The following is a 40,994-nucleotide window of genomic DNA, read 5'->3' as shown; positions in this document are numbered from 1 at the left end:
ACCAATACAACCGGCAAAACAGCGAGCATCAGTGTGACGGTGGATGCTGAAGCGGTGACGACAAAGGACATCACAGCGGTGGCGAGCTTGCCAGCGATCACAGGACTTGCGAACGGAACAGCCAAAACAGCGTCAGCCCTGGGTCTGCCAGCACAAGTGAAAGTATCCTTGAGCGACAACAGCAAAATCAATGTAGACGTGAACTGGGATGTAGCGAGCACGATCTACAATCCAGCAACAAAAACAGCGCAAACTTTCACAGTAATAGGAACACCAGTGAATCTACCAAACGGTATTACCAATAGTCAAAATCGCACTGCCAGTATTCAAGTATCCGTAAAAGCGGCAGACGTTATAGAGGTTCCAAAATACATCGTCGAGGTCATCAATCCTTCGGCTATCAAAGATGTAGCGAATGGAACCAAGAAAACAGCGTCAGCCCTTGGATTGCCAACGCAAGTGGAAGTCACATTGAGCGATAACAGCAGAATTAATGTAGACGTAAGCTGGGACGTTGCGGATTCCAGCTATGACCCGGGCAATAAGGAAGAACAGAAATTTACAGTAACAGGAACGCTGGTGAATCTGCCAAACGGTGTAAACAATAGCCAAGGACTGACTGCAAGTATTCGCATCACTGTAAATGCCGCAGATGTAGTTGAAGTACCTAAAGACATCGTTGAGGTCATCAATCCTTCCGCTATCAAGGATGTAGCGAACGGTACCAAGAAAACAGCGGCTGCCCTCGGTCTTCCAGAAGTGGTGAGTGTCAAACTGGATGATGGCTCTACCATTGAGGTAGAGGTAAGCTGGGATGTAGCAGATTCCAGTTATGACCCAAGCACCGAGGAAGAGCAGACCTTCACTGTAACAGGTGAGCTGGTTAATCTCCTAAAAGGTGTTACCAATAGTCAAAATCTCGAAGCCAGTATTCGTGTCACGGTAGAAGGGGCAGATGTAGTAGGGCAACCAAGAAACATCGTTGAGGTCTTCGATCCATCGGCTATCAAGGATGTAGCGAACGGTACAAAGAAAACAGCGTCTGCTCTTGGTTTGCCTGAAAAGGTGAAAGTCAAACTGGATGATGGTACAACCATCAAAGTAGAGGTAAGCTGGGATGTAGCAGATTCCAGTTATGACCCGGACAATAAGAAGGAGCAGAGGTTTACTGTAAAAGGAACGCTAGTAAATCTCCCTGATGGTATTGAAAACAGTAAGGAGCTTAACGTTACCATTCGAGTGGTTGTCGATGCGGCACCTAAGCGTGACAATGACAGGGGTAAGGATAGGGATGAAAGGCCAAATACAAATGACAGCTCCACGCCTAAAGAAACCGCACGCTTCGTAATTGTGGAAGCAGGGAATGACCGCTCATTAATGGAGCAGGTTGAGATTATTCGAAAAATGTCTGCGGATAACAAACAGGTGGATGAAGTCGTTCTAAACAAGAACAAGGCAAACGATATCCTGAAAAAAGTGGCGAAAAATAAAGAAGATGCGATACGAATTGTTATTGACGATTTACCCAAAGATGCTGCCGATGAGGTGTCGGTTAAAGTAGCAAAAGCAGCACTTGGCTTGATAAAGGAGCAGAATGTTTCTATTGAGATCAAGACAAATGATGTGACAATTACCATCTCAAAAGAAATGGTTGGGACATTGGGTAATGAACTGTACTTCCGGATCGTACCGATCAAAAAACCGGAAGAGGAACAGAGTGTGAGTAAACGAACCATAAATGAAGTAAAGCGTGTGGCGGGTGGACAGGATATACAGATTGTCAGCAAGCCCATGATGATCGAAACCAACTACAGCAATCTTCGGACGAAAGTCATGTTCCCTCTGGATGACGTCAATCTGCCAACCGAACTTACGGCGCAGCGAGCCTTCCTTTCCTCCTTGGCTGTTTATGTAGATCATATGGATGGAACTAATGAACTCAAGAACGGAGAAATCCAATATGATCAGAATGGAAAACCCATTGGAATCGAGATTGAGATCGACAAATTCAGCACGTTTACGATTCTTTCTTTAAAAGGAAAGCAAGAAGTTGTTCATCATCAATCGTATATGATGGGCTATTCCGATTTGACCTTCAAGCCTAACTCTGCGTTGACAAGAGCGGAATTGGCATCAATACTTGTTCACTTTCTAAATGCAGTAGATACTCAGCAGGCAGGGGAAGTGGAAACAAGTTTTGCCGATGTGCATGCGAATCATTGGGCAGCAAAATCAATTCAGCAAGTAAGGAACGCTGGTCTGATGATGGGGGATGGAAATGGATTATTCCATCCGAATGCCAAAATAACCAGAGCTGAGATGGCAGTAATCATCTCGAAATGGAAGAAGCTCACAATACCAGGAAAAGGAACTGTCTTTTTCGACATCAAGGGTCATTGGGCAGAAGAGAGCATAATGGCTGTGGCGGAGTCGGGAACGATGAAAGGGTATGATGAAAGATCATTCCGACCGAATCAAGGGCTTACCCGAGCTGAGGCAGTAACTTTGTTCAATCGATTGACAAATAGAGGTCCGATCTCAGGTGTCACGGTAGAAATTTGGACGGATGTTCCAAGAAGCCATTGGGCGTTTGCCGAGATTGCAGAAGCGACAATGCCCCATACAGCTACTAAGCAGGTAGATGGAACAGAATTCGTGAGTGACTAATTAAAAGAAGAGTTGAATAGCTGGTATCTGTGAGAGGCGCATGCAAAATCATGCGCCCTCGCTATTTTTAAATTATAAAGTAACTTTCTCCTTGATCTTTTCAAACATCTTGTCCCCGATACCTGTAACTTCAAGAAGTTGTTCCACGCTTTTAAACCCTCCTTTTTTCTCCCGGAAGGTTAGTATCGCTTTGGCTTTCGCTTCACCTATACCAGGCAAAGAAAGCAGTTGATCCAGTGAAGCCGTATTGAGGTTAATTTTATCGCTTCCAGATGACGTATTTGACGGAGATGGTGATAAAGGTTTACTTTGAACTTCTCCGCATGGTAAGGGGAGTGAGCTTCCTAAAGAGGTCTTGTCTGTTACAGAAGGCACCCAGACAACCATGCCGTCACTTAGTGGCAATGCCAGATTGACCCGATTTCGATCCGCATCAGGGAGAAATCCCCCCGCACGTAAAATTATATGATGGACTCTCTCATTGGAAGAAAAAGAATAGATGCCTGGCTGCTTTATTTTTCCTTTCACATCAACGAATAGCTCTTTTGCAGATTTGCCTGGACTCTCAGGCTGCTCAAGGAAATTGGATGAGAGTGTTTCTGGTACTTGAATCTCAGAGGCGGAAGGTTGCTTCGTCTGCTCAGAAGCGTATGCAGGGGTTTGGAAAGGAATAGACGGTTCGATATCAGTTGAGCCAGGGTAAAAAAGGAAGCTAAGAGAAAGAAAAAGTAATATGACTATGGCCAAAATAAAGACACGGTATCGTTCCCACAATGCAAATAGCATTTGAATGCCACCTCCAAAATTTCATCTAGGATTTGTTAGAAGCTTTGCTATAGTTCTAGTTCTAGCCTAGAAAAAGACAGAGGGAAGAGCAAAAAAATTTCAAAAAAAAAAGAAAGCACCTTTGAAAGTGCCTTCTATTTTTTGAAAGTAATTAATGGAATTAGCCAATATGCTGGAGTTCTGATTTTTTTCTTCTCAGTTGTACATTCGGGCTCACGTAAGGGCCAAACGAATGTTTTTGTTCAATGAAGATTTGATGCCAGAGCATGAAGACCAGAATCGTCCAGATTTTTCGGCTGTAATCAGCATGACCTTCCCGGTGTTCATCTAGCATATAGAGAACGTATGCTTTATTGATCAGATGATCTACCTTTGCTTCAAATATAATTTCTTTTGCCCACTGATAGAATTGCTCTTTCAGCCAATGGCGAGTTGGAACCGGGAAGCCCAATTTAGGACGAGTTTTGATTTCTGCAGGCAGGAAATCTTTCATCGCTTCACGCAGTACGTGTTTGGTTGTTCCGTTGGCAATTTTGTATTTCGTCGGGATGGTAGAAGCAAATTCGAATACTTTTGGATCGATAAATGGAACTCGAAGCTCCAATGAATTTGCCATCGTCATCTTATCGGCTTTCATCAGGATGTTCCCGCGAAGCCATGTATGAATGTCAAGATACTGCATTTTGGTCACGTCATCATAATGGCTTGCTTTTTTATAAATCTCGTTGGTAATTGTCCAAGGAGAGCGGTAGTTGCCAGAATGAAGAATATCTTCCATGACAACCCGTTCTTTCAATTCTTCACTGAATATTAATGCGTTACCGAAGAATCGCTCTTCTACCGTCTTGGAACCACGGATCAGGAAGTTTTTGCCCTTCACCGTATCAGGAAGCTTCTCAGCGATGCTGCGCAGCGAGCCTTTCATCCAGGAAGGCATGTAGGAGAACATTTTCAGGGATTGTGGCTCACGATAGATGTTGTAGCCTCCAAAGAACTCATCAGCACCTTCACCGGAGAGAACCACCGTAACGTGCTGACTGGCAAGCTCTGCAACGAAGTACAAGAGAATCGCTGAAGGGTCAGCAACCGGTTCATCTTGATGCCAAATCAGTCGAGGAAGCTCTTCCATGTAACGGTCTGCTGTAATCACCAGTTCATGATGTTCTGTACCTAGGTACTGGGCGGTACGTCTGGCGTAGTCGAGTTCGCTGTAGCCCGGAATGTCAGAGCCTACAGAGAATGTTTTAACCGGTTCAAAGGTTTTCAACATGGAGACGATACTGCTCGAATCAACGCCACTGGAGAGAAACGCACCACGAGGCACTTCACTTACCCTATGTTTGTCAACAGACTCTATCATGATTTCTCGAGTGCCTTCGACGAAATAGGAGAATGGCTTGCTCTCGTCCGGTTTGAATTCCACTTCCCAATACTTTGTCACAGTAATCTCATCATTCTTGATCACGAAGTAATGGGATGGCGGGATACGATAGATTCCTTCGTACATCGTATTTGGATCAGGGACGTACTGGAAAGTCAGATAGTGATAAAAAGAAGTTTGATTCACTTCTCGTTTCACATTAGGACACTCCAGCAAGCTCTTAATTTCACTTCCAACTGCGATGGAATCGGCTGTTTGTGTATAGTACAACGGCTTAATTCCGAAGTGATCTCGTGCGCCAAACAGGATTTGCTTCTTGCGATCCCAGATGGTGAAGCCGAACATCCCTCTCAGATGCTTGGGAGCATCAAATCCGACTTCTTCGTATAAATGCAAAATGGTTTCAATGTCGGAGTCGGTCTCAAATTGGTGACCACGATCCTTTAACCAGTTTTGCAGCTCTTTGTAGTTATAGATTTCACCGTTACCGATGATGTACATGTCCTTTGTTTCATTGAATAAAGGCTGATGTCCGCCTTCTACGTCAATAATACTCAAACGGCGAAAACCTAATGCGATATGATCTTCAACATGAAAACCGTCATCGTCTGGACCACGGTGGAGAATGACATCTGTCATTTTCTGAATCGTCTCAGGTTGGACGGGGATATGCCTCTTATTGTAGAGTGCTACTATTCCACACATATGAATAACTCTTCCTCTCACAAAAATACACTATAGCTTAATCTATCACGTATTACCTACCAGTGCAATCCAACCGGCGGAAGAGAACCATCTCACAAAACATGGGGCAAATCGTCTATTTATAATGAACCCATTCCATTGGTTCAATGAAATGTTTGTTAAATTCATTATTGTAGCCATGTTTGAAAACAACCTTGATGACACCCGCCTGGTTCAGTCGTTTGGTGCAGTTTTCACAAGGTTCATGAGTGACATATGCTGTTGCCCCGTTCAAATCATCTCTTCTCGCATGCAAGATCGCATTTTCTTCTGCGTGCAATGTGCGAATACAACGACCGTCCTTTAATAGACAGCCAACTTCTGTGCAATGAGGATGACCGTGGATGGAACCGTTATATCCAGTAGAAACGATACGGTTTTCCTTGACGATCACACAACCTACCTGTAGTCGGTTGCACGTTGCTCTGGTAGCTACTTCATCTGCTAAATCCAAATAGTATTGATCCCATGATTTTCTCATCTCTCCAGATCACCTTTTTCTCTATTTTTTTATATTTTGTCAGCCGAAAATGGTGAAGTCAACAGGACGTATGGACTTACCCTCTTTTTTTGTCCCTCGTATGCACGATACGCTTACAGGTAGATTTTGGCGTGAAGGGAGGGGGGAGCGTTGGGGTCATTTGTACTTCCGGTATTTCCGGCAAGCGTTGCTTTTGCCATTGGTCTATGTCTCGGAGCTTATGTGAATCTGTTGTGGATTTGTTTAGAAGTTTTCCTGCTCATCTTGTTTTCTCACCTGTTCTCATTTACCCCACTCCAAAAATGCCGAGCGTTCCTTCTGGTTATTCTGGTTGCTTCAGGATACTTTCAGCTATATGACGCTTTGCATGAGTCACAGCTGAAAAAGGTTGTCGATGTTGGAAAATCACTCGTGCTCACTGGCGAGATTGACACAAAGGTAAAACGAGATGGGGATACTGTTTCTTTTACCTTGAGGGTTGCCGATGTAAAGGATCATCCCTTGATCAGAAGACAAGGGGTTTTCGGTTTTTTCTCTCCTGATGAGAGAATTGTAGTAAGACTAAAGCTTACAGAAGAGGAACAAATAGAGGAAGTGAACAAGTGGTTCATCGGTGATGCCGTGACCGGAAAAATGGATGTTTCACTGCCAGAACCCGCCAGAAATCCTGGTAGCTTTGATTATCGGTCGTACTTGCGGTGGCAGGGGATTCAAGTGGTTGCAAACACCACATTTCAGCAAATTGAGGTTATCTCCAATCCCAAAAGTCTGTCAGGCTGGTTTGATCGCAGGCAAACAAAGGAAGGAGAGCTATTAGTCCAAATCTATCGAAATCCAGAAGCAGCCGGCTATATGAAGTCACTTCTGCTAGGAATTCAAACCGATATTACACCTGCACTGACGGATATCTATTCTCGCATGGGACTTCTGCATGTACTAGCCATTTCCGGTCTTCATGTGACATTGGTTTCCTCTGGATGGCTATGGATTTTGAGAAGGGTGGGAGTGACCGGAGCATTCAGTTTTTGGCTTACATGCGCTTTTTTGTTGGGTTACGTCTGCTTAGTCGGAGCGAGTCCTTCTGCCGTCCGGTCGGGGATTATGGGAGGAATCGCATTATTTGCTATTCAATTTCGTCACAAAACTCCAATGACCACGAGTTGGGGCTATACGCTTTTGTTCATGCTGCTCATGAATCCGTACCAGTTATGGCAGGCGGGGTTTCAGCTTTCTTTTGCTGTGACACTTGTTCTGGTCATCTATGTTCCCATGCTGGAGTTGCTGAAAGGCAAGATTGCCCGATGGATTTATACATCTATTTCAGTCGCTATCGTTGCTCAAATGGCGTCTTTTCCCATCATTATTTACTGGTTTCATCAATTTTCCTTGTTATCGTGGCTTATTAATTTGATCTATGTACCAATCATATCCTTTGTGATTCTTCCTGCGGGTTATGTATCATTGATTGTGGCACATGCGCATCCAGGGCTCTCTTATTTCCTGACCGAGACCAACACATGGATTCTTGATGTATTGCATGATTGGTTGCAGAAGGCTGATCAAATCTGGATTCCCTTTCACCATTGGCGGCAGCCTGGCTGGTGGTGGTATTTGCTGTACGGGGCAATCTGTATCGGTATTCCATTTCTTTGGATTCGAGGCTATCATCGGATTCGAGATGTTAGTCTTTACATAGTCTGTATTATCCTCCTTCTATTCGGTTTGCATCAGCCATTTACAGGCAATCAGCAGGTGCGAATTACCTTCCTTGATGTTGGACAGGGAGATTCTATTATTGTCGAGATTGGGAAGAAGAAAGTATACTTGATTGATGGCGGGGGGACATTTCAGTCTCCACAACCAACCTGGAAGAAGAAGCGGGACCCGTTTGAGGTAGGCAAAGATACGGTCTTGCCCTATCTCAGAAGTCGTGGAATTGAGCGAATTGATACGCTTGTCATGACTCATCCCGACAATGATCATGTTGGTGGACTTGAATCGATTCTTCCCTTTTTACAAATTGAGAGAGCGTTTATAAACACCGATACACCCAAAGAAGCCGAACAAAAGATTCTTGACTATCTTGGACAAAAAAACGTACCCGTTTATACAAGTTCCTACCCGGTACAGTGGGAAGATCAGCCTGGAGTTCAGTGGTCGTGGTTGTCTCCCGTTGCTGCGCCAAATGAAAAAGAGTTGACAGGAAATGATGCTTCTGTCGTATTGCTACTATCAGCATACGGCAAGCGCATATTATTTACAGGCGATCTGGAGCGTACTGGGGAGCAGCAACTGATAAGAAGGGGTGGACTCCCAGTCGTTGATATTTTGAAAGCAGGGCATCACGGAAGCAAAACCTCTTCATCCCAAGAACTGTTGGATGCTGTTTTACCCAAGACAGCCGTTATTTCTGTTGGCAGGCAAAATCGCTACGGTCATCCGCACGAGGAAGTTCTTGAGAGATTTTCAGCAATGAAAACAAAAGTGTTTCGAACTGATGAAGAGGGGGCAATTACAGTGGTAATTTCACCCGAAAGCATTGAAATGAAAGCTTATCTTGACGATAACTAAACGTACAGAGGAAGTTCGAAAAGAACGAACTTGTCCTCATTTTTTTCTTGTCATTTTGTGCCAGAGAAAATTCCAGAAAATTAATCAATAAGAGGTGCAACTTACCGTCACTTCTTCACGTCAGAAGGGAGGAGATGAGCAAAATGGGAGGAGATGAGCTGATTCGTAAAGCTCAGCGCGGGGATCGTGAAGCCATGATAGAACTGCTTCGATCCATTGAGAACGTAGTGTACCGCACAGCCTATTACATTTTGGGTAATGAACAGGACGCACTGGACGCCTCTCAAGAAGCGCTGATACGAATCTACCGAAAGTTGGATACATTTGAGGAAAAAGCCAAATTCACGACATGGGTGCAGCGTATTGTCACCAATCTCTGTATGGATAAGTTCCGAGCCAGGAAGGAAACGGTGTCGATTGATGAACATGAGCTGACCTTGGTTGATAAATCGAACGTGGAAGAGGAGATTTTGCTAACACACCTGTCAAGTGACATCAAAGTAGCGATTGATAAATTGCCGCCCCATTACCGAAGTGTGGTTGTGCTTCGTTACCTTGAGGATTTTTCTTATCAAGAAATTGCCGAAACATTGGAATTGCCGTTAAATACGGTCAAGTCATATTTGTTTCGAGCCAGGCAGCAGCTTCAAGAACATCTTCATGACTACCAGAAAGGAGGGATAGGGTGATGAATAGAGCAGATTATATCGATTTGATCCAGCGAGATCTTGACGGTGAACTGAGTCTAGTTGAAAAAGAAATGTTAGAGCGAAAACTTCAAATCGATCCTGAACTGCAATTAGTTCACTCACGTCTGTCCCGTGTCTCGGATAGTCTGGAACAACTGCCAAAGGTAACACCTCCTTTTAGTCTCGTTGATTCCATACTTCCTCAATTAGAGATGGATTTGCCGTCTCCTGAACCCGCAGCCGCCAAAGCACAACCTAGCATTGTAAAATTGCCTCGTCTAGAGAAGAAGGGTATTGCAGCATCAGTGGAGTCGTCTAAATACAAACTTCCTGCATGGCTGGTAAAAGTATCAAGTGGGGTAGTTGCAGCTTGCTTGATGTTTGGGATGTACACGATGGCACACAAGGCGATCTTGTCAGATCAACATGACAACAGAAATGGCAATGGAGACGTGCAGCAAGTGAATGTAACAAAGGAGCCACCTTCGAAGCAAGACCCTGTGGAGGAGCAAACTCCTACCGGAAAGGAAACGACGGAAACACCTGATCCCGACACGACTCAAACGAAGCCGCCAGAAACACCGGATCAGTCTGCCGTTGTAAAAGAAAATCCGCAAAATCCATCCTGGTCGAATCAATATAGAAAAGTGGACGACAAGGACAAGGGGAAAGACAAAAATAAGGACAAAGACAAGGGCGAGGATAAAGATAAAGGCCAAGGAAACAGCAAAATAAAGGATCCGAAGACGGGCAAGGCCGTTCCGCCGAATGATGACAAAAAATCTGCTTCTGAGAATGCAAAAAATCAAGGCAGTAATGGCAAAAATGCGAATTCAGTTGGGACAAATGAATCCGAAAAAGGAAATGGGAAGAACAAAGACAAAGAAAAAGATAACGGAAAAGATAAAGACAAAAATAACGGCAAAGACAAAGATAAGGAAATAGACGATGATGAAGCCGAGGTTGATGAGTAGCATCATCATGCAATGATCATTTCATTCATTCTGGTTCTTTCATTTTGAAGCTAAGTTCGGAAAAATAAATGTGTTTTTTGATCAGCACCGATCAAGTAGCGGATGCATATGATGCAGTATCAAGCACCCCCTGCTTACCGCTTAGGTAGAAGGATTCCCGGGGCTTTTCCCTAAGCGTTTACATAAAGGTGCATATAGACGAAAAAGCCGTGGCCGCTCGCTACGGTTTTTTGCTTGGTCCAAATCTGATATAATAGCCAGGATACCGAGAATAAAGGAGGCTGCACCAATGCCATTACGTGCGGCTGTTAGGGAGATAAAAGAGAAACGGTTCGCTCCGGTTTACCTGTTGTACGGGACTGAGAGTTTTCTGATGGAAGAATTCATTGCATTTGCCCGTAACGCAATGATCGCCCCTGATTATGCTGATTTGAATGTAAGTGTATACGACTGTCAGGAGACGCAGTTAGCTGCTATTTTGCAAGACGCAGAGACATTTCCGTTTCTGGCTGATCAACGAGTTGTCATCGCGCAGAATGCTTTTTTCTTAACCGGAGCAAAACCACCGACCAAAGTCGAGGTGGAGCCGGAAGCGTTGCTTCACTATTTGGACGAGCCCCCAACCTACACATCCTTGTTTATCACGGTTGATGCAGACAAATTGGATGAACGAAAAAAGCTGGTTAAGACGCTGCAACAAAAAGCGGTCACGATTCCGTTCCAACCATTGCGAGATACCGAACTGTACGCTTGGATTGAGAGGCGTGCACAAAAGTATAAGCGTGTCATAAAACGTGATGAGGCGATCCTCCTGGTGGAGTATGCTGGCAGCAATCTTCGTCTGCTGGATAAAGAGATTGAGAAGATGTCCCTGTATGTGAATGAAGAAGAGGGAATCATTCACCGAGATGTGATTCGTATGTTAGCGTCGAGGACATTGGAGCAGGATGTCTTTGCCTTGATTGAAGCAGTGGTTAGCGGAACCTTGTCAGAGGCATTTCGAATTTTGTATGACATGACCAAGATGGGCGAAGAACCAATCAAACTCTTGGCACTGTTTGCGCGCCAGATTCGCATGCTGCTCCATGTAAAAACATGGGCACCCAGAGGGTACTCTCAGCAGCAGCTTGCCACCATGCTGAAAGTTCACCCCTTTGCGATCAAAAAAGCCATGGAGCAGTCGAAACACTTCGAAGAGGAAGGGCTTAGACGCCTGTTGCATCAACTGGCGGAAGAGGATTACCGCATGAAGTCGGGACAAGTGAACAAGCAATTGGCAATCGAGTTGTTTATCACCAGAGTCGCGCAAGAAAAGAAAAACCCATGAACGAGTGTTCATGGGTTTTGTTCATTTTCATCCATTACGCTACAAGAGCGTTGAGCTTTTTCATCAAGCGGGATTTCTGACGATTTGCTGCATTTTTATGGATAAGTCCTTTAGTAGCAGCCTTGTCCAATTTCTTAACAGCTACTAAAAGAGCAGTTTTTGCAGTTTCCACATCGTTAGCTGCTACAGCTTTCTCAAAGCTCTTAACTGCAGAACGCAGGTCAGATTTTTGGGATGCGCGTTGAGCACGACGTTTCTCGATTGTTTTCGTACGCTTGATCGCGGATTTAATATTTGGCATCAGTGTCACCTCCTTAAATCAATTAAACGGTCATAACCGTTTAATTATTGACCGCTTCCGGTCCCATCCAAGTTTTTCACGAAAAATGCCGAAACATTTTTCACAGAAAAAGCAGTGGAAGTACATAAATACAACAAATCATATTCTAGCACTTCGACAACCTGAATGCAAGAAAGGAATTCGAATAAAAATCCCAGTTTCATGCAAGCTAATAGTAACTTATACCAAAAGCGGGTTGAGGTCTGATTCGACTTGCGATATTTGAAGGAGGGTTTTGCATGTCTGATCTGCATAATGTTGACCTGTCAGGATATTCCATACGTACGGATTTGGCAGTTGAGGCTCATGAACTGCTTACCGAGTCCGAGGCCGCATTACCAGGCGGTTACCACATTGAAGAGGATAATCAACAACCGGGAATCAAGGTCACTCGGGTCAAAGTACAGACAGAAGAAGCAGGGCGTCAGATTGGCAAAATGCCTGGTCGCTATATCACAATTGAAGTTCCCAAGCTGCGAGATAACGATACAAAACTCGAAGATGACGTAATGAGACGCTTTGCCAAGGAGTTCAAGCAATTCCTCGAACAACTGGGGTTAACCGAGGATAAAAAGGCGCTCGTCATTGGTCTTGGTAACTGGAATGTAACACCGGATGCACTCGGCCCCATGGTTGTTGAGAATCTGTTGGTGACAAGGCATCTGTTCGAATTGGCACCCGAGACGGTTGAGGATGGTTATCGGGAAGTAAGCGGTTTGTCTCCCGGCGTTCTCGGCATCACGGGAATTGAAACTAGTGAAATTGTGTTTGGAGTAGTAGAGAAGAGCAAACCTGATTTCGTCATTTGCGTTGATGCATTGGCATCACGGGCACTCCATCGGGTCAATACTACCATCCAGATTTCAGATGTAGGCATCCATCCAGGTTCCGGTGTAGGCAACAAGCGAAAAGCCATTGATAAAGCAACCTTGGGTATCCCGGTTATCGCCATTGGTGTCCCGACTGTCGTTTTTGCAGCGACCATTGTCAATGATGCGATCACCTATTTGCTAGGACATTTCGGGCAATCCATGCAAGAAAACAACCGGGCTTTCAACAAGCTGGCAATGAGCAGTGTCCCGGAGCGCAAGGAACCGTATAGCGAAGCGGATCTGCCAAACATGGAAGTGCGCCAAACCTACATGGGATTAATCGGTCAATTGCCAGAAGAAGAGAAACTTCAACTCATCCATGAAGTGCTCCAGCCGCTTGGACAGAATCTGGTAGTGACACCCAAAGAAGTGGATGATTTTATGGAGGGTATTTCCAACATTATTGCGGAAGGCTTAAACATTGCACTGCACCGTGTTGTCAGTGAAAACAATGCGGGGTCCTACACACACTAGTCAATCTAGCTCTTTGGAATCTGGTAAGACTCAAATCTAAAAAACTAGCATTTTTTTCGGGCTGCTCGTTCTATTCATTTTTGCTTCGTCATAGGTATGTGTTAGAAGCACTGAGACGAAGCAAGAGGAGGGATAGAGTTGGCAGCCCTATTACAAAGACATTTCGCTATTCTATCGCTTGGTACTGCTCTTTTATTTATTTGTACAGCTTTACTAGCGAATCAAACAAGCAGGGTAATGTTTACTTCACCCACGGTTCAAATAGCGACTTCCAATATATCAAGTCTGGCTCTACTACAGGTGATGAGTACAGAAATACCGGTATTGGGTCAAACGGTTCAAGCACCTGAAGGGCCAGAAAACCGCACGCTAACTAGTTTTCTCCTTCGGATTGCCACAGGAATTCATGCGGGGGACTTACGTAGCCTGATGGGGCGCGAGCTTCCGGGGCTGTTGACGTTTCAGGATGCGAGAGTCATTGTACCAGGGCAAGGGTTTGTGTTGGACGACCTGTATATTGAGTCTCCGGCGCCGCCGGGAATTAAGGATGTTGTAATCGACGAGGGTCCTGCTGAGCCAGCCAGCGATCCAAATGAAGAGGAACCGGCAGATACAGTAGATAATCCCCCCATGTATCCAACAACAGGCACAAAAAAAGTCGCATTTGTCTACAACACGCATAATCGTGAATCCTGGTTAAGTGTTGCCAAGATGAATGAAAAAACCAGTTCTGTCGATCATCCGTCCGAAAACATTTCGCTGGTTGGCAAGCGGTTTGCTGAAGCATTGGAGGACAAGGGCGTCGGTACGATTTTTAGCAATACTGATTTTTATCAGCAATTGCTTGATCAGAAAAAAAGTTACCCACTTTCCTATGCTCAATCACTCAAGGCGATTCAAGCAGCAAAGCAGGATAATAAGGAGATGAACTATTTTTTTGATCTGCATCGTGACCACAAGTCTCGTGAGAAAACAACGGTTACGATCAAGGGAAAAACCTATGCAAGATTAATGTTTGTCATTGGTACACGCAATAAACACCACGAGCAAAATACCGCATTTGCCAAGAAGTTGCATGAACTGATGGAGAAAAAATACCCCGGACTCTCACGTGGTGTCGTGGCCAAAACGGAAAATGAAGGAAATGGGGAGTATAACCAATCGGTATCTCCGGGCAGTCTGTTAGTAGAAGTTGGCGGTACGGCGAATACGATTCCCGAAAGTTACCGTGCTGCAGAAGCGCTTGCAGATGTTTTTGCAGAGTATTACTGGCAAGCAGAGCGAGTCACGAAAGAACCCCCCACTCAACCTTCCAAGAGGTGAAATGTCTTGAACCTGACACTGAAGTTTATGGGCATGCTGATGATCCTGCTTGTTGGGGTTGTGTTGGGACTGCAAACAGCCGAGAGAGGTATCAATAAAATTGACGGTATTCCCGATCAGAAGCCGCAAACTTTTTATATAACCAAGGTAGATAAAAGTGAAGTGGAAATCGCTTTAATGGGTAAGCAAGTGAAGACGAAAGCACCCAACCAAATGGTCAACTATATGAGTCAGACAGGAGAGTCAATTGGTTCAATCGTTCGTACAGGCACCAAAAGTGTCATAGATTGGCTCGCACTATTTTTTCAACCGTAAAACCCATATATATCAATAAAAATAATCCTTGCAAGCCATATTTTTGGATATGAAAAATATGGAAGTCTAGGATTATTTTTTGTTTGTTATCAATATTTAGAATTTATTATGTTGCCAAAAAATTACGTTAATGGCATAATGATCACAGTTAGTCCTACTTCAACCGATTGATTCAAAGAGAGAGGTGCGCTACTTGACTCAGTCTATTCTTGAAATAAATAAACTTCGGACACACTTTTTTACAGACCGAGGAGAAATTCCCGCAGTCGATGGAATTGATTTATCGATCAATAAAGGCGAAATTCTCGGAATAGTCGGTGAATCAGGTTGTGGCAAAAGTGTAACTTCATTATCCGTCATGCGACTCATTCCTTATCCACCTGGCAAAATTGTTGACGGAAGCATTCGATTCAAAGGGGAAGACCTGGTAACAGCCAGTGAAAAACGGATGAGAGAAATTCGTGGAAATGAAATAGCGATGATTTTCCAGGAACCTATGACTTCCCTGAATCCAGTGTATACAATCGGAAATCAAATCGGAGAAGCAATTCGAATACATACGAAGGTTAGCAAGAATGAAGCACGCAAACGTTCCATTGAAATGTTGCGCAAAGTCGGGATTCCTCGAGCCGAGCAAATTGTGGATGAATACCCGCATCAGTTGTCTGGAGGGATGCGCCAGCGTGTAATGATCGCAATGGCAATGGCATGTAATCCTGAGCTTTTGATAGCAGATGAACCAACAACTGCTCTCGACGTTACGATTCAGGCACAAATTCTCGACCTGATGAGACGACTCAATGAAGATATGGGGACAGCCATCCTGCTGATTACGCATGACCTTGGTGTCGTTGCAGAGATGTGTCACCGTGTCATCGTTATGTATGCAGGCAACGTTGTAGAACAAGCGGATGTGCGGACGATTCTAAAAGATCCCAAGCATCCCTACACGATCGGATTGATTAATTCCATCCCGAAAATTGAAGAGGACCTGGACCGACTCTACTCGATTCCAGGCAATGTTCCGATTCCGGGATCTCTAACTGTAGGCTGCCGTTTCGCTCCCCGTTGTGAACATGTAACGGACAAGTGTCGAAGCCACATGCCCAAGCTAACCGAAGTAAGTGAAGGTCACTTAGCTCGCTGTTGGTTGCACCAATAAGCAGATAGATAAATCTTTCACTTATTTCTATCGATCCAGAAAGGAGCATGCAAGTGGCAGAAGAACTTCTTACAGTCAAAAACCTCAAGAAATACTTCCCGATCACTGGCGGTATTTTTGCCAAGGAAGTGGGGCAAGTAAAAGCAGTAGACGATGTTTCCTTCAGTGTGAACAAGGGAGAAACATTAGGACTCGTTGGCGAGAGCGGCTGTGGTAAATCAACGACGGGCAGATCCATTCTTCGGTTAATTGAACCTACAGCAGGTGAAATTGTATTCGAGAATAAAAATTTGATGAAGATGGGCGGAAGTGAACTCAGACAGATTCGCAGAGACTTGCAGATCGTCTTTCAGGATCCCTTCGCTTCCTTAAATCCTCGTCACAATGTTGAGAAGATTCTGGAAGAACCGTTAATCGTACATGGAATTGGCAGCAGCAGTGAACGGGTGAAGCGAGTTCATGAACTGCTCGAGGTAGTCGGTTTGTCCAGCTATCATGCTAAACGATATCCGCATCAGTTTAGCGGTGGTCAGAGACAGCGGATCGGAATCGCCAGGGCTTTAATGACAAACCCCAAATTAATCGTAGCGGACGAGCCTGTGTCTGCACTTGATGTGTCCATCCAGTCTCAAGTACTTAACTTAATGCAGGACCTCCAAAAAGAATTTGGGCTTACATACCTATTTATTGCTCATGACCTTAGTGTAGTTAAGCATATAAGTGATCGTGTAGGGGTAATGTACCTCGGCCGGATGGTTGAGTTGGCAGATAAAACTTCACTGTATGCTGATCCGAAGCATCCCTATACACAAGCATTGCTTTCTGCTGCACCGAACCCAGATCCTGACATCAAGCGAGAGCGAATTATTTTACAGGGTGATGTGCCCAGTCCGGCCAATCCGCCATCTGGCTGCACATTCCACACCCGCTGTGCCCAAGTAATGGACGTATGCAGAAGTGAAAGACCTGTATTCAACAGTGTTGGAGACAACCACTTCGTTGCATGCCATTTATACAACCAATAAGGGAGCGTGCCATGCACCTGATAAAGGGGTGATGTTTTCGTAAAGCTAACTAGCCTTTTATCAAATATTTAAAGATCCAAGGGGGAGATTCATTCATGAAAAAGAAACAAGTGCTTGGAACAGCGCTTACTAGTGCAGTAGCTGTTTCAATGGTTCTCACTGGTTGCGGTGGTTCTCAACCAGCTCAAAAGCCTGCCGAAACTCCGGCTCAAACAACTCAACCTGCGGCTGAACCTGCGAAAGCAGGGCCTAAGAAGTTAATTTATGCTCGTGGCGGCGATTCCGTATCGCTTGACCCGATTGCCGTTACAGACGGTGAGTCTTTCCGTGTAACTGACAACGTGCTTGAAACATTGGTGAAATACAAAGAAAACAATACGGAAGTTGTTCCTGGTCTTGCGGAGAGTTGGGAAATTGCTCCAGATGGCAAAACCTATACATTTAAACTTCGTCAAGGAGTTAAATTCCATGACGGAACGGACTTCGATGCAGAAGCAGTTGTGTTCAACTTCGAACGCTGGATGGATCCGAACAACCCGCTTCACCAAAAAGGCAAATTTGAATACTACAACGACATGTTTGGTGGCTTGAAAGGCGATGAAGGCCATGTTATCGACTCTGTCAAAGCTGTCGACAAACAAACGGTTGAATTCAAATTGAAGCGTCCTGTATCTCCATTCCTGAACAACCTTGGTATGTCTACCTTTGCGATTGCTTCTCCGACAGCGTTGAAAGAAAGCAAGGACAAATTCGGTGAGAAACCAGTAGGTACTGGCCCGTTCAAGTTTATTGAGTGGAAGCGTGAAGACTCTATCACTCTCGAGAAAAACCCTGACTATTGGAACAAAGGACTGCCTAAACTTGATCAGGTGGTATTCAAGGTCATTCCAGACAACTCTGCTCGTTTGACAGCGCTGATCAACGGAGAGGTTGACGTGCTCGAAGGTATGAACCCGGATGATGTTCAATCTGTGAAGGAGAACGCAGAGTTGCAACTACTCACTCGTCCTTCCATGAACGTTGGTTACCTCGGCTTTAACGTAGAGAAGAAGCCATTGAATGACCCGAAAGTTCGTCAAGCGTTGAGTCATGCAATCAATAAAGCTGGTATCATTGAAGCGTTCTTTGCAGGAATGGCGCAACCAGCAACCAACCTGCTTCCTCCAAGCCTCTGGGGCTACAATGACAGCATCCAGGATCGTGAATACAACCTGGATAAAGCAAAACAATTGTTGGCTGAAGCAGGCTATCCAAATGGTTTCAAATTAGAGTTCTTGGCAATGCCAGTTGCTCGTCCATACATGCCAAACGGTCAAAAAATTGCGGAAGCCATTCAACAGGATCTCAAGAAAATCGGTGTTGAAACGAAAATCGTCAGCTACGAGTGGGCGACTTACCTGGAAAAAACCAAAAATGGTGAGATGGAACTCTTCTTGCTTGGTTGGACGGGTGACAACGGTGACCCAGACAACTTCCTGGGAACACTTCTTAACAAAAACAACATCGGTGGTAACAACCGCTCCCGCTATGCAAGCGAAGAAGCTAGCAAAGTGTTGATCGCAGCACAGTCTGAGCCAGATCAAGCAAAACGCACAGAGCTTTACAAACAAGCACAAGAAATCATCTTCAAAGATGCACCATTGGTACCGATGATCCACTCTACACCACCACTTGCAGCAAAGAAAAATGTTGTAGGTTATGTACCACACCCAACTGGATCTGAAAGTTTGGAAAATGTAGAATTACAATAGTTTTGCCTTAATAGCTACCAGAGTCAGGGGTAAGATGAGGTCCTCTCCTCTTCTTGCCCCTCTCGCTTTAAAAGAAGAATTTTTGTTGGACCCCATCCGACGACAGCGATAGCTACAGTCGGGTGGGAAAAAATACATAGCTATCTTGTTACCATTTGGAGAAGAAAGTGAGGCGCTTGACTTGCTAGCCTACACCATTCGTCGCATTCTTATGCTTATCCCCGTACTAATCGGAATGTCAATCATCGTATTCTCCATCATTCATGCCATCCCAGGGGATCCGGCACAGATGATTTTGGGGGAAAAAGCAAGTCCTGAATCAATTGCTACACTCCGAGCACAATTGGGTTTAGATAACCCGTGGTACATTCAATATTTTGATTTTATCAAAGCTGTTGTTTCAGGTGACCTTGGACAATCGCTATTGACCAAAGCGGCTATCTCAGATGAAATCCCACGCTATTTGGCAGCGACAGCAGAATTGACAGTAGTCAGTATGTTGATAGCTGTGTTCATTGGGGTGAACGCGGGAATTATTTCTGCATGGAAGCAGAATTCCTGGTTTGACTACATTTCTATGCTTGTCGCACTGATTGGTGTTTCTATGCCTGTATTCTGGCTTGGTTTGATGGAACAGTGGTTTTTTGCACAAGAATTAAAGTGGCTACCATCTATTGGACGTGACAATCCGCGTGATCCTGTAGAAGCAATCACGCACTTCTATATAATCGATACCATCTTGCAAAGCAGATGGGATCAGTTCAAGGACGTAGTGGAGCATTTGATCCTTCCTGGCATTGCTCTTGGAACCATTCCGATGGCAATCATTGCTCGTATTACTCGTTCTTCCATGCTTGAGGTGATGCGTTCCGATTACATTCGCACCGCGCGTGCCAAAGGCTTGGGGCAATTCTTCGTGGTGTACAAGCATGCACTCAAAAATGCTTTTATCCCTGTTTTGACGATTATCGGTTTGCAAACGGGGTTGCTCTTGGGTGGTGCCATTTTGACTGAAACGATCTTTGGCTGGCCAGGGGTAGGACGCTACATTTATACAGCGATCGGAAACCGTGATTATCCGGTCATTCAGTCAGGCATTCTGGTCATAGCCACGATTTTCGTATTGATCAATCTAATCGTCGACTTACTGTATGCGTATGTTGATCCGCGCATCAAATACCGCTAAGGAGGAATTAAGACATGGCAGAACTTGCACCAAAAATTGAACCTGCTATAGCCACTCCGTCAGTCGAAAAAGTCTCCTCACCATGGCGAGATGCGTGGAAGACTTTTCTCAAAAATAAAATGGCGATTGCCGGCGTAGCGATTATTATCTTCTTTGTCCTGATTGCGATCTTTGCTCCGGTTATTACTCAGTATCCTTATGACGAAGGTAATCTGATGGACAAGAACAAGCCGCCTTCTGCGGAACATTGGTTTGGCACCGATTATAACGGGCGTGACCTGTTCACACGTGTCATTTATGGTGCTCGCATTTCCTTATGGGTAGGGACATTCTCCGTACTCGGTTCCATTGTTGCAGGTACATTCCTCGGCTTGTTGGCAGGATTTTACGGCAGATGGGTTGATATGTTGATCTCTCGCTTTTTTGATATCATGCTTGCGTTCCCGAGTATTCTTCTTGCGATTGCCATCGTATCCATTCTCGGGCCATCACTGTCAAATGCGTTGCTTGCCATAGCCATCATAAACATTCCGACTTATGGGCGACTGGTTCGCTCCAAAGTATTGAGTTTAAAAGAAGAAGAATACGTCATGGCGGCACGGGCGATGGGGATGAAGGATTCTCGCATCTTGCTTCGCCACATTTTACCGAACAGCATTGCTCCTGTTATTGTTACGGGGACACTCGGTATCGCCACGGCGATTATTGAAGCAGCGGCTCTTGGGTTCCTTGGACTGGGGGCACAGCCACCAGAACCGGAGTGGGGAAAAATGCTTGCGGATTCTCGTGAGTATATTCAAAAGGCTCCGTGGACGGTTATTTTCCCAGGTCTGTCGATCATGCTTACAGTGTTAGGTTTTAACCTGATTGGAGACGGATTGCGGGATGCCCTCGATCCACGGATGAAAAACTAATCTTCGGTAAGTAAACAAGCAGCCCTTTTCCTTAGACAGGAAGAGGGCTTTTGACAGTTGGAGAAACATTTTTCTCCACAAAGGGTCGCAGGATGGAATGGAATTCGACCGGTTTTTTGGTAACGATCTGATGACTGACGTCAGGGATCATGTGTAGAGTCGGGTGTTGCAGGTTCTTTTCAAGGATTCGGGCATACTGGTGCATCAGATCGTCTTTCTCACCGTAAAGCAGAGCGACAGGTACAGTAATCTGCTGGAGTAGTTCCGTACAGTGATAATGATGGCCAGCAAGGTACAATTGATGAAGGGTATGGGGGTCTGTACGTTCTGCATGACGGGTCCATTGAGTACGGAGAGTAGAATCTTCTAGATGGCCCGAGCTAATGGATCTGGCAAGTACATGTATCCCGTTCAGTGCGGCTAGTGATTGGGCTATGACAAACTTGCTGTGAAGATAGAGATTGCTGACCTCGGAGAAACTGCCGATGAGAATGGCACAGCTAGCTTTTCCGGGGTAGCGCAGGAGATAGTCAAGCACAATGGAGCCGCCTTGAGAGTACCCGCACAGGCAAAACGACTCTAGTTCCAATAAAGTAATCAACTCATCTAGGTCATCTGCAAGCGTTTGCATAGTTAATTCACCACGTACAGGAGTGCTGGAGCCGTGTCCTCGCAAGTCGGGAATGATCAACCTGAATTCATTCGCAAGAGGTAGCTGAAAATGAAAGTTAACATGTCCAATCAGAGGAGCATGAATGAACACAATTGGTTTCCCTTTCCCTTGATCCAGATAGGACATCACGGCCACATCCCGCAATCGAATTTGTTTCATTTTTTTCACCTCATCCACTATTATTGGGTAGAGGGGCGGGAAAACTTGCATTTGATCTTCTCTTTTTACAGAAGTCGTGTTATTCTCCCCAAAGAAGCTGTTTTTCCATCCATTGGCAAAGGTTAGGTGAACCACATGTCTCGCATCAATCAACTGTATACGTACATGGAAAATACGCAATTAGATGCTTTGATCGTTATGTTACCGAAACATGTCTACTATTTGACCGGGTTTTACAGTGATCCACATGAACGTTTTATGGGGCTGGTACTGGTTAGAGGGGAAGAGCCTGCTCTGATCGTCCCGGCACTGGATAAAGAGGCAGCATACGCAGCTACAAAAATGGAAAATATCTTTACGCATACAGATACGGACAATCCTTACGAGGTTCTTCGGAAGGTGATTCCTTCTACGTGCAAGCGGATTGGACTCGAGAAGGATTATGTAACGGTCAATCGATACGAAGCCATGCGAAGTGCACTGGATGTTGCCGAGATGGTCGACATTGAGGAGCCTCTGAAAAAAATGCGCATGATCAAAAGTCCGGAAGAGGTTGTTCGGATCAAAAAAGCGATTGAAGTCATCGAAGAAGTGCTGAGAAGAGGCATTCAGAAAGTTCAGGTTGGGGTAACCGAAATCGAGATCGTTGCAGAACTCGAATACCAGATGAAAAGATTGGGTGCGGAAGGCCCTTCCTTCTCGACAATGGTGTTGGCAGGAGAAAAATCTGCACTACCTCACGGCAAACCGGGTGATCGGAAAATCCAGGCTGGTGAGTTGCTGCTGTTTGATCTCGGTGTGTACATGAATGGGTATGCCTCTGATATCACTCGCACATTTGCTGTCGGTGACGTAAATGATCAGCTAAAAGAGATTTATCACACCGTACTTGCCGGAAATCTCGCCGGGCTGGAAGCAATTCGTCCAGGGGTGACACTAGCAAGTGTCGATCTTGCTGCTCGTGACGTGATTGCTTCCAAAGGATATGGGGAATATTTCATGCATCGATTGGGCCATGGATTGGGTCTGGATGTTCATGAGTATCCATCGATTCATTCCGAGAATATGGATCTGCTCCATGCAGGCATGGTCTTTACGGTGGAGCCGGGGGTATACGTTTCTGGAACAGGCGGTGTAAGGATTGAAGATGACGTTCTCGTTACGGAGAATGGTGTAGAAGTCCTGACTACTTTCCCGAAAGAGTTAACGGTAATTGGATAAAAATCATGATGGCTCTCGCCTTGTGCGGGAGCTTGTTTTTTTTCGAAAAAGAAAAAATCCAGTCGATAAAGAGACCAGATTTCATTACTGTCTATTTAATTGTTCTACTGCTGTTTCAACATGAAACAGTCGTTTATTCAAGGCAGCAATTTCATCGTCTTTTCGATCTAATTTTTTGTCAATTCGAATGAGCATGCCCATAATATCCTTTGGCTGATTATCTTCCAATCGCAGAACGGCCTGCTTTATTTCTTCCTGACCGGCTTCCAGTCGTTGAATGCTTTGTTCGAGGTTATCCTGTCTCTGATCCATACGTTGGAAGCCTTGTTCAAGGTTACCCTGTCGTACTTCTAGTGATTTAATACCCTGTTCGACGTTGTCTTGTTGCACTCCGAGCGATTTCATCTCTTGCTCAAGAGTATCCTGCCGCTGTTCCATACGTTGGAAACCCTGTTCAAGATTGCCCTGTCGTACTTCTAGTGATTTAATACCCTGTTCAAGGTTGTCTTGTCGTACCCCTAGCGATTTCATCTCTTGTTCAAGAGTATCCTGCCGCTGTTCCATACGTTGGAAGCCCTGTTCAAGGTTGTCTTGTCGAACTCCAAGCGATTTCATCTCTTGTTCAAGAGTATCCTGCCGCTGTTCCATACGTTGGAAGCCCAGTTCAAGGTTGCTTTGTCGAACTCCAAGCGATTTCATCTCTTGCTCAAGAGTATCCTGCCGCTGTTCCATACGTTGGAAGCCCTGTTCAAGGTTGCTTTGTCGAACTCCAAGCGATTTCATCTCTTGCTCAAGATTATCCTGCCGCTGTTCCATATGTTGGAAGCCCTGTTCAAGGTTGCTTTGTCGAACTCCAAGCGATTTCATCTCTTGCTCAAGATTATCTTGCCGCTGCTCAAGCCGATGAATGCCTTGCTCTAGCTTATCCTGCCGCTGTTCCAATCTTTCTTGACCTTGCGCTAGCTTCTGCTGACCGTCTTTTACAATGGTAACATCGGAGTGCAGTAATTTAATTTCATCAAGAATTTGTTCCAAAATTTTCTCCAACAACCGAACACCTCACTCTCACTTACAAGTATACAAGATGATAGAGCTCTTTTAAAATTTTTATCAAGGAAATCAATGTTTTTCTTTTTGCTTGTAACAAAAGGAACCGATGCTGCATCTAAAAGATGAAGCAAACAGGATCGCTCACGGAAAGGAGTGGAAGAGGCGGGAAATGGATGAATTCTATAAGCTGGAAAAATCGCCTGATGTACTTCTGGATGAGCTAATGGAAAAATACGGTACCAAAGTGCTTCGGCTTGTTTATTTTTTTGTGAAGGACCAAAGTATTGCAGAGGATATTACACAAGAAGTGTTCTTGAAGGTGTTCCGACGGATTGATACTTTCCGAGGTGATAGTGCTATACAGACATGGATCTATCAAATTGCGGTTAACGAGAGTAAAGGATATTTGCGTTCCTGGTCGTTTCGCAAGATATTTCCCTCCTGGGATCTGCAACGAGAGAGTGAAACAACCGTAGAAACTGAAGCTATGCAGAGGGTGGATAAGGAGACCATTGTCCATCAGGTTTTGAAACTGCCTGCAGTGTATCGTCAAATTATTGCTTTGCACTATTATGCAGACATGTCCATTGAAGAGGTAGCATTGGTTCTACAGGTGTCACAAGGAACGGTTCGTACCAGATTGCATCGAGCACGTCAAAAGTTGAGAGGACATTTGGAAAAGGAGGGGATTACATGGACATCGAGAGACAGCTACAGGAATTAAAGCAGGTGGCAGATCGAACTGTTTTGTCCGGGTTGGAAGTGGATGTCGCATTTCGCTCCCGTGTAAAACAAAAGCTTGCAACTACATCTCGTCAAAACAAGAGGTGGAATCTGGTTGTTCTGGGACTTATCGCAGCGTTTATCTTCTTGTTTGCATTCACTAATTTAATCAGTCCATCCAGTCTTTCCCTTATCTCCAAACCATTTCCTGATCGGTCGAATGCTTCTGGTAGATGGGAACTTTCTAAGGAACAGTCAGGTACCTCAGACGGCAAAGCATTCAACTATCTGGGCGAAAAGCCGGTGAGGATCATGACCACTGATCTTTACGAAGACCAGGGACAAAAAACGATCTGGCTGTTGGACGGTCCAATTAAATCTGGTGAGCGAGTGCAAATCATTGGTACAAAGGATTCAGGGGAACAGGCAAATCTGGGATCGTGGACTGTAGGAGAAGCGTTATTCGATGCGACAGGGCATTTTCCCTCCAGCATTGCACTTCCTTCGCCTGGTGTTTGGAAACTGGACGTAATGACCAGCAATGGTTCGTTAGGCTCGGTTACAGTACAAGTAAATGCAGGGGTTGCTCCTTATAGTGAATGGCTGGAGGATCTTATCGTTTCATACATTCAAAGTGACCAGGAGTTTGGATGGATCGGGCAGCCCAGGTTTGCCAGTATTGATATGTTTGGCGTATATGGTCCAAGTGCTGATCAGAAATATGTGTACGCCTGGGTGCTGGTAGAGTCATACAAACAAGAAAATGGCAACCTTGTGCAAGAAGCGGGGTGGAGCTTCCCTGCGAAGTTCGTTGTTGACTATGTAAATGGAGACTATCGAGTAACCAAAATGGAAGCACCAAGCGATGGCAGTGAATACTGGCCTAGTATCGAGCAAATCTTCCCGACGAAATATCACAAAACCATTAAAGAGAAAACCGGAAACGTAGCTGAGCTGCAAAAACAGATTGTAAAAAAGGCACAAGACTTTTTTTCGCAGAAGAAATAAGCGAATAATATCACAGAAGAATGAAGTAAGTTAATAGCATATAGAAGGTATAAAAGAAAACAGGATGCTGTCAAAGTTGCATCCTGTTTTAGCGTTCTTCCTTATTCAGTTGGAGTAGTGGACTCTTTTATGTTTTCCAATAGCAGGCCTTTTGGCTCTAAATATCCAAACCCGTATTCATCACCTGACTCAATTCGCAAGGAAGCATTGGTCAATGGAATGATGGCAGCGTGCGTATTTGGATAGTTGATGACGGTTGCTGGTGATTGAACCAGTTTCTCTATCAATGCCACATCCGCAGTCAAGGTTGTGGTGCGGATAATGGCTGCATGCGGAAACCCGATAGGAGATGGGCGGCGCTTGTCATATTGGATAAACCAAGGCAAATGACCGAATGAGCCAACCATACGAAAACTTACTGTTTCACCCGTAGGATCGACAATGTGTTGCACCGGTGTTTCCTGCACAGGATAACCTTCTGCTTGCAACGTGCTGCTCACTCGATCCAACTCGTCCGTTTCAAGTACAAATGTATGGAATCCGTCTCCATGTTCTTCCAGATAGGTTTTAAGAGCTTGACCACCTTCTGTTTGGGTGACGAGTTCTTCATTTTCAATATAAGCGACTTCCAAAAATCCGCCGCCAGTGAAAGGGTAAATCCGGGTGGCAACTCCGGGAAAAGACGCTCCGGTCGCTACTAAAGAATAACCACGTTCTGCAGTTAGATATTTATGTACTTCCTCTGGTTGCGAGGTTACGTATACGAGACGGTCTAATTGAAACATACAATCTCTCCTTTAGCGGATTTCATTACAATATCTTGCAATATTTGATCATTAGTACCAATCTAACATATCTTACTAGTAGTTGCGATACCTTCTCGTTAATTGAATCGTTGGTTGCTACAGGTTTCAAGCTTTGTTATACTAAATTCTAGTGCATTTTTTCGGAGGATGTCCACAGCCTGTGGGAGGGAATAATATTATGGATCGCCGTGAAAGACAAAAAAAAATTCGCAACTTCTCAATCATTGCTCATATTGACCACGGGAAATCGACTCTGGCAGACCGAATTCTCGAGCTTACCGGAGCGTTGAGTGAGCGAGAAATGGAAGCCCAGTTCCTTGATACAATGGACTTGGAAAGAGAACGTGGGATTACCATCAAACTGAATGCTGTACAATTGAAGTACAAAGCGAAAGATGGAGAAGACTATATTCTTCATTTAATTGATACGCCAGGACACGTCGACTTTACGTATGAGGTTTCACGCAGCTTGGCTGCCTGTGAAGGAGCATTGCTTGTCGTCGATGCAGCACAAGGGATTGAAGCGCAAACGCTAGCTAACGTTTACCTGGCACTGGATAATAACCTTGAAATTATCCCGATCATCAACAAGATCGATTTGCCAAGTGCGGAACCAGAACGTGTCAAACAGGAAGTAGAAGATGTCATTGGGCTTGATGCAAGTGAGGCATGTCTCACTTCTGCTAAAGCAGGTATCGGGATTCAGGATGTACTGGAAGCAGTTGTACAAAAAGTTCCTGCCCCTGAAGGTGACCCGGATGCACCGTTGCAAGCGCTGATCTTTGACTCATACTTTGATCCATATCGCGGGGTAATTGCCTCTGTTCGTATCGTCAATGGTACGGTACGCAAGGGTATGAAGATCCGCATGATGGCAACAAACAAGACGTATGAAGTAACAGAAGTAGGGACATCTACCCCTCGTCAGACACCAACAGATGAGTTGACAGTTGGTGATGTAGGATATGTAGCAGCAGCCATCAAAACAGTGGGCGATACTCGTGTGGGTGATACGATTACGGATGCAGCACGTCCGGCAGCCGAACCACTTCCAGGTTATCGAAAAATTAACCCGATGGTATTCTGCGGTCTCTATCCGATTGATACGAGCGAATATAACGATTTGCGTGATGCGCTTGAGAAGCTTCAGTTGAATGATGCTTCCTTGCAGTTCGAACCGGAGACGTCACAAGCGCTTGGATTTGGTTTCCGTTGTGGTTTTCTTGGACTTCTCCATATGGAAATCATCCAGGAGCGTATTGAGCGTGAATTTAATATTGATCTGATTACAACAGCACCAAGCGTTATCTATCGTGTCACTCAGACGAATGGCGAGGTTATTGAGATTGACAACCCTTCCAAAATGCCTGAAGTACAAAAAATCGATATGATTGAAGAGCCGTATGTGACGTCTACCGTCATGGTTCCAAAAGATTATGTTGGTGACGTGATGCAGTTATGCCAAGGCAAACGTGGGGACTTCCTCGATATGCAGTACCTTGGGGAAAATCGTGTGCAATTAAAGTACGATATGCCGCTTTCTGAGATCGTATATGACTTCTTTGACCTTCTGAAGTCTGGTACTCGTGGTTATGCTTCCTTCGACTATGAGATGGCTGGATATAAAGCTTCCAAGCTGGTGAAGATGGACATTCTTCTAAATGGGGAAGTAGTTGACGCTTTATCCTTTATCGTTCACAAAGACACTGCATATCAACGTGGAAAAGTCATTTGTGAGAAGTTGAAAGAACTGATTCCTCGTCAACAATTCGAGGTTCCAATTCAGGCAACAATCGGTCAAAAAGTAGTGGCACGTGAAACCATCAGTGCCATGCGCAAGAACGTACTTGCAAAATGTTATGGCGGTGACATCAGCCGTAAACGTAAGCTTTTGGAGAAACAAAAAGAGGGTAAAAAGCGGATGAAGGCAGTTGGGTCCGTTGAAGTTCCACAAGAAGCATTCATGGCGGTACTCCGCATGGACGATAAGAAATAGAGAGCCCTTTTTCAGGGGCCCAGCCAACACCAGCCATAGCGCAAAATTGGATGGGTAAAGTTACGACCTGGCGAAATCACGTCAGGTCGTCTATTTATGTTTATTCGTGAACCTACTATGAAAGGGTAAGGAGGGAAGAAAATGCCCCCAAAGTCCGTTTATTTGCACATCCCGTTTTGTACCAACAAATGCTACTACTGTGACTTTAATTCGTTTGTGACCAGCAACCCGCAGATCATTTGGGATTATCTAGAAGCCTTGCAGGAGGAGATGAAGCGGACGTTTGAGCTAACACCACCCGATTCAATTGATACCATTTTTGTTGGCGGTGGCACTCCGACTTACTTGAATCTGGAGCAGATGCGTTATTTCCTGGAAACAGTGGAGAAGCATCTCGGGAAGCATCTGAGTGATCAGCTAGAGTTTTCGATGGAAGCCAATCCCGGCACGACGGATATCGAGAAGCTGAAGCTGATGCGCTCATTTGGAGTCAATCGATTAAGCTTTGGTGTGCAATCGTTTGATGATGAGTTGTTGAAGCGAATTGGCCGCATTCACGACGCTGCCAATGTCTATCAAAGTGTTGATAATGCCGTACAAGCGGGTTTTTCCAACATATCCATTGATTTGATTTTCGGCTTGCCTGACCAAACTGTAGAGCAATTCCAAACAACAATAGACAAGGCAATGCAACTGCCACTCTCCCATATTTCCAGTTATGGATTAAAGGTCGAGGAAAACACGGTATTCCATACGCTCTATCAAAAAGGCCAATTGCCACTGCCAACAGAAGAGGCAGAGTTGGAAATGTACCTGCTTTTGATCGATTCTCTGCAAAAGCATGGCTTTCATCAATATGAAATCAGCAACTTTGCCAAAGCGGGAAAAGAAAGCAGACACAACTCGACCTACTGGCTGAACAATGATTATTACGGATTAGGTGCAGGTGCACATGGTTATTGCAACGGAGTGCGACACGTCAATGCTGGACCGCTTGCGAAATACGTAGAGATGGCGCAGCAAGGCCTTCCTCGTGTAGATGAATTCACGGTGCCTTCGAATGAAGCGATGGAAGATCAGCTTATTCTCGGTCTGCGTCTCATCCGAGGGGTTGAACTTGCAAGATTTGAACAACGTTTTGGCTGTACGGTTGAAAATGAGTTTGGCTCAATCGTGAGGGAAGAAATCGACAAAGGAATGCTGGAAATAAAAGATGGATTCTTGCGTTTAACCAAAAAGGGCCTTCCTCTGGGAAATGAAGTCTTTGCCCGTTTCCTGCGTGAAGAGTAGAAACGAAGCTTTTTTTTGCGAGATTCATTGCGATTTTCACCGAGAGACATTGACAAATGAATCGCCAATTGATAATTTAATTATAGAATTTAGCACTCAACAATAAAGAGTGCTAACAAGGGGAGGCGAAAGAACTGATGTTGTCTGACCGTCAACGTTTGATTTTGAATGCGATTGTAGATAATTACATTCATTCGGCCGAACCTGTTGGCTCTCGAACTCTTTCCAAACGGGAAGAAGTGGGCTTCAGTTCTGCAACCATCCGCAATGAAATGGCTGATTTGGAAGAGCTGGGGTATTTGGAACAGCCGCATACTTCTGCAGGGCGAGTCCCTTCGACCAAAGGGTACCGCTTCTACGTTGATAATCTGATTCAACCAAAGGATGTCAACCAGATTGAAGTAGCCAACCTCAAATCAATTTTTGCCGATCGGATTTTTCACTTTGAGCAGACGATCGAACATACGGCATCGATTTTGTCTCAAATGACTAACTACACGTCGATTGCTCTCGGCCCTGAGATCTTCGAACATCGCTTGAAGCATATTCAGATTGTACCGTTAAGTGAAAGTCAAGCGGTTGCGATTATCGTTACTCATACGGGACGGGTAGAGAATAAGGTGTTTAATTTGCCAGCGGAAATCAGCAGCTCCGAAATGGAGAAGCTGGTTAATATCCTGAACAGCAAACTACAGGATGCACCTCTCTGGCAATTGCGCCAACGTCTGTATGATGAAGTAGCGCAAGAGATGCGCCGTCATGTAGAGCAGTATGAAGAGATGCTTTACATGATTGAACAGACGTTTACGAACGAAGCAGCAGACCGTGTTTTCTTGCATGGTGCGACGAAAATCATGAACCAGCCGGAATTCCGTGACGTCGAGAAGGTCAAAGATATTCTGGAGCTACTCGAGCAGAATCAACAGTTGGTAAATCTGTTTAATAACGCTGAGGGGCTCACAATCCGAATCGGACAAGAGAATGCGGCAGATGCCATGAAAAATTGCAGTATCATCACCACCTCCTATTATCTGGAGGGAAAACCAGTCGGAGCCATTGGAATTTTAGGACCGACACGGATGGAGTACGGCAAGGTGATTTCTGTGTTGAATTACCTGGCACAGGGTCTATCACAGGTTTTGACTACCCAATTCAAAAAGTGAATGAGGCAGGGATTTCCCTGCTTACATAAAGCAAAAACCAACGAGCAATCACCCAACTGATTGAAAGAAGGGGAAAGCTCGAATGGCAGGAGGTTATTTGTTTGGCGGAAGACAAGTCTACAACTGAACTTCACGATGAAAATGCGAAGGAAACGAACGACGATCATATGGAAGCAACAGAAGCTGCAACTGCTACAGTAGAAGGCAGCGAACTAGACCATTGGAAAGCACAGGCAGAAGAACATCAGAACCGTCTCTTGCGTACCTTGGCTGATATGGAGAACTTGCGTCGACGTGTGCGTAAGGAACAGGAAGATCTGGCGAAGTATGCTTCGCTAAAAGTGATTGAAAATCTGCTTCCTGCACTCGATAATTTCGAACGAGCACTGGCAGTAGACAAAGAGTCCCTAACCGTCGAATCTCTTTTGCAAGGGGTCAACATGGTTTATCGTCAAATGGTGCAGGTTTTCGAACAGGAAGGCTTGCAAAAAATTGAAGCGCAAGGCCAACCGTTTGATCCGCACAAACACCAAGCAGTGATGCAAGCAGATGACCCTGACTATGGATCTGGCATCGTCGTAGAGGAATTCCAAAAAGGCTACCAGTTCAAAGATCGTGTGGTTCGTCCTTCGATGGTTAAGGTAAATTCTTAATTTGCTTGCAAACTACCCAATATGAAGCAATTTCTTTTACTACTAATAGAATGATGGTATTTATAAGGAGGAAATGTAGCGATGAGTCGCGTGATTGGTATTGACCTTGGAACAACTAACTCTTGTGTAGCAATTATGGAGGGTGGCGAGCCAGTCGTTATCCCAAATCCAGAAGGAAACCGTACAACCCCATCTGTAGTCGCATTCAAAAATGGCGAGCGCATCGTTGGTGAAGCAGCGAAACGCCAAGCAATCACAAATCCTGACAACACAGTAATCTCAATCAAACGTTGGATGGGTACCAACCATAAAGAAACGTTGGAAGGCAAAGAATATACACCTCAAGAAGTTTCTGCCATGATTCTGCAAAAATTGAAATCTGACGCAGAAGCGTATCTCGGTCAACCGGTAACGCAAGCAGTTATCACAGTTCCGGCGTATTTCAATGACTCTCAACGTCAGGCTACCAAAGATGCTGGTAAAATTGCGGGTCTTGAAGTTCTTCGTATTGTAAACGAGCCAACTGCTGCAGCACTTGCATACGGTATGGAAAAAAATGAAGATCAAACTGTTCTTGTATATGACTTGGGTGGCGGTACTTTCGACGTTTCCATCCTCGAACTTTCTGAAGGTTTCTTTGAAGTAAAAGCAACTTCTGGTGATAACAAACTGGGTGGAGATGACTTTGACCAAGTAGTTATCGACTATCTTGTAAATGAGTTCAAAAAGGAAAACGGCATTGATCTTTCCAAAGATCGCATGGCGCTCCAACGCTTGAAAGATGCAGCAGAAAAAGCGAAGAAAGACTTGTCTGGTGTACTTACTACAACAATCTCTCTTCCATTTATCACGGCAGATGCAACAGGTCCAAAACACTTGGAGCTGAACCTGACTCGTGCGAAATTCGAAGAGCTTTCCGCTCATTTGGTAGAACGTACTATGGGACCTACTCGTCAAGCATTGCAAGACGCTGGATTGTCTCCTAATCAAATTGATAAAGTCATTCTTGTTGGTGGATCCAGCCGTATTCCAGCGGTTCAAGAAGCGATCAAAAAAGTATTGGGCCAAGAACCGCACAAGGGCGTAAACCCGGATGAAGTAGTTGCTCTTGGTGCTGCTGTTCAAGCAGGCGTACTGACTGGTGACGTAAAAGACGTCGTTCTTCTCGATGTAACTCCACTCTCTCTTGGTATCGAAACATTGGGTGGCGTATTCACAAGATTGATCGATCGCAATACAACTATCCCAACAAGCAAATCACAGGTGTTCTCTACAGCGGCTGACAGTCAAACGGCTGTAGATATCCACGTATTGCAAGGTGAGCGCCAAATGGCAGCGGACAATAAAACATTAGGCCGTTTCCAATTGACTGATATTCCACCAGCTCCTCGTGGAGTGCCACAAATCGAAGTATCATTTGACATCGATGCAAACGGTATCGTAAACGTACGTGCCAAAGATCTCGGAACTGGCAAAGAGCACCGTATTACCATCACTTCCAACTCTGGCTTGAACGATGCAGAGATCGAACGCATGGTAAAAGAAGCGGAACTCAATGCAGAAGCTGATAAACAACGCAAAGAAGCTGTTGAAATCCGTAACCAGGCAGACCAACTCGTCTTCACGACAGAGAAAACGTTGAAAGATCTCGAAGGCAAAGTTGATCAAGCTGACGTTGATAAAGCGAATGAAGCAAAAGAAAAAGTGAAAAAAGCACTCGAAGGCAACAATACAGAAGAAATCAAGAGCGCTACCGAGGAACTCACACAAATCGTACAACAGCTTTCCATGAAGTTGTATGAGCAAGCGGCTCAGGCACAACAAGCTGCTCAAGGTGCCGAGGCTCAACAAGGTGCTGGAGGACAAAGAGACAACGTAGTAGATGCAGACTATGAAGTTGTAGACGATAAAAAATAGGTAAGGAACCGAAACGGGAAGAAAGTCAAAGTCAGGGGTTGATGGCTTTGACTTTTTTTCGATGGTAGTTAAGGAATTTTTAAGTTTGGGGCCCCGCACGACGCGATCGATAGCTTGTGTCGGGTGGGTTATAGAGTCAGAGGGGAATGTCTCATTGATGCAATTGGCTCTGCATGCTATAGTTAACTTTGACTGTCTGGGATACGGGAGTGATTAAAGGTAATGAAACGTGATTATTATGAGGTCCTTGGGGTTGGAAAGGATGCGAGCGAAGACGATATCAAGAAAGCGTATCGCAAGCTGGCAAGACAGTACCATCCCGATGTAAATAAAGAAGAAAATGCGGAAGAGAAGTTCAAAGAAGTAAAAGAAGCATACGACGTGCTGTCTGATACACAGAAACGTGCCGGCTATGATCGATTCGGTCATCAGGACCCGAACCAGGGATTTGGTGGGGGCGGATTTGACCCGAACGGAATGGGTGGCTTTGGAGATATTTTTGATATGTTTTTCGGTGGTGGAGGAGGCAGACGTTCCAATCCGAATGCACCACGCAAAGGAGCAGACCTGCAATTCTCCCTGCAAATTGATTTCAAGGATGCCGTATTTGGCAAAGAAACAGATATCGAAATTCCACGTGAAGCGAACTGTGATACGTGCCATGGATCAGGAGCCAAGCCGGGAACAACACCGGAAACGTGTAAAACCTGTAACGGATCAGGGCAACAAGAAGTGGTGGCGAATACTCCGTTTGGTCGTATCGTAAACCGTCGTGCTTGTCAAACATGTGATGGCCGTGGAAAAGTAGTCAAAGAAAAATGTACACATTGCCGTGGAACAGGACGTGTGAAAATCCGTCGTAAGATCCACTTGAACATCCCTGCTGGTGTAGACGACGGAGCACAGCTTCGCGTATCTGGCGAGGGAGAAGCAGGTGTGAACGGTGGTCCGGCTGGAGACTTGTACGTCATCCTGCGAGTGAAGGATCACGAGTTCTTTGAGCGAGAAGGCAATGACATTTATTGTGAAATACCAATCAATTTTACCCAAGCTGCATTGGGAGACGAAATTGAAGTGCCTACGCTTGACGGGAAAGTGAAGCTCAAAATCCCTGCTGCGACTCAAACGGGAACTTACTTTAGAATTAGAGGCAAAGGGGTTCCGTACTTGCGCGGCAATGGAGTAGGGGATCAGCATATCAAGGTTCGAGTGGTAACTCCAACCAAGTTAACAGATAAACAAAAAGATTTGCTTCGTGAGCTTGCCTCACTAAGCGATGGAGCTCCATTAGAAATGCCGCATGAGGACGACAGTTTCTTCGGTAAGATGAAGCGGGCTTTTCGAGGAGAGTAATGGATAGCAGGTATTTTGGAAAAGTACGGGGGATGATCGAATTATGAAATGGTCAGAAATTTGTATCCACACGACGGCTGAAGCAGTAGATGCCGTTTCGAATTTGTTGTATGAAGCGGGTGCTAACGGGGTGGTTATCGAAGACCCAGAGGTGTTGCACCGTGAATGGGATACGAAGTTTGGAGAGATCTATCACTTGTCCCCCGACGATTTTCCTGCCGAGGGAGTCTACGTGAAAGGGTATCTTCCTGTTAACAGCTACCTCGGCGAGACAGTAGAAGCACTAAAGGTTGGACTGAATGAACTTTTGCTGTATGGACTGGAGCTTGGCAAAGGTACCATTACGACAACTGAAGTGCATGAAGACGAATGGGCAACTGCTTGGAAAAAATATTACAAGCCGGTCACCGTTTCTGAGCGAATCACGATTACGCCGGTATGGGAAATGTATGAGCCGAAGAATGAAGACGAGCTGATCATTGAAATGGACCCTGGCATGGCATTCGGGACAGGTACACATCCGACAACGGTACTGTGTATTCGTGCTATCGAAAAATATCTCAAGCCAGGAGACCGTGTGTATGATGTGGGAACGGGTACGGGGATTCTAAGTATTGCGGCAGCGAAATTGGGAGCTAGCAGTATTCTTGCCATGGACTTGGACGAGATTGCCGTTCGTTCTGCCCAAGAGAATATCAAGATCAATAAATGCAGTGACGAAATACAGGTGAAGCAAAATAATCTGTTGGACGGTATTTCCGATCAAGTGGAAGTGGTCGTTGCCAACATCCTAGCAGAAGTCATCTGCCGTTTCACTGACGATGTGGCACGAGTTCTGCTGCCAGAAGGGACATTCATTGCATCTGGTATTATCAAAGCGAGAGAAGACGACGTCAAAGCAGCTCTCGCCAAATCTCAGCTCGAAGTCATCGAGACGGTTCACATCGATGATTGGGTAGCTATTATCGCCAAAAAACGGGCATGACGTATTTGACCAAAACATAGTAGAATAGTGAGGTTGCGTATCTATGCAACGATATTTTGTTGAGCCTCACCAGATGTCTGATCGAGAAGTAATCATCACGGGTGACGACGTTCATCATATTGTTAAGGTGATGCGTCATTCCGTTGGAGATTCGATTCTTGTAAGTAATGGAGAAGGACGTGCTGCACTGGCACGTCTTACGCTGTTGAATGCGGGAGAAGTTCGTGCTGACATCGTGGAAGAAAGAAACGAGGTTCGAGAGTTGCCCATCCGGGTTACCATCGGACAAGGATTGCCAAAAGCAGATAAACTGGAGTGGATTATTCAGAAAGGAACAGAGATGGGGGCGTATGCATTCCAGCCGTTTTCTTCTGAGAGAACCATCGTCAAGCTCGATGAGAAAAAAGAGGGCAAGAAGCTGGAACGTTGGCAAAAAATTGCCAAAGAAGCGGCCGAACAAGCCCATCGTCATATCCTGCCCAAGGTTTTGAATCCTACTTCATTTAAAAATCTGTTGGCTTCATCCGAATCGTACTCAACTCGTCTGATTGCCTATGAGCAAGAGACATCGGTACGACTGAAAGATGTTTGTGAAACCATCGCTCCGGGAGACTCCCTTCTTGTTCTGATCGGTCCAGAAGGTGGATTTTCGGCAGACGAGGTAGCACTGGCGCAGGCAGCAGGTTTTGTATCTGTACAATTAGGTCCGAGAATTCTGAGAACCGAGACAGCAAGCCAATATGTGTTGGCTGCTCTTTCGTTTCATTTCGAATAGATCGTTCTATTGAATGGAATATACGAAAAACATCCAGACGTTTTTCACAGAAAGGAGGGGGAGCAATGAGTACAGTTGCTTTCCACACATTAGGCTGTAAAGTAAACAGCTATGAAACTGAAGCCATCTGGCAAATATTCAAGGCACAAGGCTATGATCGGGTCGATTTCGAGACGGAAGCTGCCGATGTGTACATCATCAATACATGTACCGTAACCAACACAGGAGACAAAAAAAGCCGTCAGGTCATTCGTCGTGCGATCAGGCGCAATCCAGAGGCAATTGTTGCCGTAACAGGTTGTTATGCACAGACTTCTCCTAATGAAATTGCCGACATTCCAGGCGTAGATATTATCGTTGGTACGCAGGGCCGAGAGCGTCTTGTAGAATATGTAGAACAGATTCAAGCGGAGCGTACACCGATTAACGCAGTAGGCAACATAATGAAAGCACGGGCGTTCGAGGAACTGGATGTCCCTTCCTTTACTGACAGAACGAGAGCTTCCCTCAAAATTCAAGAGGGCTGCAACAACTTCTGCACCTTCTGTATTATTCCTTGGGCTCGTGGACTCATGCGGTCACGCCAACCGGAAAGTGTCATCGAGCAAGCTCGGAAACTCGTTGCAGCAGGCTATCTGGAAATCGTATTAACAGGAATTCATACAGGAGGCTATGGTGAGGATCTAGAAGACTACAACTTAGCTAAGCTCCTGCGTGATCTCGAACAGGTGGAAGGGCTCAAACGCATTCGCATCAGCTCGATTGAAGCAAGCCAAATCACTGATGAAGTGATCGAGGTTATCAATAACTCTGAAAAGGTATGCCGCCACTTGCACGTTCCTCTCCAGGCAGGCGATGATGAAGTATTGAAGCGCATGCGCCGCAAATACACGACGCAAGAGTTCAAAGAGAAGATGGAAAAAGTTCGCCAAGCACTGCCAGGCGTAGCTTTAACTTCCGATGTGATTGTCGGTTTCCCAGGCGAAACGGACGAGCAATTCATGAACGGCTATCGGTTTATTCAGGAGATCGGCTTTGCTGAATTGCATGTGTTCCCTTATTCCATGCGTACCGGGACTCCTGCTGCTCGAATGACTGATCAAGTAGATGAAGAAGTGAAGAAGGACCGGGTTGCCAAGCTGATTGAACTCAGCAATGAGCTTTCCTTGAACTATGCCAAGGGTTATCTGGGTGATGTCCTTGAGGTAATTCCAGAGGGGCCGTACAAAGGAGACCCGAACAGCGGGTTCATCCAAGGCTATTCTGATAATTACCTGAATGTTGTTTTCGAAGGGACAGAAGAGATGATTGGCAAAGTGTGCAAAGTGAAGCTGGACAAAGCAGGTTCAGAATATTGCCATGGTACATTTGTCCGTGTCTTGGAAGAGGCAAAAGCAGTACGTGTTGAGGAATCTGCCGTATGATCGAAATTTCCGCTGGAGGAGTAGTCTATCGCCAAGAGAAAGATCAGCTTTACTTCTTGCTGATTGAAGATCGCTATGGAAAAATGACGCTAGCCAAAGGGAAATTGGAGCCCGGTGAAACACTGGAGGAAGCAGCGATCCGTGAAATTCTGGAGGAGACCAGTGTGCACGGAAAACTGATTAGCCCGATTGAGACCGTTTACTACATGTATAACCACCCCGTAACGGGCGAGAAGGTGAACAAGGAAGTACACTATTATCTGATCGAGGCTATGACAGAGGGTCTGACTGCTCAGATCGAGGAAATCCGTGCTGTTCATTGGTTCAAACCATTGGAAGCGTGGAAATTGCAACTCAAAAAAGGCTATAAAAATAATGAAAGTGTGCTGAAAAAAGCATTGACCCATTTCAAAATCGAGGTGTAACGAGATGAATCTGAGTCAATTCATTGATCATACGTTATTAAAACCTGATGCTACAGCCGCTATGATTGACAAACTTTGCGAGGAAGCGAAAGAGTACAAATTTGCCTCTGTTTGTGTGAACCCTACATGGATCAAACGTTGTGCCGCACATTTGGCTGGTACCGATGTGAAAGTGTGCACAGTGATCGGATTTCCACTGGGAGCAAATACGCCGGAAGTGAAAGCAGCTGAAACACGTGATGCGATTGCTAACGGTGCGACAGAAGTGGACATGGTGATCAACGTAGGCGCAATGAAATCAGGTGACCTTGATCTGGTGAAACGTGACATCCAGTCGGTAGTTGAGGCTTCTGGTGATGTGCTGGTCAAAGTGATTATTGAAACCGGTTTGCTCACTGATGAGGAAAAGGTGACAGCGTGTAACCTGAGTGTGCAAGCAGGCGCTGATTACGTGAAAACCTCTACGGGCTTTGGCCCTGGAGGAGCAACGGTAGAGGATATTGCTCTCATGCGCAAAACTGTAGGGCCTGACATTGGCGTCAAAGCTTCTGGTGGTGTACGTGACCGTGAAACATCCATTGCGATGGTGAATGCAGGTGCTACCCGTATTGGTGCAAGTGCTGGTATTGCCATCGTGTCGGGTGAGACTGCAAACGGTAGCGGGTACTAATATCACAACACCGATGATGGACAGAGAGTGAAGGTGACAAGCCTTCACTTTTTAAGTTTGGGGCCCCACCCGACGCCAGCGATAGCTTGTGTCGGGTGGGTTTTCATCGGATCAGCCGTTGCGTGATTTTACCGATTTGCGTGGCAAAGGGCAGGGCAACGAGTGAGCATACCAGATTGAAGATCGTTTGCGAGTGAGCAATCTGTATGGCAGGATCGGCCGTAAGCATTGCCGATATCTGGGCAAGACTAGAGAGAAATGGCAGAAAAAACAGTGCTCCTGCGACATTGAACAACGTATGCAGCCATGCGACCTGTTTGGAAGCCAGATTGGTTCCGATGCTCGCAATAAGGGCAGTAAAACAGGTGCCAATATTTGCCCCCAATACAATCGCAAGTGCCGTTTCCATCGTAAAGATTTGGTGCACCATCAGACTCATCGTGATTGCTGTTGTCGCAGAGCTGCTATGAATCAATGCCGTAAAAACTGTTCCAGTCAAAAGTCCAATCCAAATCGAATGGCTGCTCTCCAGGAATAACGTGCGAAACGTCTGTGAGGTCTCCAACGGTTTGGCCATCACCTGCATCGTATCAATGCCCAGAAACACTAAACCGAAGCCGCCAAGAATCAATCCGATACTGCGAAACAATGGTTTACTTTGCAACCACATGGCTGCACCAACTAACAGAATCGGTACAGCAAAGTCTTCGAGCCTCAGCGCAATCAATTCGGTAGTTACCGTCGTTCCCACATTGGTACCCAGAATAATGCCGACTGTCTGTGCGAAGCCGATGATCCCTGAGTGGGTCAGTGAAATCGTCAGCACGGTAACGGCACTGGAGCTTTGCAGGGCAAATGTGGAGAACAACCCCGAGAAAAAACTGTGTGTAGGGGTTCTCGTAAAGCGCAGCATGATGCTCTCCATCTGATTGCCTGCGAGATTGTGGAACCCTGAACGCATCAGATACATACCAGTCAAGAAATAACTTAATCCCAAACAAAAAGGGATAACGATTTCTGTTAACAGTTTCACAGCAAGAAATCCCCTCTCCCTATCAGTAGTTACTTTTAGATCCTGTTCAAAAAGGAGGACAAACCCGGACTTTTTGAACTACCTTTTATACGCTATGCCTGATTTTAGACAAGCATGACAAGGAGGTCATTTCGGAAGATGGCAAAAGTATTTTTAGAACGCAATCGAAAAAAACGGTTGGAATCAGGTCATCCGTGGATATTCCAATCCGAAGTAAAAGAGATCCAGGGAGATTATGCGCCAGGTGACATCGTGGAAGTAGTCAATCACCAAGGTCATTTTCTGGCCAAAGGATACATTAATCCGAACTCACAAATGATTGTCCGTGTACTCTCATATGATCCCAAAGAAGAGATTGACATTCAGTTCTTCATTCGCCGTTTCACGGAAGCAGGGGAGCACCGCACTCGCTTTGTATCCAATCCAAAAGCGTGCAGACTGATATATGGCGAAGCTGACTTTTTACCAGGACTGATCGTTGACCGGTATGAAGATGTCCTCGTAGTCCAAATCCTATCGCTCGGCATGGAAGTCAGAAGAGACCTGATCAAAGATGCACTGATCCGCGTTTTTGCTCCCAAAGGCATTTATCTGCGCAATGATGTCCCGGTTCGTGAATTGGAAGGTCTGGAGCAAACCAAAGAAGTGTTGTACGGGGAGTGTCCACGAGAGATCACGATTGAGGAAA

36 protein-coding genes are annotated in these 40,994 nt (G+C 45.3%); 28 read left to right on the top strand and 8 right to left on the bottom strand.

Translation table 11 applies throughout. The features are described 5' to 3' along the window. A partial coding sequence (locus tag ACPW7N_RS23810; RefSeq protein WP_425654019.1) for an S-layer homology domain-containing protein occupies nt 1-2,667 on the top strand: 2,667 nt, incomplete at its 5' end. 72 nt (nt 2,668-2,739) lie between these two features. Here ACPW7N_RS23810 and ACPW7N_RS23805 read toward each other — a convergent pair. The 3 genes from ACPW7N_RS23805 to ACPW7N_RS23795 form a co-directional block, all read right to left on the bottom strand. Further along, complete coding sequence (locus ACPW7N_RS23805) at nt 2,740-3,453, bottom strand: helix-hairpin-helix domain-containing protein (protein WP_425654018.1); 714 nt, start codon at nt 3,451-3,453, stop codon at nt 2,740-2,742. 160 nt (nt 3,454-3,613) lie between these two features. After that, on the bottom strand, nt 3,614-5,539 hold the full coding sequence (gene asnB / locus ACPW7N_RS23800) for an asparagine synthase (glutamine-hydrolyzing) (RefSeq protein WP_425654017.1): 1,926 nt from the start codon (nt 5,537-5,539) through the stop codon (nt 3,614-3,616). A gap of 115 nt (nt 5,540-5,654) precedes the next feature. Beyond that, nucleotides 5,655-6,059, bottom strand: coding sequence for a deoxycytidylate deaminase (locus ACPW7N_RS23795; protein ID WP_425654016.1), 405 nt, complete (start codon nt 6,057-6,059; stop codon nt 5,655-5,657). Nucleotides 6,060-6,209: 150 nt separating this feature from the next. Here ACPW7N_RS23795 and ACPW7N_RS23790 point away from each other — a divergent pair, with 150 nt between their 5' ends. The 4 genes from ACPW7N_RS23790 (at nt 6,210) to holA (ending at nt 11,620) form a co-directional block, all read left to right on the top strand. Beyond that, nucleotides 6,210-8,630 (top strand): DNA internalization-related competence protein ComEC/Rec2, encoded by a 2,421-nt coding sequence (locus ACPW7N_RS23790; RefSeq protein WP_425654015.1) that lies wholly within the window; start codon nt 6,210-6,212, stop codon nt 8,628-8,630. A gap of 143 nt (nt 8,631-8,773) precedes the next feature. Beyond that, a complete protein-coding gene (locus ACPW7N_RS23785; protein WP_425654022.1) occupies nt 8,774-9,319 on the top strand; it encodes an RNA polymerase sigma factor in 546 nt (181 codons plus the stop codon). Next, nucleotides 9,319-10,293: an anti-sigma factor family protein gene (locus ACPW7N_RS23780; protein WP_425654013.1), complete on the top strand. Its 975-nt coding sequence runs from the start codon at nt 9,319-9,321 to the stop codon at nt 10,291-10,293. The genes ACPW7N_RS23785 and ACPW7N_RS23780 overlap by 1 nt, the downstream gene beginning before the upstream one ends. Nucleotides 10,294-10,582: 289 nt before the next feature. Continuing rightward, entirely contained in the window at nt 10,583-11,620 is a 1,038-nt protein-coding gene (gene holA / locus ACPW7N_RS23775) for a DNA polymerase III subunit delta (protein WP_425654011.1), read from the top strand. Nucleotides 11,621-11,654: 34 nt separating this feature from the next. Here holA and rpsT read toward each other — a convergent pair whose 3' ends face one another. Then, nucleotides 11,655-11,921, bottom strand: a complete 267-nt coding sequence (rpsT, locus tag ACPW7N_RS23770; protein WP_425654010.1) for a 30S ribosomal protein S20 — start codon at nt 11,919-11,921, stop codon at nt 11,655-11,657. Nucleotides 11,922-12,199: 278 nt separating this feature from the next. On the opposite strand from rpsT, the gene gpr reads away from it, so the two are divergent. The 8 genes from gpr (at nt 12,200) to ACPW7N_RS23730 (ending at nt 20,982) form a co-directional block, all read left to right on the top strand. Beyond that, nucleotides 12,200-13,306, top strand: coding sequence for a GPR endopeptidase (gene gpr, locus ACPW7N_RS23765; protein WP_425654007.1), 1,107 nt, complete (start codon nt 12,200-12,202; stop codon nt 13,304-13,306). 138 nt (nt 13,307-13,444) lie between these two features. Then, the gene (gene spoIIP / locus ACPW7N_RS23760; RefSeq protein WP_425654006.1) at nt 13,445-14,629 is read left to right on the top strand and encodes a stage II sporulation protein P; all 1,185 of its coding nucleotides are present in this window, start codon (nt 13,445-13,447) and stop codon (nt 14,627-14,629) included. Nucleotides 14,630-14,635: 6 nt separating this feature from the next. Next, a complete protein-coding gene (locus ACPW7N_RS23755; RefSeq protein ID WP_425654005.1) occupies nt 14,636-14,944 on the top strand; it encodes a DUF3679 domain-containing protein in 309 nt (102 codons plus the stop codon). Between the two features lie 193 nt (nt 14,945-15,137). Next, a complete protein-coding gene (locus tag ACPW7N_RS23750; RefSeq protein WP_425654004.1) occupies nt 15,138-16,106 on the top strand; it encodes an ABC transporter ATP-binding protein in 969 nt (322 codons plus the stop codon). 53 nt (nt 16,107-16,159) lie between these two features. After that, the gene (locus ACPW7N_RS23745) at nt 16,160-17,131 is read left to right on the top strand and encodes an ABC transporter ATP-binding protein (protein WP_425654003.1); all 972 of its coding nucleotides are present in this window, start codon (nt 16,160-16,162) and stop codon (nt 17,129-17,131) included. A gap of 95 nt (nt 17,132-17,226) precedes the next feature. Continuing rightward, nucleotides 17,227-18,882, top strand: coding sequence for an ABC transporter substrate-binding protein (locus tag ACPW7N_RS23740; RefSeq protein ID WP_425654002.1), 1,656 nt, complete (start codon nt 17,227-17,229; stop codon nt 18,880-18,882). 181 nt (nt 18,883-19,063) lie between these two features. Then, nucleotides 19,064-20,068 carry an ABC transporter permease gene (locus ACPW7N_RS23735; RefSeq protein ID WP_425654021.1) on the top strand — a complete coding sequence of 335 codons (1,005 nt, stop codon included), beginning with the start codon at nt 19,064-19,066 and terminating at the stop codon, nt 20,066-20,068. Nucleotides 20,069-20,082: 14 nt separating this feature from the next. Next, the gene (locus ACPW7N_RS23730) at nt 20,083-20,982 is read left to right on the top strand and encodes an ABC transporter permease (protein WP_425654001.1); all 900 of its coding nucleotides are present in this window, start codon (nt 20,083-20,085) and stop codon (nt 20,980-20,982) included. A gap of 31 nt (nt 20,983-21,013) precedes the next feature. Here ACPW7N_RS23730 and ACPW7N_RS23725 read toward each other — a convergent pair whose 3' ends face one another. Next, a complete protein-coding gene (locus tag ACPW7N_RS23725; protein ID WP_425654000.1) occupies nt 21,014-21,814 on the bottom strand; it encodes an alpha/beta fold hydrolase in 801 nt (266 codons plus the stop codon). Nucleotides 21,815-21,949: 135 nt separating this feature from the next. Between ACPW7N_RS23725 and ACPW7N_RS23720 the strand changes: the two genes are divergently transcribed. After that, nucleotides 21,950-23,035, top strand: a complete 1,086-nt coding sequence (locus ACPW7N_RS23720; protein ID WP_425653998.1) for a M24 family metallopeptidase — start codon at nt 21,950-21,952, stop codon at nt 23,033-23,035. A gap of 84 nt (nt 23,036-23,119) precedes the next feature. Here the strand turns inward: ACPW7N_RS23720 and ACPW7N_RS23715 are convergent, their stop codons facing one another. After that, the gene (locus tag ACPW7N_RS23715; protein WP_425653996.1) at nt 23,120-24,082 is read right to left on the bottom strand and encodes a coiled-coil domain-containing protein; all 963 of its coding nucleotides are present in this window, start codon (nt 24,080-24,082) and stop codon (nt 23,120-23,122) included. 172 nt (nt 24,083-24,254) lie between these two features. Between ACPW7N_RS23715 and ACPW7N_RS23710 the strand changes: the two genes are divergently transcribed. Then, a complete protein-coding gene (locus ACPW7N_RS23710) occupies nt 24,255-24,809 on the top strand; it encodes a sigma-70 family RNA polymerase sigma factor (protein ID WP_425653993.1) in 555 nt (184 codons plus the stop codon). Continuing rightward, on the top strand, nt 24,779-25,816 hold the full coding sequence (locus ACPW7N_RS23705; protein WP_425653990.1) for a hypothetical protein: 1,038 nt from the start codon (nt 24,779-24,781) through the stop codon (nt 25,814-25,816). Before ACPW7N_RS23710 ends, ACPW7N_RS23705 begins: the two co-directional genes overlap by 31 nt. A 101-nt stretch (nt 25,817-25,917) precedes the next feature. Here ACPW7N_RS23705 and ACPW7N_RS23700 read toward each other — a convergent pair whose 3' ends face one another. After that, nucleotides 25,918-26,601 carry a VOC family protein gene (locus ACPW7N_RS23700; RefSeq protein WP_425653988.1) on the bottom strand — a complete coding sequence of 228 codons (684 nt, stop codon included), beginning with the start codon at nt 26,599-26,601 and terminating at the stop codon, nt 25,918-25,920. Between the two features lie 199 nt (nt 26,602-26,800). Here ACPW7N_RS23700 and lepA point away from each other — a divergent pair, with 199 nt between their 5' ends. The 11 genes from lepA (at nt 26,801) to deoC (ending at nt 39,273) form a co-directional block, all read left to right on the top strand. Next, entirely contained in the window at nt 26,801-28,618 is a 1,818-nt protein-coding gene (lepA, locus tag ACPW7N_RS23695) for a translation elongation factor 4 (protein ID WP_425653986.1), read from the top strand. 141 nt (nt 28,619-28,759) lie between these two features. After that, nucleotides 28,760-29,908 (top strand): radical SAM family heme chaperone HemW, encoded by a 1,149-nt coding sequence (gene hemW, locus ACPW7N_RS23690; RefSeq protein WP_425653985.1) that lies wholly within the window; start codon nt 28,760-28,762, stop codon nt 29,906-29,908. 137 nt (nt 29,909-30,045) lie between these two features. Further along, the gene (gene hrcA / locus ACPW7N_RS23685; RefSeq protein ID WP_425653984.1) at nt 30,046-31,071 is read left to right on the top strand and encodes a heat-inducible transcriptional repressor HrcA; all 1,026 of its coding nucleotides are present in this window, start codon (nt 30,046-30,048) and stop codon (nt 31,069-31,071) included. A 101-nt stretch (nt 31,072-31,172) separates the two neighbouring features. Then, a complete protein-coding gene (grpE, locus tag ACPW7N_RS23680; RefSeq protein ID WP_425653981.1) occupies nt 31,173-31,724 on the top strand; it encodes a nucleotide exchange factor GrpE in 552 nt (183 codons plus the stop codon). A gap of 81 nt (nt 31,725-31,805) precedes the next feature. Beyond that, nucleotides 31,806-33,641, top strand: a complete 1,836-nt coding sequence (dnaK, locus tag ACPW7N_RS23675; RefSeq protein WP_425653979.1) for a molecular chaperone DnaK — start codon at nt 31,806-31,808, stop codon at nt 33,639-33,641. Nucleotides 33,642-33,863: 222 nt separating this feature from the next. Continuing rightward, on the top strand, nt 33,864-34,994 hold the full coding sequence (gene dnaJ / locus ACPW7N_RS23670; protein WP_425653978.1) for a molecular chaperone DnaJ: 1,131 nt from the start codon (nt 33,864-33,866) through the stop codon (nt 34,992-34,994). A 43-nt stretch (nt 34,995-35,037) separates the two neighbouring features. Beyond that, complete coding sequence (gene prmA / locus ACPW7N_RS23665; RefSeq protein ID WP_425653977.1) at nt 35,038-35,979, top strand: 50S ribosomal protein L11 methyltransferase; 942 nt, start codon at nt 35,038-35,040, stop codon at nt 35,977-35,979. Nucleotides 35,980-36,022: 43 nt separating this feature from the next. Next, nucleotides 36,023-36,754 (top strand): 16S rRNA (uracil(1498)-N(3))-methyltransferase, encoded by a 732-nt coding sequence (locus ACPW7N_RS23660; protein ID WP_425653976.1) that lies wholly within the window; start codon nt 36,023-36,025, stop codon nt 36,752-36,754. A gap of 65 nt (nt 36,755-36,819) precedes the next feature. Further along, complete coding sequence (gene mtaB, locus ACPW7N_RS23655; RefSeq protein ID WP_425653975.1) at nt 36,820-38,178, top strand: tRNA (N(6)-L-threonylcarbamoyladenosine(37)-C(2))-methylthiotransferase MtaB; 1,359 nt, start codon at nt 36,820-36,822, stop codon at nt 38,176-38,178. Continuing rightward, nucleotides 38,175-38,603, top strand: coding sequence for an NUDIX hydrolase (locus ACPW7N_RS23650; protein WP_425653974.1), 429 nt, complete (start codon nt 38,175-38,177; stop codon nt 38,601-38,603). Before mtaB ends, ACPW7N_RS23650 begins: the two co-directional genes overlap by 4 nt. Before the next feature lie 4 nt (nt 38,604-38,607). Beyond that, nucleotides 38,608-39,273, top strand: coding sequence for a deoxyribose-phosphate aldolase (gene deoC / locus ACPW7N_RS23645; protein WP_425653973.1), 666 nt, complete (start codon nt 38,608-38,610; stop codon nt 39,271-39,273). Nucleotides 39,274-39,376: 103 nt separating this feature from the next. Here deoC and ACPW7N_RS23640 read toward each other — a convergent pair whose 3' ends face one another. Then, a complete protein-coding gene (locus ACPW7N_RS23640; RefSeq protein ID WP_425654020.1) occupies nt 39,377-40,300 on the bottom strand; it encodes a Na/Pi cotransporter family protein in 924 nt (307 codons plus the stop codon). Nucleotides 40,301-40,444: 144 nt separating this feature from the next. On the opposite strand from ACPW7N_RS23640, the gene ACPW7N_RS23635 reads away from it, so the two are divergent. Beyond that, on the top strand, nt 40,445-40,994 hold a 550-nt coding region (locus ACPW7N_RS23635; protein WP_425653971.1), incomplete at its 3' end, for a class I SAM-dependent rRNA methyltransferase.

The sequence above is a fragment of the Brevibacillus nigriterrae genome (genome assembly GCF_049846925.1).
Lineage (GTDB): Bacteria > Bacillota > Bacilli > Brevibacillales > Brevibacillaceae > Brevibacillus_H.
Note: the sequence above shows the minus strand (reverse complement) of the source record. Positions and strands in the feature narration are given on the sequence as shown.

Coding starts and splice junctions, on each gene's coding strand:
- ACPW7N_RS23805 (WP_425654018.1), bottom strand. CDS start 3,453: ATGCTATTTGCATTGTGGGAACGATACCGTGTCTTTATTTTGGCCATA.
- asnB (WP_425654017.1), bottom strand. CDS start 5,539: ATGTGTGGAATAGTAGCACTCTACAATAAGAGGCATATCCCCGTCCAA.
- ACPW7N_RS23795 (WP_425654016.1), bottom strand. CDS start 6,059: ATGAGAAAATCATGGGATCAATACTATTTGGATTTAGCAGATGAAGTA.
- ACPW7N_RS23785 (WP_425654022.1), top strand. CDS start 8,774: ATGGGAGGAGATGAGCTGATTCGTAAAGCTCAGCGCGGGGATCGTGAA.
- ACPW7N_RS23780 (WP_425654013.1), top strand. CDS start 9,319: ATGAATAGAGCAGATTATATCGATTTGATCCAGCGAGATCTTGACGGT.
- holA (WP_425654011.1), top strand. CDS start 10,583: ATGCCATTACGTGCGGCTGTTAGGGAGATAAAAGAGAAACGGTTCGCT.
- rpsT (WP_425654010.1), bottom strand. CDS start 11,921: ATGCCAAATATTAAATCCGCGATCAAGCGTACGAAAACAATCGAGAAA.
- gpr (WP_425654007.1), top strand. CDS start 12,200: ATGTCTGATCTGCATAATGTTGACCTGTCAGGATATTCCATACGTACG.
- ACPW7N_RS23740 (WP_425654002.1), top strand. CDS start 17,227: ATGAAAAAGAAACAAGTGCTTGGAACAGCGCTTACTAGTGCAGTAGCT.
- ACPW7N_RS23730 (WP_425654001.1), top strand. CDS start 20,083: ATGGCAGAACTTGCACCAAAAATTGAACCTGCTATAGCCACTCCGTCA.
- ACPW7N_RS23725 (WP_425654000.1), bottom strand. CDS start 21,814: ATGAAACAAATTCGATTGCGGGATGTGGCCGTGATGTCCTATCTGGAT.
- ACPW7N_RS23720 (WP_425653998.1), top strand. CDS start 21,950: ATGTCTCGCATCAATCAACTGTATACGTACATGGAAAATACGCAATTA.
- ACPW7N_RS23710 (WP_425653993.1), top strand. CDS start 24,255: ATGGATGAATTCTATAAGCTGGAAAAATCGCCTGATGTACTTCTGGAT.
- ACPW7N_RS23705 (WP_425653990.1), top strand. CDS start 24,779: ATGGACATCGAGAGACAGCTACAGGAATTAAAGCAGGTGGCAGATCGA.
- ACPW7N_RS23700 (WP_425653988.1), bottom strand. CDS start 26,601: ATGTTTCAATTAGACCGTCTCGTATACGTAACCTCGCAACCAGAGGAA.
- lepA (WP_425653986.1), top strand. CDS start 26,801: ATGGATCGCCGTGAAAGACAAAAAAAAATTCGCAACTTCTCAATCATT.
- hemW (WP_425653985.1), top strand. CDS start 28,760: ATGCCCCCAAAGTCCGTTTATTTGCACATCCCGTTTTGTACCAACAAA.
- hrcA (WP_425653984.1), top strand. CDS start 30,046: ATGTTGTCTGACCGTCAACGTTTGATTTTGAATGCGATTGTAGATAAT.
- dnaK (WP_425653979.1), top strand. CDS start 31,806: ATGAGTCGCGTGATTGGTATTGACCTTGGAACAACTAACTCTTGTGTA.
- dnaJ (WP_425653978.1), top strand. CDS start 33,864: ATGAAACGTGATTATTATGAGGTCCTTGGGGTTGGAAAGGATGCGAGC.
- prmA (WP_425653977.1), top strand. CDS start 35,038: ATGAAATGGTCAGAAATTTGTATCCACACGACGGCTGAAGCAGTAGAT.
- ACPW7N_RS23660 (WP_425653976.1), top strand. CDS start 36,023: ATGCAACGATATTTTGTTGAGCCTCACCAGATGTCTGATCGAGAAGTA.
- mtaB (WP_425653975.1), top strand. CDS start 36,820: ATGAGTACAGTTGCTTTCCACACATTAGGCTGTAAAGTAAACAGCTAT.
- ACPW7N_RS23650 (WP_425653974.1), top strand. CDS start 38,175: ATGATCGAAATTTCCGCTGGAGGAGTAGTCTATCGCCAAGAGAAAGAT.
- deoC (WP_425653973.1), top strand. CDS start 38,608: ATGAATCTGAGTCAATTCATTGATCATACGTTATTAAAACCTGATGCT.